The 57,671-nt window shown below is 47.9% G+C and carries 50 protein-coding genes (1 of these 50 running past the window's edge); 17 read left to right on the forward strand and 33 right to left on the reverse strand.

Annotated features, from left to right (window positions below; genetic code table 11):
• Positions 1 to 261: 261 nt before the first annotated feature.
• The 7 genes from C8R34_RS10960 to C8R34_RS10990 all read right to left on the reverse strand — a co-directional run bounded on the left by C8R34_RS10960 (position 262) and on the right by C8R34_RS10990 (position 7,553).
• Complete coding sequence (locus tag C8R34_RS10960) at positions 262 to 963, reverse strand: hypothetical protein (protein ID WP_110340649.1); 702 nt, start codon at positions 961 to 963, stop codon at positions 262 to 264.
• A gap of 134 nt (positions 964 to 1,097) precedes the next feature.
• On the reverse strand, positions 1,098 to 2,375 hold the full coding sequence (glcF, locus tag C8R34_RS10965; RefSeq protein WP_110340651.1) for a glycolate oxidase subunit GlcF: 1,278 nt from the start codon (positions 2,373 to 2,375) through the stop codon (positions 1,098 to 1,100).
• A complete protein-coding gene (gene glcE, locus C8R34_RS10970) occupies positions 2,376 to 3,446 on the reverse strand; it encodes a glycolate oxidase subunit GlcE (protein ID WP_110340653.1) in 1,071 nt (356 codons plus the stop codon).
• Positions 3,447 to 3,451: 5 nt separating this feature from the next.
• Complete coding sequence (locus tag C8R34_RS10975; RefSeq protein WP_110340655.1) at positions 3,452 to 4,906, reverse strand: FAD-linked oxidase C-terminal domain-containing protein; 1,455 nt, start codon at positions 4,904 to 4,906, stop codon at positions 3,452 to 3,454.
• Between the two features lie 4 nt (positions 4,907 to 4,910).
• Entirely contained in the window at positions 4,911 to 5,816 is a 906-nt protein-coding gene (locus C8R34_RS10980) for a 2-hydroxy-3-oxopropionate reductase (RefSeq protein ID WP_110340657.1), read from the reverse strand.
• Between the two features lie 65 nt (positions 5,817 to 5,881).
• On the reverse strand, positions 5,882 to 6,814 hold the full coding sequence (locus tag C8R34_RS10985) for a bile acid:sodium symporter family protein (protein WP_110340659.1): 933 nt from the start codon (positions 6,812 to 6,814) through the stop codon (positions 5,882 to 5,884).
• Between the two features lie 25 nt (positions 6,815 to 6,839).
• Positions 6,840 to 7,553: a trans-aconitate 2-methyltransferase gene (locus C8R34_RS10990; RefSeq protein ID WP_110340661.1), complete on the reverse strand. Its 714-nt coding sequence runs from the start codon at positions 7,551 to 7,553 to the stop codon at positions 6,840 to 6,842.
• Positions 7,554 to 7,853: 300 nt separating this feature from the next.
• Between C8R34_RS10990 and C8R34_RS10995 the strand changes: the two genes are divergently transcribed.
• From C8R34_RS10995 to C8R34_RS11015, 4 genes are all read left to right on the forward strand, one after another.
• Positions 7,854 to 9,059: a L,D-transpeptidase family protein gene (locus tag C8R34_RS10995; RefSeq protein WP_258364471.1), complete on the forward strand. Its 1,206-nt coding sequence runs from the start codon at positions 7,854 to 7,856 to the stop codon at positions 9,057 to 9,059.
• A gap of 419 nt (positions 9,060 to 9,478) precedes the next feature.
• The gene (locus C8R34_RS11005; RefSeq protein ID WP_110340665.1) at positions 9,479 to 10,504 is read left to right on the forward strand and encodes an isoaspartyl peptidase/L-asparaginase family protein; all 1,026 of its coding nucleotides are present in this window, start codon (positions 9,479 to 9,481) and stop codon (positions 10,502 to 10,504) included.
• A gap of 103 nt (positions 10,505 to 10,607) precedes the next feature.
• A complete protein-coding gene (locus tag C8R34_RS11010; RefSeq protein ID WP_110340753.1) occupies positions 10,608 to 11,426 on the forward strand; it encodes a polyphosphate kinase 2 family protein in 819 nt (272 codons plus the stop codon).
• Positions 11,427 to 11,476: 50 nt separating this feature from the next.
• Positions 11,477 to 12,967: a CYTH and CHAD domain-containing protein gene (locus C8R34_RS11015; RefSeq protein ID WP_110340667.1), complete on the forward strand. Its 1,491-nt coding sequence runs from the start codon at positions 11,477 to 11,479 to the stop codon at positions 12,965 to 12,967.
• Between the two features lie 9 nt (positions 12,968 to 12,976).
• Here the strand turns inward: C8R34_RS11015 and C8R34_RS11020 are convergent, their stop codons facing one another.
• Positions 12,977 to 13,906, reverse strand: a complete 930-nt coding sequence (locus C8R34_RS11020; RefSeq protein ID WP_110340669.1) for a GIDE domain-containing protein — start codon at positions 13,904 to 13,906, stop codon at positions 12,977 to 12,979.
• Between the two features lie 12 nt (positions 13,907 to 13,918).
• Positions 13,919 to 14,491 (reverse strand): LemA family protein, encoded by a 573-nt coding sequence (locus C8R34_RS11025; protein ID WP_110340671.1) that lies wholly within the window; start codon positions 14,489 to 14,491, stop codon positions 13,919 to 13,921.
• A 184-nt stretch (positions 14,492 to 14,675) separates the two neighbouring features.
• On the opposite strand from C8R34_RS11025, the gene C8R34_RS11030 reads away from it, so the two are divergent.
• A complete protein-coding gene (locus tag C8R34_RS11030) occupies positions 14,676 to 15,053 on the forward strand; it encodes a DUF4156 domain-containing protein (RefSeq protein WP_110340673.1) in 378 nt (125 codons plus the stop codon).
• A 65-nt stretch (positions 15,054 to 15,118) separates the two neighbouring features.
• Here C8R34_RS11030 and C8R34_RS11035 read toward each other — a convergent pair whose 3' ends face one another.
• The 6 genes from C8R34_RS11035 to C8R34_RS11060 all read right to left on the reverse strand — a co-directional run bounded on the left by C8R34_RS11035 (position 15,119) and on the right by C8R34_RS11060 (position 19,901).
• Positions 15,119 to 15,475: a hypothetical protein gene (locus C8R34_RS11035; protein ID WP_110340675.1), complete on the reverse strand. Its 357-nt coding sequence runs from the start codon at positions 15,473 to 15,475 to the stop codon at positions 15,119 to 15,121.
• 116 nt (positions 15,476 to 15,591) lie between these two features.
• Entirely contained in the window at positions 15,592 to 16,269 is a 678-nt protein-coding gene (locus C8R34_RS11040) for a Crp/Fnr family transcriptional regulator (RefSeq protein ID WP_110340677.1), read from the reverse strand.
• 29 nt (positions 16,270 to 16,298) lie between these two features.
• The gene (locus tag C8R34_RS11045; protein WP_110340679.1) at positions 16,299 to 18,047 is read right to left on the reverse strand and encodes a hypothetical protein; all 1,749 of its coding nucleotides are present in this window, start codon (positions 18,045 to 18,047) and stop codon (positions 16,299 to 16,301) included.
• 55 nt (positions 18,048 to 18,102) lie between these two features.
• A complete protein-coding gene (locus C8R34_RS11050) occupies positions 18,103 to 18,375 on the reverse strand; it encodes a DUF4242 domain-containing protein (RefSeq protein ID WP_110340680.1) in 273 nt (90 codons plus the stop codon).
• Positions 18,376 to 18,438: 63 nt separating this feature from the next.
• Positions 18,439 to 19,098, reverse strand: coding sequence for a TetR/AcrR family transcriptional regulator (locus C8R34_RS11055; protein WP_258364472.1), 660 nt, complete (start codon positions 19,096 to 19,098; stop codon positions 18,439 to 18,441).
• A gap of 59 nt (positions 19,099 to 19,157) precedes the next feature.
• Positions 19,158 to 19,901: a Mut7-C RNAse domain-containing protein gene (locus C8R34_RS11060; protein WP_110340682.1), complete on the reverse strand. Its 744-nt coding sequence runs from the start codon at positions 19,899 to 19,901 to the stop codon at positions 19,158 to 19,160.
• Between the two features lie 126 nt (positions 19,902 to 20,027).
• Between C8R34_RS11060 and C8R34_RS11065 the strand changes: the two genes are divergently transcribed.
• The gene (locus C8R34_RS11065) at positions 20,028 to 20,219 is read left to right on the forward strand and encodes a hypothetical protein (protein ID WP_110340684.1); all 192 of its coding nucleotides are present in this window, start codon (positions 20,028 to 20,030) and stop codon (positions 20,217 to 20,219) included.
• Positions 20,220 to 20,315: 96 nt separating this feature from the next.
• On the opposite strand, the gene C8R34_RS11070 is transcribed toward C8R34_RS11065, so the two are convergent.
• Together C8R34_RS11070 and C8R34_RS11075 are read right to left on the reverse strand one after the other, a co-directional pair.
• Positions 20,316 to 21,593, reverse strand: coding sequence for a cytochrome P450 (locus tag C8R34_RS11070; protein ID WP_110340686.1), 1,278 nt, complete (start codon positions 21,591 to 21,593; stop codon positions 20,316 to 20,318).
• A gap of 49 nt (positions 21,594 to 21,642) precedes the next feature.
• Positions 21,643 to 23,703 (reverse strand): di-heme-cytochrome C peroxidase, encoded by a 2,061-nt coding sequence (locus C8R34_RS11075; RefSeq protein WP_110340688.1) that lies wholly within the window; start codon positions 23,701 to 23,703, stop codon positions 21,643 to 21,645.
• Between the two features lie 393 nt (positions 23,704 to 24,096).
• On the opposite strand from C8R34_RS11075, the gene C8R34_RS11080 reads away from it, so the two are divergent.
• A complete protein-coding gene (locus tag C8R34_RS11080; RefSeq protein WP_110340690.1) occupies positions 24,097 to 25,590 on the forward strand; it encodes a bifunctional UDP-sugar hydrolase/5'-nucleotidase in 1,494 nt (497 codons plus the stop codon).
• A 200-nt stretch (positions 25,591 to 25,790) separates the two neighbouring features.
• Here C8R34_RS11080 and C8R34_RS11085 read toward each other — a convergent pair whose 3' ends face one another.
• Positions 25,791 to 26,675, reverse strand: a complete 885-nt coding sequence (locus C8R34_RS11085) for a Calx-beta domain-containing protein (protein WP_110340692.1) — start codon at positions 26,673 to 26,675, stop codon at positions 25,791 to 25,793.
• A gap of 709 nt (positions 26,676 to 27,384) precedes the next feature.
• Here C8R34_RS11085 and carA point away from each other — a divergent pair.
• The 3 genes from carA (at position 27,385) to greA (ending at position 32,340) form a co-directional block, all read left to right on the forward strand.
• Positions 27,385 to 28,539, forward strand: a complete 1,155-nt coding sequence (carA, locus tag C8R34_RS11090) for a glutamine-hydrolyzing carbamoyl-phosphate synthase small subunit (RefSeq protein WP_110340694.1) — start codon at positions 27,385 to 27,387, stop codon at positions 28,537 to 28,539.
• Between the two features lie 46 nt (positions 28,540 to 28,585).
• On the forward strand, positions 28,586 to 31,795 hold the full coding sequence (gene carB / locus C8R34_RS11095) for a carbamoyl-phosphate synthase large subunit (protein WP_110340696.1): 3,210 nt from the start codon (positions 28,586 to 28,588) through the stop codon (positions 31,793 to 31,795).
• 68 nt (positions 31,796 to 31,863) lie between these two features.
• A complete protein-coding gene (gene greA / locus C8R34_RS11100) occupies positions 31,864 to 32,340 on the forward strand; it encodes a transcription elongation factor GreA (RefSeq protein ID WP_110340698.1) in 477 nt (158 codons plus the stop codon).
• A gap of 12 nt (positions 32,341 to 32,352) precedes the next feature.
• On the opposite strand, the gene C8R34_RS11105 is transcribed toward greA, so the two are convergent.
• Positions 32,353 to 32,706 carry a YhbY family RNA-binding protein gene (locus C8R34_RS11105; protein WP_110340700.1) on the reverse strand — a complete coding sequence of 118 codons (354 nt, stop codon included), beginning with the start codon at positions 32,704 to 32,706 and terminating at the stop codon, positions 32,353 to 32,355.
• Between the two features lie 30 nt (positions 32,707 to 32,736).
• Here C8R34_RS11105 and C8R34_RS11110 point away from each other — a divergent pair, with 30 nt between their 5' ends.
• The 7 genes from C8R34_RS11110 to C8R34_RS11140 all read left to right on the forward strand — a co-directional run bounded on the left by C8R34_RS11110 (position 32,737) and on the right by C8R34_RS11140 (position 41,207).
• Complete coding sequence (locus tag C8R34_RS11110; protein ID WP_110340702.1) at positions 32,737 to 33,357, forward strand: RlmE family RNA methyltransferase; 621 nt, start codon at positions 32,737 to 32,739, stop codon at positions 33,355 to 33,357.
• Between the two features lie 170 nt (positions 33,358 to 33,527).
• Complete coding sequence (gene ftsH, locus C8R34_RS11115; protein WP_110340704.1) at positions 33,528 to 35,444, forward strand: ATP-dependent zinc metalloprotease FtsH; 1,917 nt, start codon at positions 33,528 to 33,530, stop codon at positions 35,442 to 35,444.
• A 74-nt stretch (positions 35,445 to 35,518) separates the two neighbouring features.
• The gene (gene folP, locus C8R34_RS11120; protein WP_375342126.1) at positions 35,519 to 36,352 is read left to right on the forward strand and encodes a dihydropteroate synthase; all 834 of its coding nucleotides are present in this window, start codon (positions 35,519 to 35,521) and stop codon (positions 36,350 to 36,352) included.
• Positions 36,353 to 36,418: 66 nt separating this feature from the next.
• The gene (glmM, locus tag C8R34_RS11125) at positions 36,419 to 37,780 is read left to right on the forward strand and encodes a phosphoglucosamine mutase (RefSeq protein ID WP_110340708.1); all 1,362 of its coding nucleotides are present in this window, start codon (positions 36,419 to 36,421) and stop codon (positions 37,778 to 37,780) included.
• Between the two features lie 137 nt (positions 37,781 to 37,917).
• A complete protein-coding gene (locus C8R34_RS11130; RefSeq protein ID WP_110340710.1) occupies positions 37,918 to 38,916 on the forward strand; it encodes a PstS family phosphate ABC transporter substrate-binding protein in 999 nt (332 codons plus the stop codon).
• 149 nt (positions 38,917 to 39,065) lie between these two features.
• On the forward strand, positions 39,066 to 40,496 hold the full coding sequence (cysG, locus tag C8R34_RS11135; protein ID WP_110340712.1) for a siroheme synthase CysG: 1,431 nt from the start codon (positions 39,066 to 39,068) through the stop codon (positions 40,494 to 40,496).
• A gap of 183 nt (positions 40,497 to 40,679) precedes the next feature.
• Complete coding sequence (locus C8R34_RS11140) at positions 40,680 to 41,207, forward strand: YaeQ family protein (protein ID WP_110340714.1); 528 nt, start codon at positions 40,680 to 40,682, stop codon at positions 41,205 to 41,207.
• A 157-nt stretch (positions 41,208 to 41,364) separates the two neighbouring features.
• Here C8R34_RS11140 and ftsZ read toward each other — a convergent pair whose 3' ends face one another.
• The 14 genes from ftsZ to ftsL all read right to left on the reverse strand — a co-directional run.
• Positions 41,365 to 42,516, reverse strand: a complete 1,152-nt coding sequence (gene ftsZ / locus C8R34_RS11145) for a cell division protein FtsZ (RefSeq protein WP_110340716.1) — start codon at positions 42,514 to 42,516, stop codon at positions 41,365 to 41,367.
• A gap of 67 nt (positions 42,517 to 42,583) precedes the next feature.
• Complete coding sequence (gene ftsA / locus C8R34_RS11150; protein WP_110340718.1) at positions 42,584 to 43,822, reverse strand: cell division protein FtsA; 1,239 nt, start codon at positions 43,820 to 43,822, stop codon at positions 42,584 to 42,586.
• Between the two features lie 22 nt (positions 43,823 to 43,844).
• Positions 43,845 to 44,621 carry a cell division protein FtsQ/DivIB gene (locus C8R34_RS11155; protein ID WP_110340720.1) on the reverse strand — a complete coding sequence of 259 codons (777 nt, stop codon included), beginning with the start codon at positions 44,619 to 44,621 and terminating at the stop codon, positions 43,845 to 43,847.
• Positions 44,611 to 45,528, reverse strand: a complete 918-nt coding sequence (locus tag C8R34_RS11160; RefSeq protein WP_110340722.1) for a D-alanine--D-alanine ligase — start codon at positions 45,526 to 45,528, stop codon at positions 44,611 to 44,613. Before C8R34_RS11160 ends, C8R34_RS11155 begins: the two co-directional genes overlap by 11 nt.
• Positions 45,525 to 46,487 (reverse strand): UDP-N-acetylmuramate dehydrogenase, encoded by a 963-nt coding sequence (gene murB, locus C8R34_RS11165; RefSeq protein ID WP_258364473.1) that lies wholly within the window; start codon positions 46,485 to 46,487, stop codon positions 45,525 to 45,527. The genes C8R34_RS11160 and murB overlap by 4 nt, the downstream gene beginning before the upstream one ends.
• 46 nt (positions 46,488 to 46,533) lie before the next feature.
• The gene (gene murC / locus C8R34_RS11170; protein WP_110340726.1) at positions 46,534 to 47,961 is read right to left on the reverse strand and encodes a UDP-N-acetylmuramate--L-alanine ligase; all 1,428 of its coding nucleotides are present in this window, start codon (positions 47,959 to 47,961) and stop codon (positions 46,534 to 46,536) included.
• Complete coding sequence (gene murG / locus C8R34_RS11175; RefSeq protein WP_110340728.1) at positions 47,951 to 49,042, reverse strand: undecaprenyldiphospho-muramoylpentapeptide beta-N-acetylglucosaminyltransferase; 1,092 nt, start codon at positions 49,040 to 49,042, stop codon at positions 47,951 to 47,953. Before murG ends, murC begins: the two co-directional genes overlap by 11 nt.
• Positions 49,039 to 50,199 (reverse strand): putative lipid II flippase FtsW, encoded by a 1,161-nt coding sequence (gene ftsW, locus C8R34_RS11180; RefSeq protein ID WP_110340730.1) that lies wholly within the window; start codon positions 50,197 to 50,199, stop codon positions 49,039 to 49,041. Before ftsW ends, murG begins: the two co-directional genes overlap by 4 nt.
• A gap of 3 nt (positions 50,200 to 50,202) precedes the next feature.
• A complete protein-coding gene (gene murD / locus C8R34_RS11185) occupies positions 50,203 to 51,615 on the reverse strand; it encodes a UDP-N-acetylmuramoyl-L-alanine--D-glutamate ligase (protein ID WP_110340732.1) in 1,413 nt (470 codons plus the stop codon).
• Positions 51,612 to 52,697 (reverse strand): phospho-N-acetylmuramoyl-pentapeptide-transferase, encoded by a 1,086-nt coding sequence (gene mraY / locus C8R34_RS11190; RefSeq protein ID WP_110340734.1) that lies wholly within the window; start codon positions 52,695 to 52,697, stop codon positions 51,612 to 51,614. Before mraY ends, murD begins: the two co-directional genes overlap by 4 nt.
• A 53-nt stretch (positions 52,698 to 52,750) precedes the next feature.
• Positions 52,751 to 54,133, reverse strand: a complete 1,383-nt coding sequence (gene murF / locus C8R34_RS11195; protein WP_110340736.1) for a UDP-N-acetylmuramoyl-tripeptide--D-alanyl-D-alanine ligase — start codon at positions 54,131 to 54,133, stop codon at positions 52,751 to 52,753.
• Positions 54,130 to 55,680 (reverse strand): UDP-N-acetylmuramoyl-L-alanyl-D-glutamate--2,6-diaminopimelate ligase, encoded by a 1,551-nt coding sequence (locus tag C8R34_RS11200; protein ID WP_110340757.1) that lies wholly within the window; start codon positions 55,678 to 55,680, stop codon positions 54,130 to 54,132. Before C8R34_RS11200 ends, murF begins: the two co-directional genes overlap by 4 nt.
• Before the next feature lie 5 nt (positions 55,681 to 55,685).
• Complete coding sequence (locus C8R34_RS11205) at positions 55,686 to 57,410, reverse strand: penicillin-binding protein 2 (RefSeq protein WP_110340738.1); 1,725 nt, start codon at positions 57,408 to 57,410, stop codon at positions 55,686 to 55,688.
• On the reverse strand, positions 57,403 to 57,671 hold the 3' portion of the coding sequence (gene ftsL / locus C8R34_RS11210) for a cell division protein FtsL (protein ID WP_110340740.1). It continues 37 nt past the right edge of the window; the window shows 269 of its 306 coding nt (coding positions 38–306); the start codon falls outside the window, past its right edge; the stop codon is at positions 57,403 to 57,405. The genes C8R34_RS11205 and ftsL overlap by 8 nt, the downstream gene beginning before the upstream one ends.

Below are 57,671 nucleotides of genomic sequence, written 5' to 3' on the forward strand. Positions count from 1 at the left end.
TTCCTACTTCCCTCTTCTTCTTATTCTTGCCCGCAAGTCCTTATCCTATCCCCTTGCTCTCACCTAGACTACTTAGTCAATCCCTCACTGTCAAGGCATTTTACCTACCAAAAAAACACCCAGGAATCACTCGCAACTATTCCATTAATAAATTCAGAACTGTATTGATTAACAAGATAAGATTCCAGGCAAATAAAAATACTAATTCAGCAATTAATGCAACTAACAGTACTAGACGAGATAATTACACTACACAATCAACTAAGCCGGGGTTTCTGCTTTCTTGCGACGCATAAAATAATATGCTGCAGCACCGCCGCCGACAATAACGACCAATGCAATTTCCATCATACCGAAACCGCCACCATGACTGCCATGACCGCCACCTTTTCCAACACTTAATGGAATACGCACGACCGTTTTAGTACTGCCGGCATCATCTTTCTTTTCCAGTTGAATTGCATACTGGCCTTTCTCTTGGATATTTGCTGCCACCACGATAATTCCGGAACTATGTTCTTCAGCAGGCATATAAACAATGCCATGCTCAGCAGCACCATGCCCTGCATGTTCGTCATGATTCATACCTGCATGATCCTCAGCATCGGCCGGTTTCTGTTCAGTAGCTGCAGGTTTAGCGCCATGGCCTTCATGCCCTTCTTTGACGAGACGTACAGCCAGAGGTATTTGGCGTGCTTCTTGCGGCAACTCAATCGTTAAATTTACTTTACCGGTATTAGGCAAATTTTCGCAAAATGAATGCATTGGCGGAATTCCGCCTTCCGGAACTTCATAAGCACTGAATGTTACTGGAAATTCACCTGTTTTAATTGTACAACCACCGGCATCATGATGCCCTTCGTGCGCAAGCATTAACTGCGCATACGCCGGCAATGCCAGAAAAGATGCCAAAACCGCGCCACTTAATTTTGTTGCCCAACTACGTGTAGAAACTACCTTCATATTCTCTCCAAAATTTATCATTTGTAAACCAAATCATAACCATTGATACATGCTCAGTCACGTCACCCCGAACAATCAAGCTCAGGATTGTATATCAAAAAATTTAGAATATTAATCGAAATGGAAATATTTAACTATCCAGCTTTTAGATCGCGCGCTTTCTCTTGACAAGATAAGCGCTCATCCAATAATTCGATCCAATGCCTGACAGATGTCTCTGTCCCGCCCTGCAAATGCATTAAACAGCCGATATTGGCAGTAGCGATTTGCTCAGTTTTGCACGATTCCAAAGCCGCTATCTTGTTTTTCAGTAACTGCTGTGACAACTCAGGTTGCAGAATCGAGTAAGTACCTGCTGAACCACAGCAAAGATGCGCATCGGGAACAATGCCCAAATCAAAACCGGCAGCGTTCAGAATTTTCTCCACCACACCGCGAATCTTCATACCATGTTGCAAAGTACACGGAGAATGAAAAGATAATCTTGTCCTGCTCGCATTGATATGCTCTCCATCCAGCAGTCGCTCAAGATTTTCCATCTCGGCAAGAAGTATCTCGCTGATGTCTTTCGCAAGCGCTGATATTTGAGCTGCCTTTTCTGCATATACCGGATCATGTTGCAGAAAATGTCCATACTCTTTGACGGTCACACCACACCCGCTAGCAGTTACCACAATCGCTTCAACTTCCTTTCGTTCCACGAACGGCCACCATGCATCAATATTTCGACGCATATAATCCAATCCTTCCTGCTGCGCGTTCAAGTGAAAAGCAACTGCTCCGCAACATCCTGCATCGACACTTTTAATCAGTGATATTCCCAGACGATCCAACACACGTGCAGTGGCAGCATTGATATTGGGCGCCAATGCCGGTTGTACACACCCATCAAGCACCAGCATTTTGCGTGCATGCCGTGCCGCAGGCCATGGTGTTTTAGCGTACCCAAGTTTACTCGGAATCTTTCTTTTTAAGCTTGCAGGCAGAAACGGACGTACTGTCTGCCCTGCTTTAAGCAATAGGCTGAATACCGGCGCATTCGGCAATATCTTGCGCAGTGTATAACGTAAAACATCCGATCTAGCATCGCGTTTTATCTGTTGCTCGATCATGCCGCGGCTGATATCCACCAATGCACCGTAGCGCACCCCTGATGGACAAGTCGTCTCACACGCTCGGCAAGTCAAGCAACGATCCAGATGCAATTGCGTTTTCTGGGTAACCGGCTGGCCCTCGAGCATTTGTTTCATCAGATAAATACGCCCGCGCGGACTATCCAATTCGTCGCCCAGAATCTGGTAAGTCGGACAAGTGGCCAGACAAAAACCGCAATGCACGCAACTACGTAGAATGGCATCCGCTTCCTGTCCTTGCGGGGAGTTTTTTATAAAATCAGCGAGTCTAGTTTGCATTTAGATTTCAGGATACAGTCGACCAGGATTGAAGATTCCCGACGGGTCAAATTTTTCTTTCAGTGCACGATGAACGTTCATCATACCGGAATCAAGCGGATGAAATACGGGGATACAAGATTCATTATTACGAAACAAAGTAGCATATCCACCCGCATCTTTGGCTATTTTTCGTATGGTTTCTGCACTCATACTTTCATCACCCAATAACCAACGCAAACCACCATTCCATTCCATCAATTGCTTTCCAGGCAACAACAAAGGCGAAGCCGTTGATTTAATGGATAAGCGCCACAGAGGCTTTGCCGATTGAAAAAAATCATGCGTTTGTTCGCGTATCGACTGCCAGAAGACACTACTTTCACTCAATTCCTCACCACCCAGTTTTACCTGAGCTGCCCGTACTGCTGATTCAGCGCCAGAAAGTCTAACAAACAATTCACCATTTACATGGCAAGTCGCGGAAATCGGCAACGGTTTACCGGCCCACCGATTCATTTTTTCAATCGCTGCAGTCTCATCCAACTGCATGCGCAACGTAATTTCAGTCGCCGGTTTCGGCAGAACTTTCAGGGAAACCTCGAGCAACATTCCCAGCGTACCCATAGCACCCGCCATCAGTCGCGAAACATCATAACCAGCAACATTCTTCATCACCTGTCCGCCAAAGTTTAAATCCTCGCCCTGACCATTCAGCATTCTGACCCCCAGCACAAAATCGCGCACAGCACCTGCAGCGGCGCGGCGTGGTCCGGACAAACCGGCGGCCACACAACCACCCAGCGTGGCGGCTGCGCCAAAATAAGGCGGTTCAAACGCCAGCATCTGTCCATATCGATCAAGCGCAGCTTCCAGATCAACTAAGCGCGTACCTGCACGTGCTGTCATCACCAATTCCGTCGGTTCGTAATCAACAATGCCGCGATACGCCGTTGCATCCAGCAAATTACTTCGCCCGGTGATGGGATTGCCATAAAAATATTTAGTACCACCGCCGCATATCTGCAGCGGGGTTTTATGTTCAGCCGCGATACGAATGGCTGCTTGATATTGATCAATCATGGTTTGCATGGACTTTAAAAACGTGGCAATTCAGGAAATTTTTCCTCACCCCGATGCACATGCATCGCACCCAGTTCCGCGCAACGATGCAAAGTAGGCACGGCTTTGCCAGGGTTCAGCAATCCACTGGGATCAAATGCCGCTTTCACTGCATGAAACATCGCCAATTCACCGGTTCTGAATTGTGCACACATCTGATTGATTTTCTCCATCCCCACACCATGTTCTCCGGTGATCGCACCGCCGACACGAATGCACATCTCCAATATCTTGCCACCGAACTCTTCCGTTTTCTCCAGTTCGCCCGGTTGATTGGCATCGTACAAAATCAATGGATGCAAATTGCCATCTCCGGCATGAAACACATTCATGCAACGCAATCCGTATTCCTGCGACAGCGCCTCGATACCCCGCAACACGTCGGCCAGGCGCTTGCGCGGAATGGTGCCATCCATGCAATAATAATCCGGCGAAATCCTACCCGCCGCGGGGAATGCCGCTTTACGCCCCGCCCAACACTTCAATCGCCCGGCTTCATCCTGCGGGGTACTGATTTTAGTCGCGCCGCTTTGCTGCATGATGGCATAAATGCGTTTGATCTCATCTGCTACCTCCTCAGCGCCACCATCAGATTCACAAAACAAAATAGCTGCTGCATCCAAGTCATAACCCGCATGCAGAAAGTCTTCCACCGCATGAATGGTAATTTTATCCATCATTTCCATGCCGGCGGGAATGATACCCGCACCAATGACATTCGCCACCGCATTGCCCGCTTTGAGCACATCGTCAAACGCTGCCATCACCAGTTGCGCCTTTTCGGGTTTCGGGATCAGTTTCACGGTAATTTCCGTAACAATACCCAACATCCCCTCACTGCCCGTCATCAGTGCAAGCAAATCATACCCCGCACTATCGAGACTTTCACCGCCGATTTCCAAGCATTCTCCCGAAATGGTCAAAACGCGCAATCTGAGAATATTATGTACCGTCAAACCATATTTCAGGCAATGCACGCCGCCCGAATTTTCCGCTACATTGCCGCCAATTGAACAGGCAATTTGTGACGATGGATCCGGCGCATAATACAAACCGTACGGGGCAGCCGCTTCACTAATTGCCAGATTCCTGACGCCCGGCTGCACGCGCGCCATCCGAGCCAGCGGATCAATGGCGATAATTTGATTCAGTTTGGCCAATGACAACAAAACACCTTGCGCATGCGGCAGTGCACCGCCCGACAAACCCGTACCCGCACCCCGCGCCACAACAGGCGTTTGGGTTGCGTGACAAAGCTGTAGAATTTGAATGACTTGCGCCTCGGTTTGCGGCAACACAACCACCATGGGCAATTGCCGATAGGCCGACAAACCATCGCATTCATACGGCTTCATATCTTCGGTTTCATACAACACCGCTTCGGGGGATAAAAAGGACCGCAGACTTTTAACAAGTTCTTGAGGAGACATGCAATTATTCCGGATGTTTGTGAATCTCGTGATTGGCTAATTTTTCCAGCATTTTTACAATCGCTGAATTATCCCATTTCGCGCCACCATGCGCGAGACAGGCAGAAAATAGTTCACGCACGCTAGCAGTATTGGGCAAGCTTACACCCAAAGCGGCAGCACTTGCCAACGCAATATTCAAATCTTTTTGATGCAACTCGATACGAAAACCCGGTTCAAAGCGCCGATCAATCATGCGCTCGCCATGCACCTCCAGCACCCTCGATGCGGCAAAACCGCCCATCAAAGCCTGTCGCACCTTTTCCGGATCCGCACCTGCTTTGGAAGCAAACAACAATGCCTCCGCCACGGCTTCGATGGTTGCTGACACAATAATCTGATTGGCAACCTTACAAATCTGTCCGGCGCCATTTTCGCCCACGTGGGTTACCGTCTTACCCATCAAGCCGAGAACCGGCTTAATCTTATCGAACACCGCCGCACTCGAACCGACCATAATCGTCAGCGCGGCATTCTGCGCCCCCACATCGCCGCCGGAAACCGGCGCATCGACATAATCATGCCCGAGTACATTGATTCGCGTTGCAAACTTACGTGTTTCCAGCGGCGAGATCGAACTCATATCCACGATGATCTTGGATTGATCCGAATGCGCTGCCAGGCTTTCAACTACACCATCATCTCCAAACAGCACTTTTTCCACATCCGGCGTATCCGGCAACATGGTGATAATAATATCAGCATACTGCGCCACTTCCCTGGGTGAAGCCAAAGCGCTGCCACCCAGCGCAACCAAATCGGCAGGCACGCCGCTACGCGAATGCAAAAACAAACTGTGCCCACCTTTGATCAGGTGCCCCGCCATGGGCTTACCCATGATGCCCAGCCCGATAAAACCGATACTTGCCATAACCGCCTACCTTGAAGATGTATAGTCGAATGATATGTCGAGAACAGGAATAACGAAAGAAAAAACTAGCGCTGACGCTGGGATGATCGAGCCCGCCATAGCGCCGCCAGCGAGCTGCCCACCAAAGAATGCATCAGCACTGAAACCGCGCCCACAACCGGTGCCAGCGGTAGCAACGGAAAAGCCTGCTTGGCCAGTACAATCGCCAGACCGGAATTCTGCATGCCGACTTCAATCGAAATGGTGCGGGCGCTCTGGGTATGACAACCGAAGATCCGCGCAAATTGATAGCCAATCAAAAAACCACCACCATGCAGCAGTGCAACCGCGAGAATCAACGCGGCGCCATGCGTGAGAATAGTTGCGGCATTGGCTGCAAACACCACCGCGCAGATCACGCACACCCCCAGCACGGATAGCAGCGGCGCGACGGGCATCACGCGTTGCACCAACTGCGGCACCCAGCGATTGAGCATAACGCCCAGCACAACGGGAAAAATCACGACTTGCAGAGTTTGTTTGAACAACATCCAGGTATCCACCGGAACCAGCTTGTCCGCAAATAATTGCGTCAGTAACGGTGTCAGAATCACTGCCGCCAATGTGGAGCAAACCGTCATGACGACCGAAAGCGCCACATCGGCTTTTGCGATATACGACACCAAATTCGAAGCCGTGCCGCCAGGACAGCAACCCACCAGAATCAGTCCGACCGCAAAATGCGTTGGCAAATCCAGTCCGGTCGCAATCCCCCAAGCCAGCAAAGGCATGATGGAATATTGCGCCGCAAAACCAATCACCACTAATCTCGGCATGCGCGCGATTCGGCGAAAATCATCGAAGGTCAAGGTCAATCCCATGCATAGCATGACGAAAGCCAGAATCAACACCACCACCGGCCCCTGATTCAACGGCAGCAACCACTCCGGCCAGATCAAAGCCATGGCGCCGGCCAGTATCATCCAAAGCGGAAACAACAGGGTCAGTCTTTGTAGCATAAAGATTTGTCGGATTCGTTTAGATTTATGGCAAGGAAGAGCGCGTAAATAACAAGGTTTGGTGCTGCTCGTACTGATTTACGATACGGCTGGCTTGCAGACCGGACGCTGCCGCCATTTCCTGTAATGTTGAAAAATACTCCGGATAATCGTGATCATACACATGCATGCAGGCTTCCTCCAATTGATCCGGCGGTATTTTTCTCCAGGTGTCGCGCATGCATTTTAGATAACCGTCCAAATACTCCTCGCGGCTCTGGTTTTCCTCACGCACCACATCCACCAGAATCAACCAGCCACTTTCCGCCAGACAACGCCCAACGGCCTGAAAAAAACGCGCTTTATCAGCAGACGATAAATGATGCACGGCAAATCCCGTGAAAATCGCATCCCAAGTTTTACTGGTAACTTCAACAGCCTCCAGAAGATCACCCTGCGTCAGGGTAACTCCCGAGCCAGGCAAGTCAGCCAAATAACCACGCGCCTCAGTCAACGCCGCTTCGGACAAATCCACGCCTTCATATATCGCCGGAGGAGATTGCTGTAAACAAGGTGCCAAAAAACGCGCGTTGCCGCAACCCAAATCCAGTAAACGATAGCGCCCGACATCCTCGCGCAAGCCTAACAGCCGCCCTACTCCCGCATAGATTTCCTGATGAAACATATAATTGTGTTCCGTGATCAGATCGTACAAAGACCAGGAGCGCGTAAAGATGGTGGTTGATTCGGCAGATGTCATAAGGGATTAACAGGATAACCATTCAACGGACTAAGCGATGGCAGTACTTTACATGAAATTTAAGCGATATAGGGCGCCATCAACAGTCCGCTGTAAAACGTATTCTAGGCAGCCAATTAATAAGGCAGAAACAGGCGAAAAATTGCAATCTATGCTTAATAAATGCACATTCTGAGCCTGTTTTTAACACCATTGCGGCAACGCGGATCGTTTTTCAACAGCCTGTTAGATAATCAGTGGGAGTTCAATTTATTGCGAATTATTGAGCACTGAGGAAAAACCCTGTACATTGATGTGCCATTGATTACCCCATTGTTTCGCGATGCCATGATTCAAATCAGTAGAATACTTCCATCATCGTTACGTTACGGCTTAGTCTGCGGTTTGCTCGGTGGCCTTCTCCTCTTGAGCGGTTGCCAATCGTTTTTAACCAGACAATCGGCGTTGCCCACGCCGGCAGCTAAGCCATTACCTATGCCGCTGGCCAGTCATGAATTCAGCTTCGACCCTACCCGCGACGATGTCGTCGGTACCTTGCAGATCATTACTGCCAACAAAGATGACACACTTTCCGATATCGCCCGCCGTTTCAATCTGGGCTTTGAGGAAATCGTCAGCGCCAACCCTCATGTCGACCCCTGGTTACCGCGCGCCGGCACCAAGATTGTGATTCCTACCCAGTTCGTGCTGCCCGATGCACCGCGCCAAGGTATTGTGATCAATCTCGCCGCCATGCGCTTGTTTTATTATCCCAAGACCAAGCCCGGTGAACCGCAAAAAGTCATCACTCACCCGGTCGGCATCGGACGCGTGGAATGGAAAACACCGGAAGGTATGACCCGGATCGTCTCCAAAAAAGAAAATCCAACCTGGACACCGCCGCTTTCCATCCGTAGAGAACACGAAAAAAACGGCGACCCATTGCCTGCCGTCGTACCGCCTGGACCGGATAATCCCATGGGTACCCACGTATTGAAATTTGACTGGCCGAGTTACGCCATTCATGGCACCGACAAACCGCCGAGCATCGGCCTGCGCGGCAGTCACGGCTGTCTGCGCATGTATCCCGAGGATATCGTGACCATCTACCATGCCGTACCGGTCGGCACACCGGTGCGCGTGGTCAATCAGCCGCGTCTGCTCGGCTGGCGCGAACATGTGCTGTATCTGCAAACCTACGCCATCCTGGAGGACGACAAACGCAATCACGACGCACTCCTCAAAAAATCGCTGAGTACCGCACGTTCAACGTCTAAAGCAAAACTTGACAAGCGATCTCAAGCCAAAATCAATCAACTCCTGCTCAGCGAAGCTATCCGTAACCCGCGCGCCATCGTCATTCCCATCACGCAAGCGGATATGACATTGCAAGCCTATCTCAGCCGCGCCACGCGCGTGCAAAACACACTGCCGTTCAACGCGAACTGGGATGGAGACATGAGTCAGCAACTCACGGCAAACGATGTGCTGGAAATGGCGGATAAGGAATCGAGGCAGATTCGATAGGATAACCAACTTTAAGCATAACTAACTCAGTGAAGTGGATTTACAAAATTACCTATCCTAATGGGAAGATCTACATCGGAAAGGATCTGACGGGTAGTATTAACTATTTCGGCCGTGCCAATAGTTCTCTCATCAGAAGCGATTTCACACAAGAACAGTGCCGAGATTTTACGATTAAAAGAGAGATTTTATATGAATCTGAAACAGCTTCAGATAGCGAGATTAATAAAAAAGAGATTGAATTCATAAATATGTTTGAATCAAACAATCCCGCGATTGGATACAATCAATGACCAAAGTATAAAGTAATACCTTAAGTACATGAACCTATGCTTTTAGATTCACCGAACGAGAAAAATAAAACGAAAGACTACCGAGTAAATTAGAAAGCCAGTTAATCTTTCTATATCTCGATCCTGATGACATCAATACAAACAAACATAACTACAGGGAATACTCCTCCCATTCGCCTCATCATCCACGGTGGTGCCGGTACTATCTCGCGCAGCAGGCTGACACCGGAACACGAACAAGCCTATCGGCAGGTGCTCGAACAATCCCTGGTAGCCGGCCATACGGTGCTTAAAGCAGGTGGCAGCAGCGTTGATGCCGTGATTGCGGCGATCGTGGTGATGGAAGACTCGCCGTTGTTCAATGCCGGTAAGGGCGCAGTGTTCAGCCACGAGGGCCGCAATGAGTTGGATGCGTCGATCATGGAGGGCGCAACCCGCATGGCGGGCGCTGTTGCCGCAGTCACCACCATTCGCAATCCGATCCTCGCCGCGCATGCGGTAATGACGAAAAGCTCGCATGTCATGCTAATCGGTCAGGGTGCCGAGACCTTCGCTACCGAACAAGGACTGGAAATCGTCGACCCGTCTTATTTCCACACCGAATTCCGCTGGAACCAGTTGCAAAAAGCCATCGCAAAAAACCGCGTGCTGCTTGATCACGACAGCAATTCCGATACACAACTGCCCAGCATTGATGAAAAACGCGGCACGGTCGGCGCTGTGGCGTTGGATCGCTACGGTAATCTCGCCGCAGGCACCTCGACCGGAGGACTCACCAACAAGCGCTACGGCCGCGTGGGGGATTCGCCAATCATCGGCGCCGGAACCTATGCGGACAATCGCTCGGTGGCGGTATCCGCGACCGGCACCGGAGAAATGTTCATTCGCGCTGCGGCGGCGTTCAACACGGCAGCACAGGTGCGATTGCTGCATACTCCGATTGCCGAAGCGGCGGATAACACGTTAGCGGAAATCGCCGCTATCGGCGGCGATGGCGGCTTGATCGTGCTGGATGCGAAAGGCAATTACACCATGCGTTTCAACACCGAAGGCATGTACCGCGGCATGATCGGTAGCGATGGCATCGCACAGGTGAGTATTTTTCGGGAAGTTGAAACACCCGGCTCTGATCCCTCTGCTGCTATGCCCTGAAATTCGCTGCTGCCAATCGGTCAAATGTACATATCCGATGATCGTTCACTGACATCCGGTAAGGTGTACGATATGCATGTGCACGATGCAAAAAGAGGAAAAAATGAAAAACTATCATATCAAACCCGGCAGCAAACTATCACTAGCGCATGTTGATCCCGACGACACCGGTGATTACAAAAAAACCGGGCAAGGCAAAGAAAAGGCCAAGGCTGCCACAGAAAAATTGATCGGCAAGCTGAGTGAATTGCAAGAGCACTTGTACGCCAATGGCGACCGCGCTTTACTGATCGTGTTGCAGGGCATGGACACCAGCGGCAAAGATGGCACGATCAAGCATGTGATGTCCGGTGTCAATCCGCAGGGTTGCAAGGTAGTGACTTTCAAAACGCCGTCAGCAGAAGAGCTCGGACATGATTTTTTGTGGCGCGTGCATCAGAAAGCGCCCGCCAAGGGCCAGATCGGCATTTTCAACCGCTCACACTATGAAGATGTGCTGATCACCCGCGTGCATGGATGCATCTCGGACAAGGTGGTCAAACAACGCTTTAATCAAATTAATGAATTCGAGGAATTGCTGTCGGAAAGTGGTACAGTCGTTATGAAATTTTTCCTGCATATTTCCAAGGACGAGCAAAAAAAACGGCTGGAGGAGCGCATCAACAATCCGGAAAAACGCTGGAAATTCAGTGAAGGGGACATTGAAGAACGGAAATTCTGGGGCAGCTATACCGAGGCGTTTGAGTCCATGATGGCCGCCACCAGTACCGATCGGGCACCATGGTATATCGTGCCCGCCAACCGAAAATGGTATCGCAATTTGATCATCGCCGAATGTGTCGTTGGCGCGCTGGAAAGCATGAAACTGAAAGCGCCGCCCGCTCCCGCAGGCATCGACTTTGATACCTTGAAGATTGAATAGCACTGTTCCAGTTACTGTGCACAAAGTATCGTTCAGACAGAGAAGTCGTTATGGAGATTGAACTGAAACTGGCCTTGCATCCCCGCCATACTGCGCGTATCCGACAGCACCCATTACTGCATACAATCAAACCGGGAAAACGCCCGCTGCTCAGCATCTATTTCGACACCCCGCAGTTTGATCTGATGCAACGTGGCATCGCGTTGCGCGTGCGCCGGGTGGATAATCAGTGGATCCAAACGTTGAAAGCGGCAACGCAATCCGTCGGTGCATTATCGAGTCGCCCGGAATGGGAAATGACAGTCACAGACGGCAGTCATGCGGATTTTTCCGTGCTGCCGCAAGCCGCATTGGATTTATTGGCCGACATCAAACAAAAACATATCGCACCGGTATTCACCACCGAGTTTCAGCGCATTACCTGGCAAATTGGCAACGACACAGCGCGCGCCGAAGTAGCGCTCGATAGCGGAAAAATCCATGCCGGAGAAACATACCGCGATATCTGCGAAGTCGAAATCGAACTCAAATCCGGCACACCCGAATTCTTGTTCGAAGTAGCCACACAATTACTGCAACAGGTACCGCTGCACGTTGAACCGCGCAGCAAAGCGGAACGCGGTTATGTGCTACGTGGTGCAATAAATGCCGCGCCAACCAAGGCGGTGCAACCGACAATCGAAAAACATCAAAGCGCAGGCGAAGCGTGGAATGCCATCCTACAGGCTGCATTGATGCAATTGGTCGCCAATGTGCCCGGTTTTCTGGAAGATGCGCAAGATATCGAATACCTGCACCAGCTTCGCATTGCGCTGCGCCGCATGCAGACTGGCGTAATGCTAGCCAAATCACTGGGACAGACTACTTCGAATTGGATTCAGCCGCTGCGCAAACTGATGCACACATTGAATCTGGCACGCGATTGGGATGTGTTTCAGCAGGAAACTTTACCCAAGATTCTGTCGATTCTAGAAGTACCGGCGGGAAGCACTGCCGTTAACGATGCCGCACTTGTTCTGATGCACGATACCGCAGCGCGCGCTCGACAACGGGCGCAAGCACTGTTGCTCAAACCGGCATTCACTCAGCTCGTACTCGACATTGGCCGCAGCCTGCTGACAACACCAATGGATGTGCAAATACCGAATGCCAAGACATGGGCGGAAACGATACTCGAGCAACGCTGGCAGAAGCTGCGCAAGCGCTGTCACGGCTTCGCTCGGCTCAGTCCTGCGGAACGCCATATGGCACGCATTGCGACGAAGAAAATGCGTTATGCTGCAGAAGCCTTCGCACCCCTCTATGGCAAGCACACTGACCATTTCATCACCGCCTTGGCGGCGTTACAAGACGAACTGGGCTATACCAACGATCTGCGTATCGGTACGCAATTGCTGCGCAAATTGCCTCGGCAATCCGCCACACTCAGCTTCGATCTTGGCCGACTCAGCGGCGCATTGGAATATGAGATCGCGCAGCACGCGCACTTGTCCAGCACCCTGTGGCAGCGGCTGGCGCGGTCAAAATTGTTCTGGCGCTAGCAGGCAGAATCATCCATGCGCGTGAACCAACCAGGCGATCGCGCAGATTGATGTAATGCACGCTGCCAGTGCGATGAAAGTGTTACGACGGTATTTCCGCACCAGTACCGTTTGTGGGTATACCGAGATGATAAAAGGCTGCGTTGAATTGTCCGGTTTCGTCATGATATGCATGTCCGGTTCCAAAGCCAGTTGATCGTGGGTTTGCTGCGCTGCTGATTGTGCTTCCCGGCGGGCGACTTCCCATTCTGTCTGGTCAATTGCGCCGTCCTTGTTGGCATCGAAGCGGTCTTTTAATGCCTGCTGATCTTGTTTCCAATCATTCAGCAGATTGATCATCACATCCCGCGTTGATTGCTGTACAGTTGCTGACCAGGTTGTGAACTGACCTAATATATATAGCGGCTGACCGGGCAATATCAACCATTCGCTATAGCGGTAATTATTCGTCATCGCATGGACGATCGACTGACTTTCCAGGATCTGAGTGCGGATAGGCCATTCGGTATTGCCATACCACACCAGCTTTTCGTTGCCGTTGACTTCCGCATCACCCGGGTCGACATAGCAACTGTTCACGCCATCCGTGAGTTTGAAGCGGTGATCACTGATATTTTTATAAACCACATGCCAGCGTGTTTGGGTGCGGCCATTCTCGATGAACGTTTCTTGCTGTTCGATTTGACTGCGGTACCAAAGACACGGGTGATTGGATAGCGGTGCATAGATAGGCTGATCATCAATAAACAGCCCTTGCCCTTCCAGTTCAATATACCCTTGGTGTGCGGAACGTAATTTGGCAGTGGGCGTGTCTTCAATGATGCGTAACCGCTTCCAGTTACGGACAACGCCATAGAGACTGATCAATGCCGCCAGCAGCAATACGATCAGAGCAAATTCATAGTCTTCCGGAGCAAGTTCCAGCGACTGGATATCCATGCTAACGCTACGCTAGCCAAACAATTGACCGATATTGACGTCCTGCTTATCAGCGTCGCTAAACTCCAGCAAATCGCGCGGCTTGAATTTGAACCAATTGGCGATAATGACATCGGGAAATTGTTCGATGCGCACGTTGTTGATTCTGACTGCTTCATTGTAATACTCACGGCGATCGGCGATGCTGTTTTCCAGCCCGGTAATGCGTGCTTGCAAGTGCTGGAATTTCTCGCTGGCTTTCAATTCCGGATAATCTTCCACGACCGCAAACAAATTACCCAATCCAATCCGTAGGCTATTTTCGGCAGAACCCAATGCGCCGACATTGCCCGCTTCGCGCGCGGTTGCAACCTGCGAACGCGCCGCGATCACCTGTTTGAGCGTTTCTTGTTCAAAACCCATGTATTGCTTGCAGGTTTCAACCAGCTTGGGCAGTTCATCGTGACGCTGTTTCAGCAGAACATCAATATTGGACCATGCCTGTGACACGGCATGCTTAATATCAACCAACCGGTTATAGAGCATGATGCCGTAACCAACAGCAATCGCAATTCCTGCCAGTGCAATATAAATAATGATATCCAATGTCGTCTCCCTAATAAGTTACGCGAGTAAAATATACCTGAAAGACCATCTAAGGAATCACTTAAAAAGCAATCCATGCGAGTTTTATTTCACAGTATCAATCGACTTCATCGCTATTGACGGGTAACGTGACGTTTAATTATGCTATCCGGCATAAGAAAAAATGAGAATCCAGGAGTTACCCATGCATGTTTCAACAAAATCATACCCATTCATCAAGACGGCGCTGACTGTATTGATCATCATCGGCTGTGCCGAAATCTCAGCACAACCGGAGGTGGTAAAACCCGTTACTATCATGGTCGGCGAGCAGGGTCCCGACGGATGCGAATTGCTTGGTAAAATAAAAGGCTCTTCAAAAGACGACGCAACCGATGCAGCCGACGACAATACGCCCTACGTCGATCGGCTGATCAAAGCCAGAAACAATTTAAGACATGAAACGCAGAAACTGGGCGGCAATAATGTGCATATCATTCGTTCCAACAATACCGGCAAGTATGAGATTCCCGGGGTGGACAAGGAAATCATACTGATCGGAAATGTCTATCGCTGCGAATAAACACGGAAAGCAATTTGTATGCGTTCTGCGCAACCGCGCGGCATATCCACCCTCTCGCAGCTTGTTCAGTCGCTTGTCCTACCTTGATAATCGGTCAGTATTCCGACGATGATGATTACCACCCCCGCTCCGATATAAAAATTCCTCGCAATTTCATCGGTAGCGAAACCCAGGATAAAAGGCACTGCAATCAGTGCAGGACCAACCACACGCTCAATCCAGCCATGTATTGGGAATGGAATGATCTTGACGATCCCGAAAGGAAAATCAGAAGCCAATGTGACAAGCAGATGAATCGCGGCCAGACTGTACGCCAGCAAAGCCGGTATTTGATTTAGCCCGAACAGGGTTGGGGCAAGTAAAAATAGAATGACAGTCAGAAAATCAAGATAACCGTGCATGCGTGGTGAAATTACTTTCATGTTCAATGCTCCTGTATTAATTGTGATCACCCCGATGGGTCACCATGCCGAACATTAATACAGCACCATCACATTGTCTGTTAGCTACAAAACAAAATCACTCCAGGTGATGCCAGTTATTTTGCATGACAGAACGCAGTGAGCGCATCATCATTGATGCAAATCTGGTCACGCGTGTAGTCCAGCATGCCGCGGCTTCTGAAATCGTTCAGAATTGTACTCACCACCGGGCGGCTGGCACCGATCAAATCCGCCACATCCTGTTGCGTTAAGTGAATTTCCAATGCATAACCATGCGTGCAGCGTATACCAAACATCTCGGCCAGCTCGAGTAACGCGACTGCAAGGCACATCTCAACCGGCTGCGTCAGGATAGTCCTGAGTTTACGCTCGATTTTCTGTTTACGGGCATAGGTCTCCTCAAAAACGTACCATGCCAGCTCTGCATGCTGCGATAACAGTGCTTTGAAATCTTGATATGCCAAGCGGTAAAAATCAACGTCTCCTAATGCTTGTGCGGTCTCTTCCATGGCATGATGCGCAGCATGTTCTCCCAAGAAACCAATCACATCGCCTTTCCTGAGCAGTGCGATGGTAATTTCGGTTCCTTGCGTTGTCAGGTGCGAAAGCTTCACGATGCCGCCTTTTATCCAGAAAACATTGGCACAGTGATCACCTTGACGGTAAAGGAAATCTTTGTTCGCCACATTAATTTCCTGAATCGAAGGAAAATCTTTTTTTAATTGTTCGAAATCGCTTTCGAATAATGTACTCATGGTTTTATCAAAAGACATCGATCAAATCCTGAGTTGTCGGCACACCGTCACTCGCGTCCAAAACGGGATGCACTCAATTTCACATCGGCACGCGCCCAGGCCTGTTCAAAACGCGCTGTGATGACTGCCGCCTGGTCATCTTTCTTTTGCGCACGCAGTGCTTGCGTCAAGCCGTAAAGCGCCCATCCATTATTGCGATTGCGCCGCAAATCTTCCCAATACACCGTCTCTGCTTCGCCTGGTCGCCCTGATTTTAGCAGAATGGCGCCCAATGCCAACCGCGGTGGCAAGTGAAATTCTAGTGGTTCCGTATACACTAGGGCATCTTCCAGACGAACTGCATTTTCAAGGTGTGCAATGGCTTGATCGAACTGTCCACGCGCAGCAGCAATCTCACCTGCGAGTACCTCAGGCGCCGCGCTCAGCACGGTCCTGGTGGTATTTTTCGAGAGCAGAGGACCGTCCAGTAGCGGGTCTTTCATGATCTTGCGCAGCGCTGCCAGTTCCTGCTCGGCTTGTTGCAATTGATCTGTCGCGACAAATGCGAGGCCGCGCACATAATGCCAACCTCCTGTTAAAAATAGATTGGTCGATGGCGGTGCAGGTTCTGCAAGAATTTCCTGCCAATGACCAAACCTCGCAAGCGCCCAATAAGGAGTAATACGGAAGACTGCTGTCAATGGGATTGCCTTCAGCACTGCATCATCAATTTTACTGGCAACTTCGCGTGCAGATTGGATGGCAATCTTGCTTTGACCATCCACGCTAGCCGCGAACCAAAGAAAATGAATATTGTGCGGATAGTACACCATCGGATACAAACCTTGCGCGTGACTCTGCGTGATGTAGTCTTCATCCGCCGCGATTGCAAGCTGATTACTCTTCATTGAATCAGCATACCGGCCTACGCGCTGATAAATATGCGATGACATGTGTATCAAATGTCCCGCTGCAGGCATCAACGTCAGTAGTGTATCGGCTGCCTTTTCTGCGCGTTCGGGCGTACTTGTCGGCTCTATCAGGTGGATATACATATGCAGAGCGCCTGGGTGTTTTGGATTGCGTCGCAACACTTCTTCGGTCAGCGCGACGATTTCGGCTGTCCCCTCATAGGGTTGACCATCCAACATCCAGTAACCCCAAGGCCGCAAGTCCATCATGGATTCCACATACAGCATCGCAATATCCGCATCATCCGGGAAACGCTGATGCACTTCCCGCATGGCCTCCGCATAAGTCTTATTATTCGCCTCCCGTTGCTCAGCCTGCCCCGAGTAACGTTTCTCAAGCGCATTGATCAGCGCTTGTTCCTTCGGTGGCGCATCCGCCATCAACGACTTGGCCCGCTGCACGATCTCCAACGCTTGAGGCTCTTCGTTCGGTTCCATCATGGCGTTGATGTTGGGACCCAGTACCAGCGCCTGCCCCCAATAAGCCATCGCAAGCCCGGGATCCAGCCGCGCCGCCTCGCGGAACGCCCGACGTGCTTCGGCATGATTGAATGCGTAGGCAAGATTGAGGCCCTGGTTGATGTATTGCTGCGCTAACGGATTGCGTGTGCTGACGGGAAACGTATGTTCCCCTAAGTTATGCAACTTGGGGGCAAGCTGACCATCCGGGCCCGGCTTGTGCCCCTCATCCGATTGCACGTAATGCTTGTGGCCACCTCCCGCCCCTGCGGAAGCTTCATGTTTTTTGGTCGCAGTTGCCGCTGCATTCTCAGCGAAAGACTCAGAGATACCCGCGACAGTCAGAACTAGAATGAATATCGTGGATCGAATAACGTAGGATTGCATGAACATTACCTCCTTTTTAAATACTCATTTTCACGAGCGATCGTAATTTCCCGTGCTACTCAGCGGTGGTCGGATCGATTACGGATTTGATTCGCGCAACACGATTAGCGGGAAACTCGCCTTGCTCGGCATGTGCTCTGATGGTCGCCTCGTCGGGCGCAATGTAGATGCAATAGACTTTATCATCCGTCACATAGCTTTCCAGCCATTGGATGCGTGGCCCCATGCTGTTCAGTACACCGCATGATTTCTGCGAAATGGTTTGCAAGTCCTGTTGTGTCAATGAACCTGCGCCGGGAATTTCCCGTTCGATGATATATTTTGGCATTTTATCTCCTGTAGAATGAAATTAAATAAATATGACCGGTCGTATTTATTTAAGTAAAAAAAATTAAGACCTGAAATAATCTCCCAGCAAATCCTGACAACACTGCTTAATTGGAGCGGATGATTTTTCTATTTTCATACGCAATAAAGCACCTTGCCACGTATTCACCAGCAAATCAGCCATTTCTTCCGCTGACTTATCCAGTCTTACCGTACCTTGTTGCTGCGCTTTAGCCAACCCGAGTTGCAATAGATCCCGATAGCGCTTGACCGCAGATTGAAGCGATTTCTGGCAAACTTCGCTGGTATCACCCATTTCCCCCATGAAATTACCCAGCAGGCAACCACCTTTAAACTCATTCTTTTCAAGTTCTACAATGAGTTCATCAAAATAGCGTCTGATCGCACTGAGCGCATCAGCATCTGAGTTATCCAAATGGGCTGTTAATTGCATAATAAACGGCTCAGTGTAGTGTTGAATGACATCAGCACCAAAATCCTCTTTACTGCCAAAGTAATTATAAAAAGAACCTTTGGGAACATTGACCGCATCCAGAATCTCCTGTAGCCCTGTCCCATGATAGCCTTGATTCATGAATAGATTAACACCCTGGTTTAACAGATTTTCTCTATTGGATTCTTTTTTAACTGATTTAGGCATAACTTTATAATACGACCAGTTGTCTCTGATGTCAAATAAAAAATGCGCCTTGATTACGCTCATGAAATTGAGCCTGATAACGTACGATCAAATAGCGCGTAACCTGAGTTCAAGCTGTATGGTCATTTTGCTACAGAAAATTCGTCAACCAGATGCTTTACACGCGCGAAGTGACTACCTTGCCAGTAAATCTGGCTACATTCCGAGCACATTAGAAATCTATCATAGTTTTGTTTGGTCAATGGTTTCAGTCGATGCTCTATTTTTTGCTTTTCGGTTTCAATTAATCGTCCATTGCAATATGTGCAACGTGTTAATGGCTTTAACAAAGGATATAAATCAAATCGTTTCAAAACTTCTTGCGTTTGAATTTTAGGTAAACTTGCCCGGACAAAATATCCATAAGTGATAACCCTGCGCTGCAACAATGTGCGATCGCGTGTCAGTACAGTGCGCTGCTGTTCACCGGCTATTCTCGCCACTGTGGCATCATCATAGTCATTGCGATACCAGCAATCAAATCCCAGCAACCTCAGATAGCGCGCCAGTCTCCCAAGATTAACATCCACCAAAAATAGTGGCGGCCGCATCAATGTTGGACGAAGTGGTAGTAACGTTGCCACTGTCGAATGCTCAGATACAGGATAAACCTGAATCTCATCACCGCACTGCACAATATAGTTAAAATTGACGGCAATCCCATTGACCAGAATCAATTCAATTTCCGTGTGCGGTACATGGAAAGACTCGATCATGTCCTTGATCGAAGCTTTTCGATCAAGATGATGAATAATTTCAGTGTCGCGCAATGCCCGTTCGACAAAATCATTCAATGACTGATAAAAATGTAATCTGATTCGTGCCATTGATCACACTACTGCTAATTAAAATTAATTTAATTTGATTCAAATCAATGTGCCACACCGTCTCAACCGATAATCTATGAATCGTGCAACACAAACGATTGATTATCAACCAACAGAAGGTTTTCTATGAGAATTACACATTTTTTTGTAGTGGCTGCAGTAGTGACATTAGTTGCTTGTGGCGGCAAGCCGACAGCACCGGAAACACCTGATCCCGAAGCTTATGGTAAGACAATCCAGCCGTTCCATCAAATACCGGCCGGTGATCAGGAAGGCGGCGGAAAGGCCAGATCGACTGAAGAAAAATCTAACTATTAATGTTTAAGCTCACTCAGTGTTCTATCGCTACAAATCACAAGAAAATTGGGGCGACAGAACACTGAATCTCGCAATACCAGTAGCGCCTTGCGCTGACTACACAGCCCACGCAAGATCATATGATTCAGGAAAGGGGCCGGATTTGTAATCCATGTTGCCTTTGGGTTCGACGTCCTTCTTCAATAATACCTGGCGTACCATTTCAGGAATCATTACCATACCCACATAACGTCCTAAGCATTCATGGCCACCGAAGCCAAAATGGAAATAGTTATACCAATTGCGGTGCGGAATGAATTTTTCCGGCGATTCAAATGCCCGTTCGTCAAACATGGCTGATAGCGTTACCGGCAACACATAAGTACCGGTACGCAGCACGGTTTCATAATCCGTACCTTTTGCTGCGGCATAATCGCTCGCAGTGGTACGGAATAAATAAGGCGTAATCGGCACAAAACGCAAGGCTTCCCACACGATGCCATCGAACTCGGCAGTATCTTCCTTCTGCGCAGCAGTCTTTGCCGTGGCCAACCATTCGGGGTGCTGAAACAAGTATTGCAACACTTGCGCTACGGCCTGCGAAGTGGTTTCGATTGCGCCGATCAGAAGACCGCCGGCGTTAACTCCCAATCGCTTGATATCAAAATCCAGCTCTTTGGCAAAACTGGTGCGTAACATTCTCGTCACAATATCGTCTTGCAGCCTGATAATGGTTGAGAATGTCCATTTTTCGAGTTTAACCGCAAACAGACGCTTCGCAATGAGCATCGTAATATAACTCCCGAGTTTTTTGGAAGTCTCACTATGACGATCTATAATCTGCTGCGACAATTCTGCAGGTATCAGATCGAAGGGTTGATTATGAAAGGTGTCGTATTGATTCCAGTAAGACCATTCAATCAAATCAGCCGTCTTGGCACCGGTTAACCCGAAGTATTTTTGTACCAGCATGGCTGGAACCGTACGACAAAAATCATTCACAACTTCAATCCGGCCATTGCCCTGACTGAGAATTCCTCGTGCAATATCCGCCACCATACTACGCACTCTGGGGAGATCATCACGATTCAGCATACACTGCATCAGTGATTTCTCACGGGTATGCAGCGCATCATCATCATGCATCATCAGGTAATTATCCATTTTTGGCACATAGGGTTTGACGGTAAATACCTTATACATCGTCAGTAGTTCTCTCACATCGTCAAACCGGGTAACCAGTGTGCATTTCGGGGTCACCAAAATGGGACGTTTCTCACGCAATTCTTTAAAAAATGGCAAAGGCTCTGTATCCATCCAGCGACGCACTAATGGAAATTTATCTACGTCAGGCGTTGCATCATACTGTTCAAGATAACTTGTACTGGTATTCATTGCACTACTCCCTTTTCATTAATCAGGATTGTTAAAGAAATTATTCAGATCACAGCGTTTTGAGGTATTCCAGCAAATCCAACCGTTGCTCCTTGGTAAGTGGCTTTAAAATTTCACCATTGAGCTGTGCTGTCTTACCGGATGTATACTCGTGACCAGCATTACTATTGCCCCTGATTTCTTCACCATCCGAATCCGTCGTTTTAAAAGTAAATCCCTTATACCCACTGCTTTTCAAACCTACCTTGACCGGATCAAATTCACGCGACCCCACTTCAAATTGTTCCGGACGATACTCGCCGTCTTCCGGATCACCTGATCGTTTCTTGGGTAGCAGCAAATCATACAGTGTAGGCACGGAACCATTGTGCAGATAAGGCGCGGTGGCCCAAATGCCATTTAGTGGCCGTGCTTTATACGAATTCAAAGAGGCCAGCGGATTGACCGTGGTATCCGGATCATAATTTCCATGCTTGATTGAAGGCTTGATTTCATTGTGAAAAAACGCTGTTGCAATATCCACGATCCAATCACCCCAGCGTTGAAAAAACAATTTATCGGGATCAGGTGTAGCTACCACGTTTAAAGTTGCCTTAGTCAGCAAGGCCGCCACGGGTGCTTCTTGGTCGAGTAAAATATCGCCTACACCGACGCTCACATACCAGTTACGTAGGATGCCTGAAAAGCCTGTATATTCCGTGCTATTCTTCGCCATCGCCGGATCGGTTCCAACATCACTGATTCTCGACATTTTCGCGACAACGCGGCGCTCGGGGTCAGCACGATTGATCCCGGTATGACAACCCGCGCAATACGCATTAAATAATGGTCTACCACGTGCTGCACTTTGCTTGTCTATCGCACCTAGAATCTCTTCCGGCCATTCAGGAGATTGCAGTTTCCATAAATGGGATTCAATCTTGCGTAGGTTATGCACATTGACTGATGACGTAAAATTGACATCCGTTTTACCAATCAGTGTTGATAACGTCGTGCCTTTTTCTTCTTGCCAGTCAAGCGTGCCAAACACGCCAATCACTTCACCGGTATTGCGTCCAACCGGACCAAGCCCGGCATTAACGACCAATCCATTCCACTGCACATAATCATGCTGGGGAATGTCCCATAAGAATGGGTAACTGACCGGTGCATTGGGCGGATTAAACAATTTCTTACGAAAATGCCCTAACTGTTCCCAACCCAGGGTCTCAACGAGGCGATTGACGACGTTGTCGCGCTCTTCGCCACTCATCACTCTGCTGACATTTTGGGTAATTTTATCGAGATCCTCTTCCGTGATATCTTTACCGTCCGCCAGCTTGCCATCGCGTAGCAGTTCTCTTAGCACGCGCTCATTGACGAGATGTTCCAACACTCGGTTATAGATGCGTCCAAACGCATCCAGCCGTGCATATCCATAAGCAACGTCGCTGTGATTGATGGTAATGTAGCTGGCAATGCGCTGTTTATAGACATCCAGGTCATCCAGTACCTCCTTTTCTGTCTTGTAGTTACCACGTGCCAGTACATTCTTGACAAACCGATTCCTAACGTCTTCATTTCTGCGTGTGTAATACAGGGCTTTCGCCAGATCCTTCATGATGCTATCCATATCCGCAGTGGCTGGACCACCATCGATACGGATACCCACACCGTTATAGTTTACCTGCCCGGTGTGACAGGCTGCGCAAGTCAAGCCTATGAATTCTTTTCCCTTATAGCCATCTTTCACCCATCCGACGGGTAGCGCATCGGGATTAGTGGCTGTGGCTTTCTGCGGTAAGTAACGATAGAAATTCATATTGTCATCCGCACGGAAAAGTTCCTGTTTTTTAGGCTGCTCCAATACCATGAAGAAATCGTAGGGCATCAGGTTGGATCCCTGCGTGGTGGTATAAAACCACAAACTGTCCGCATTATCCCAACCTTGATCAAGATATTTGATCGTTGTATAGCTATCGCCAAATTGATCTTGTTTGACAGTGGTCGCGCCACGAACAGGATCAGTCTCCGGGATTAACGTACAAGCAGATAATATTCCGATGAAGAAAACCAATGCTGAAATAAAAATTAAAAACCGTTTTTCTGACGATACAAGATATTGTTTCACGATCACTCCCCTTTCTACTTGAATTGATTTAATCAGTATTATCAAGGACAAGAACCCATTACCTGCTACAGTTTCTCATTCTCACATGACCCCAGATTATCTGACTCGAGGTCTGTGCTGCTAGCTCAATCTTGGCAGAGATTGTAATGCTTTTACATCTTCCGACAGCTCTTGATTATATTCAGAATCAGTCATTGATAACAGCAATACTGCAATTTGATGAAAAACCCATTGAAAATCAGCAAAAATCATCATTCCTGAGTGACACAACCGCATCCATGATGCACTTTACACTCTCACAGATTTCCATTCTATTAGAAAAACCACATGCAATTTGTCAGATATTGAGTAACACTTTAATATGGCCCTGAAATAGCGATCATAAAAAGCAACGTGAAAAAACCCTACTTTACACTCTTCATACTATTTCTCGCCTTTGCCGCAGTGGCTTGCAGCACGCTGCCAACCACTCGTTCCGACGATCACAGGATTCATGTAACGATCCTGCACTTTAGTGACATTTATGAAATCACACCTGTCAGCGGCGGCAAAGAAGGCGGAATCGCACGAGTTGCCACATTGCGCAATCAATTGCTGTCGCGTAATCCCAATACTCTCACCACATTAGGCGGAGATCTATTGAGTCCTTCTGCGATTGGCACTGCCCAGTATGAAGGCGATCGATTAGCCGGCAGGCAAATGATCGATGTATTGAATCACTTCGCACTGGATTATGCCACTTTTGGCAATCACGAATTTGATATCAAGGAAAATCAACTCAATCAACGCATCCAAGAAGCAAAATTCACTTGGATATCCAGCAACGTATTCGCTGCTGACGGCCATCCTTTTGCAGGCGTTCAGCAAAATCTTGTCATTCCGATTCACGACAAAAAGAGTGGAAAAACATTCAGAATCGGCATGTTCGGATTGACTTTGCCCATCAATCAACCCAGCCATGTGCGCTATTCCGATCCATTGACCACCGCTCATGGTCAAATCGTGCAGCTGCTTGATCAGCAGTCCGACTTTATCATTGCTTTAGCCCATCAGAACATTGGCGACGATATCAAATTGTTACAAGCCTATCCACAAATCGGATTGCTACTGGGCGGACATGAACATGAAAACCACCAAAACTGGCGCGGCAATTTCACGCCGATACTGAAAAGTGATGCCAATGCGCGTTCAGTCTATGTGGTTGATCTTTACTTTGATCCGCAAACCGGAAAAACCGAAATCAAACCCACGTTTGTACCCATCAACGACAATCTGGCAGAAGACCCGGGCATCAAAGCAGTGGTCGATCAATGGATGGCCGTTGCTTTCAACGCTTTCCGCGAACAAGGTTTTGAGCCTGAAGCGATAGTGACAACGACCACGGCAGCGTTGGATGGATTGGAATCCAGCGTGCGCAATCATTCAACCAATCTGACTGAACTGATAGCCCAAGGCCTGTTGCGCCCTTACCCTGAGGCCGAACTCTCGCTCTACAATAGCGGTTCGATTCGCATCGATGACATTCTGCCGGCAGGCAAAATCACCGTCTACGATGTCATTCGCATTTTGCCTTTTGGCGGCAAAGTCCAACTGGCTACGATGACAGGTGATTTGCTGATAAAAGTACTGAATCAGGGGTTGGCAAATAGAGGTTCGGGCGGCTTTCTACAATCCGTCAATACACAGCAAATCAATGGCACCTGGCAGATTAATGGGGCTTCAGTGGATCCCCAAAAAACCTACAAACTGGCGATCACTGACTTTCTCGCTTCAGGAAAAGAACACGGTCTGGATTACTTGAATTCGAACAATCTCGATTTCACCATTATCAACCCCGGGAACAACTACGATATTCGCCAATTAGTCATTGATCAGTTGAGATTTTAGGTAATTGCGAAAATGCTTTCGCAGCAATTTATAATGAGAAGCGAAATTATTAGGCGTTTATCAAAGAGACGTACCAATCCAACTATCCGATCACAAATACCCGAGTAGTTGGACTGATCCGCACTTCGAACAGAACCTTCACTATTATCTACTTCCGTTCGCGAAACGATCACAAACCAAGCTAAATATTTTACGAACAATTATTCGTCACTGTTAATAGTAATGGTTGCTGATTTTAATTTTGAAAGAATCTGATAATCAGGATTTGCTTGAAGTGTTAGCGTCACTTTCTCAACGTTTTCCGCAATTTTGTCATCAACGGGTTTAATAAGCACACCAACCGTTTTCTTACCGGCAGGGATAGTTACTTCACCCGTCAAAGGGGCTGCGGAATTATAATCCACACCATTTATTGCATCACCCTTGATAGTATATGTGACGGTCAGAGGATTGGTAATATCTGGGAAAAAATCACGAGTAATCACAAATACTCCTGTCGACAAATAACTTTCCGACGCTACATTGTCGGGGGCCTTGATACTAACCGCAGGCATAGTATTGGTTGTTAGTCCGTGTAGTTGGATCGCGTCAATTTCTTCCCATGTACCCAGATTGTGATCAGTATTGACGAACACCTTGACGCCATCGACTAGATAATTCGTAATATTCCAGTTAACAAAAAAATCAACCGGTTTACCTGGCAGACTGCTATCAGCTCCTTCCCAAACTTTATGCCATATACCGCCGACATCCTTGACGTCAACCCGATACACGAAACCATTGCCCCAAGTTTCACGTATCGTTGCACCATAAGCATAAACGGGAACAGCGTAGCCGACTGCTACATATTCCAGAGTGCCATTTTTTGTTGCCGCGGTCCATGCATCGGAAACATCACCATAAGTGGTAACATCGGGAGGACCCAATGTCTGAGCGGCTGACCATGACGTAGTACTATATTGCGCGCTAAACCCCAGCACTTTATCTGCCCATTGACTGGTATCCGCTGCATTGACACTGGACTGAAACATCATGGTTAACAACACAAAACCAATCCAATTTAAGCACTTGATTCGTTTCAACATCATTACTCCAAAGTTATAATCAATAAAATACTTCAACTATAAAAATCCACATACACTCTCATCAGTATATAAAAACACTCTCCTTTAAAGAATCACTATTGAAAACTTTGTAAGATAAGATAAAAATACTAATTCAGCCAATACAGCATTGATTCATTCGCCCAACGTCAGTAAGTTAGACACATCACGCACACTTTGCGGCATACTGAATTTTTCCTGCTGGATCAGATATTGTTCCATCATTTAGTGCTGTCTCACAGGTAAGTTGAATGTTCAACCCAGGCTGCACCATGCCTTAAACACGACGGCCGAACACGCAGATAGCCAGCAAATTGGGTACGCATAGCTGTGTAGTAGCTTTTGGATAATGTCATTTGTATCCACTCGGTAAAATCACTCCTTTTCACCTTTCATTTATCTTGAAGTTATAGAGTAATGCTGACAATCAAAATTAGCGCAAATCACTATACTTAAAAGCCAGGTTGATTGCCAACAAAACAATAGTCAATTACTTAAAAAACTTATACTGCTCGCTTCTTTTGCAGCACTTGACATAAGCGTTTAATAAAGCAATCTCGTAGTAAGTAAAACCGTACGCATACAAAAACAAACCTTTTTCACGTATAATCCCTTGCCGAAGCCAAGGCATTTAAAAACTTGTTAGCCTTGGCCCAATTTCCATATCTTGTCAGTATCCAAGGAGTTTTTTGTGTCACAACGCCCGCACGCCATCCTCGCACTAGCCGATGGAACAATTTTTCGTGGCGTGTCTATTGGTGTTGACGGTATCAATACCGGCGAGGTCGCCTTTAATACAGCGATGACTGGTTACCAGGAAATATTGACTGATCCTTCGTACTGTCAACAGATCATCACACTGACTTATCCGCATATTGGCAACACCGGTACCAATCTGGAAGATTTTGAATCAGGCAACATCAACAAAGTGTACGCCGCTGGTTTGGTGATACGTGACCTGCCGCTGGCTGCCAGCAATTTCCGCATGACCCAGACATTATCCGAGTTTCTTAAAGCGCAGCATGTCGTCGCCATTGCTGAAATTGATACGCGCAAGCTCACGCGCATTTTAAGGGAACAAGGCGTGCAGTCCGGCTGCATCATGGCGGGAAATATTGATGAAGACCAAGCATTACAGGCTGCCAGAGCATTCCCAGGACTAGCAGGCATGGATCTTGCCAAAGTAGTCAGTTGTCGGCAATCGTATACCTGGACGGAAGGCGAATGGTCATTGGATGATGGTTTTCGGATTCAGAAAAATCCCCAATATCACGTCGCCGCATTTGATTTTGGCATCAAACGCACCATTTTGCGCAAATTGGCGCAGCGCGGCTGCAAAGTAACTGTTTTCCCTGCGCAGACATCGGCTGATGAGATCTTAGCAATGCAGCCTGATGGCATATTTCTTTCCAATGGCCCGGGTGATCCGGAGCCTTGTGATTACGCAATCTCCGCCACTCAGGCGTTACTGGAAAAGAATATTCCCATCTTTGGCATTTGCCTCGGTCAGCAATTACTCGCGCTGGCCACTGGCGCACGTACTATCAAGATGAAATTCGGTCATCATGGTGCGAATCACCCGGTACAAGATATCGATAGCGGTAAAGTGATCATCACCAGCCAGAATCACGGTTTTTCGGTTGATACGGATACCTTGCCGGATAATGCGCGCATCACGCATGTATCGCTGTTTGACGGCAGTCTGCAAGGATTTGAGCTACTGGATAAGCCCGCTTTCTGTTTTCAGGGTCATCCAGAAGCCAGCCCAGGGCCGCATGAAGCGGATTATCTGTTCAATCGCTTTATCAAAATGATGCAGCATTATAAAAACCAGTCCCCACAATAATTCAATAATTCGACCATAAACCACGCAATTTTACCCGCTAGAAAGTATGCCTAAACGTACCGACATTCAATCCATCCTCATCATCGGTGCCGGCCCCATCATTATTGGCCAGGCATGCGAATTTGATTATTCTGGTGTACAAGCCTGCAAGGCCTTGCGCGAAGAAGGCTATCGCATCATCCTGGTGAACTCTAATCCCGCCACCATCATGACCGATCCGGAAATGGCCGATGCCACCTATATCGAGCCGATTACCTGGGGCATGATCGAAAAAATCATTGCCATCGAACGGCCGCAAGCACTACTGCCTACCATGGGCGGTCAGACCGCATTGAACTGCGCGTTGGATCTGGTCAAACACGGCGTACTCGAAAAATACGGTGTTGAACTCATCGGTGCGTCACGTGAAGCCATTGACATGGCGGAAGACCGTGAAAAATTCAAACAAGCGATGACGCGTATCGGACTAAACTCTGCCCGCTCGGCAGTTGCACACAGCATGGAAGAAGCATTACAAGTTCAAGCCATGGTGGGCTATCCGGTCATTATCCGCCCTTCTTTTACGATGGGCGGCAGTGGTGGCGGTATCGCCTACAACCGCGAAGAATTTCTGGGTATCTGCGAACGCGGATTGGAAACTTCCCCCACCAAGGAATTGCTGATCGAAGAATCCGTCATTGGTTGGAAAGAATTTGAAATGGAAGTGGTGCGAGATAAAAACGACAACTGCATTATCATCTGCGCCATTGAGAATGTCGACCCGATGGGTGTACATACCGGTGATTCGATTACAGTAGCGCCTGCACAAACGCTGACCGACAAGGAATATCAGCTGATGCGCAATGCATCGATTGCCGTGTTGCGTGAAATCGGCGTGGAAACCGGCGGCTCCAACGTGCAATTTGCCATTAATCCTGAAAATGGCCGCATGCTGGTGATTGAAATGAATCCGCGCGTCTCACGTTCCTCCGCACTGGCCTCAAAAGCAACCGGTTTTCCGATTGCCAAAATTGCTGCCAAACTGGCGATCGGTTATACCCTGAATGAGCTGGACAACGATATCACAGGCGGCATCACGCCGGCATCCTTCGAGCCCACCATTGATTACGTCGTCACCAAAGTGCCGCGTTTTGCGTTCGAAAAATTCCCACAAACCAACGACCGTCTGACCACGCAGATGAAATCGGTCGGCGAAGTCATGGCGATTGGTCGCACTTTCCAGGAATCCCTGCAAAAAGCCTTACGTGGATTGGAAACGGGCGTTGATGGTCTGGATGAAAAAACCGATAACTTGGAAATTATCAGAACCGAGCTGGCCAACCCTGGTCCGGAACGAATCTGGTTCATCGCCGATGCGTTTCGCTGCGATCTGTCAATTGACGAAATCCACCAACTGACGCACATCGACATTTGGTTTCTAGCACAAATTGAAGATCTGGTCAGACAAGAACAAGCACTTACCGATACAAAACTGGAAACACTGGATAGACAAGCATTACGCAAACTCAAGCGCAGCGGTTTTTCTGACCGGCGCCTGGCAAAGCTACTCAATACCGGACAAACCACAGTTCGCACTTACCGCCACCAACTCAACTTGCGGCCAGTTTACAAACGTGTTGATACTTGCGCGGCTGAATTCGCCACCAGCACCGCATACATGTATTCCACTTATGAAGATGAGTGCGAAGCACGTCCCACGAACAAAAAGAAAATCATGGTATTGGGCGGCGGGCCCAATCGTATCGGTCAAGGTATTGAATTTGATTATTGTTGCGTGCATGCAGCGCTAGCGTTACGTGAAGACGGTTTTGAAACCATCATGGTCAACTGCAACCCTGAAACCGTTTCGACCGACTACGACACATCCGATCGTTTGTATTTTGAACCGCTCACACTGGAAGATGTGCTTGAAATTGTCGCGGTGGAAAAACCCGATGGCGTCATTGTGCAGTACGGCGGACAAACACCGCTCAAACTTGCACGCGATCTGGAAGCCAATGGTGTGCCGATTATCGGCACCAGCCCGGACATGATCGATTGCGCAGAAGATCGCGAACGCTTTCAGCAAATGCTGCAACAATTGGGCTTACGGCAACCGCCTAACCGCACCGCGCGCAACCCGGAAGCCGCTTTGATTGCAGCTGAAGAAATCGGCTACCCGCTGGTGGTACGGCCCAGCTATGTACTAGGTGGGCGTGCGATGGAAATCGTGCACGAAAAAGCCGACCTGGAACGTTACATGCGTGAAGCCGTTAAAGTTTCCAATGATTCGCCGGTATTGCTGGATCATTTTCTCACCAATGCCACGGAGGTGGATGTCGATGCCATCTATGACGGAGAAACCGTACTTATCGGTGGCATCATGGAGCATATCGAACAGGCTGGTGTGCATTCCGGTGATTCCGCGTGTTCGCTGCCGACCTTCAATTTGCAACCTGAAATGCTGGATGAACTACGTCGTCAGACTGCCGAGATGGCACGCGCACTGCATGTTATTGGATTGATGAATATACAGTTTGCGATTCAGGACGACACGGTCTATGTACTTGAAGTTAATCCCAGGGCATCCCGTACCGTACCTTTCATCTCCAAGGCAACCGGCCTTCAGTTAGCAAAAATTTCGGCGCGCTGCATGACAGGAAGATCTTTGATCGATCAGCGTGTTACTAAAGAAATCATTCCGGAATATTATTCCGTCAAAGAAGCGGTATTCCCCTTTATTAAACTCCCTGGGGTTGATACGATTCTCGGTCCGGAAATGAAATCTACCGGTGAAGTGATGGGAATGGGCGTTACTTTTGCTGAAGCTTTTGTTAAATCCCAATTAGCGACAGATGTGCGTCTACCCACTTCCGGCAAGATTTTCATCAGCGTACGGCAATCTGACAAGTCACATGCCGTTGAAATCGCGCGCAACCTTTCAAACCTCGGTTTCACCCTATATGCGACACGTGGTACTGCCGCTGCAATTACAGCAGCCGGCATAAACGTCATTATCATTAACAAAGTGGCAGAGGGTCGCCCACATATTGTGGATATGATTAAAAATGGCGAGATCAATTTAATCGTTAATACTGTTAATAATCAGCGCAGCGCCATACGGGACTCATACTCGATTCGCCATGCCGCACTGCAAGCAAAAATAACCTACTACACAACGTTAGCAGGCGCACGCGCTGCTTGTATGAGTATAATCAACAGACGTGAACTACAAGCTTATAACTTACAAAAGTTACATATGCAGCTTAAAACATAAGTAATCAAGCAATTAATCTTCTTTTATTATTTTAAGAAACAAGATGAAATGAGAGGCAGAAAATCACCATGAGTACTATTCCATTAACGGTAGCTGGTGCAGAAGCATTGCGCAAGGAACTACATGAAATGAAAACCGTGCACCGCCCGGCGGTCATTGCAGCGATTGCGGAAGCGCGCTCTCACGGCGATCTTTCTGAAAATGCCGAATATGATGCTGCCAAGGAAAAGCAAGGTTTTATTGAAGGACGTATTATTGAGCTGGAAAGTAAACTCTCCAGTGCACAAATCATCAATCCGGCCCTAATTAACGCGGATGGCGCGTGTGTTTTTGGTGCCACCGTCGAGTTGGAAGATTTGCAAAGCGGTGAAACGGTGATTTATCAAATCGTAGGTGACGATGAAGCCAGTATCAAAGATGGAAAAATTTCCATCAGCTCGCCCATTGCACGCGCCCTGATTGGTAAATATGCAGGAGATATTGCGGAAGTTCAAGCACCTAGTGGCATACGCGAGTATGAAATCTGTGATGTAAAGTACATCTAGGAAATAGAAATTTCAACTCTGAAAACTGCGCTTGGTACGAAAAGGTTCACGTTTCTTTCTTGCCGGTGTGCGAACAGGTTTCTTATCGGTTTCCTCCGGATTAGGCCGATAGATCACAAATATTTTGCCAATATGCTGTACCGGTGCGGCATTCAGTTGTTGACAGATCTCCTCAAACAGCGCATTTCTGGCAATCCGATCATCAATTTGAGCTCTAACTTTGATTAACTCATGGCTTACCAGTCCGCGCTCCAGTTCCTCAATCACACTGGCCGACAGCCCGGTTTTCCCGATCATGACAACAGGATTGAGCGCGTGTGCTCGCGCTTTAAGTTCACGTCGATGTGCAATAGTTAGTGTTAACATACATTCTCTTGAAACGCATTATTCTACTTGATGAAGCGGGCTAAAACCAGTAAAGCCTGGATGAAAGAGCATGTTAATGACTTTTTTGTCAAGCAAGCCAAAAAAGATGGCTATCGCTCACGTGCTGCCTATAAATTACTTGAAATTATCGAACGCGATCATATATTAAAACCAGGCATGATTGTCGTTGATCTAGGCGCGGCACCCGGCAGTTGGTCTCAAGTTGTCCGCCATAAAGTAGGCAATGGAGGCAAAATTATTGCATTGGATATCCTGGATATGCAACCACTACCGGGAGTTGAATTTATTCAAAATGATTTTAGAGAAGAATGTGCGATTGATGAACTGAAAAAACATCTGAATGGCTACCATCCGGATCTTGTCATTTCAGACATGTCGCCCAATATCAGTGGTATTGTAGTCAGCGATCAGGCCAGGAGTATGTATTTGGCTGAGCTGGCACTGGTGTTCGCACTGGAGCAACTGAACTATGGTGGAAATTTTCTGGTCAAAGTTTTTCAAGGCAGGGATTTTGATCAATTTCTGCGTGATATGCGCGCTGGATTCAACAGCGTGATAATACGAAAACCCAAGGCTTCGCGTGACCGCAGTAATGAACTATATTTATTAGGGCTCGACAAAAAGAAATAACTGAAATTCGCTGAGAAATGAATGAATCCGTTCAGTGATTACAGTCAATGTCAGTAGTAGGATGATAATTTTGCAGCAAACTCATACGACATGAACTATTCTGTTATATTTTACAAAATAGAGTTAGAATGACTAATCAATGATTTTAAGGTGCAAACCAAGGAGCTATTTTGAATAACTTAATTAAAAACATGGCCATTTGGCTGGTAATTGCACTTGTGTTGATGACCGTATTTAATCAATTCAGCGTACGTCAACCGGCGCAAGTACCTATGGAATACTCTCAATTCATTACTGAATTGAATCAAGGCAGAATCGCTAAAGTTGTCATCGAAGGACGGACACTTAAAGGTACAAAGTCTGATGGCAGACGTTTCACAACCTATGCGCCGTCGGATCCCTGGATGGTGAGCGATTTACTGAAAGCTGGCGTTATTATTGAAGCTAAACCGGAAGAAGAACCTTCCATGCTAATGAGTATTTTTATCTCATGGTTCCCAATGCTATTGCTGATTGGAGTGTGGATATTCTTCATGCGTCAAATGCAAGGTGGTGGACGCAATGGCGGTGCATTCTCGTTCGGTAAAAGCAAAGCACGTATGCTCGATAAAGCGGCCAACACAGTGACTTTTAATGATGTAGCCGGTTGCGAGGAAGCAAAAGAAGAAGTTGCAGAGTTGGTAGAGTTCCTGCGTGACCCGACCAAATTTCAAAAACTGGGTGGGCGTATTCCACGCGGCGTTTTGATGGTAGGCAGCCCAGGAACAGGTAAAACGCTGCTGGCTCGTGCAATTGCAGGGGAAGCGCAAGTACCGTTTTTCAGCATTTCAGGTTCTGATTTTGTGGAAATGTTTGTCGGTGTGGGCGCATCACGAGTACGCGATATGTTTGAGCAAGCCAAGAAACACGCGCCCTGCATTATTTTCATTGACGAGATTGATGCGGTAGGTCGTCAACGGGGCGCTGGTCTGGGCGGCGGAAACGATGAGCGTGAGCAGACACTCAATCAATTGCTGGTGGAAATGGATGGCTTTGAAGGCGCCATGGGTGTAATTGTGATTGCAGCGACCAACCGTCCTGATGTGTTGGATCCTGCTTTGCTACGTCCCGGCCGTTTTGACCGTCAAGTAACGGTACCACTGCCTGATATACGTGGCCGCGAACAAATTCTTCATGTACATATGCGTAAAGTACCGCTTTCACCCGATGTCAAAGCCGATATTCTGGCACGCGGCACACCAGGTATGTCAGGTGCCGATCTGGCCAATCTGGTCAATGAAGCAGCATTGTTCGCAGCACGCAGTAACAAGCGTCTAGTGGACATGGATGATTTTGAACGTGCAAAAGACAAAATTTTCATGGGTGCAGAACGACGCTCAATGGTAATGCCTGAACACGAACGTCGCAATACGGCTTATCATGAATCAGGGCACGCTGTGGTAGCGCAATTATTGCCCAAGACTGATCCGGTCCATAAAGTAACGATTATTCCACGAGGCCGTGCGCTGGGTGTAACCATGCAATTGCCGACGGAAGATCGTTTCAGTATGGAGCGTGAAGAAATTCTGCAAAGAATCTCAGTGATGTTTGGCGGGCGCATTGCTGAAGAAGTCTTTATGAAGCAAATGACTACGGGCGCATCCAATGATTTTGAGCGTGCAACAGAATTAGCGCGACAAATGGTAACTCAGTGGGGGATGTCCGATATTCTTGGCCCGATGGTGTATGGTGAAAATGAAGGCGAAGTTTTTCTGGGCCGTTCGGTCACCACGCATAAAAACATGAGTGAAGCGACTATGCAGAAAGTTGACGCGGAAGTTCGCCGAATTGTCGATGAGCAGTATGCAATTGCACGCAAACTTATTGAGGCCAATAAAGACAAAATTGAAGCCATGACCCAGGCTTTACTGGAATGGGAAACGATTGATAGCGACCAGATCAAGGATATTATGGAAGGTCGCCCACCACGTCCACCTAAACCACCTCAATCAATGTCTCCGACGACAAGCGGCGACGAGTCATCGGTGAAGTCTGATGAACAAGGCGAACCCGAGGCACCACGTGAAATAGTCAAAGAAGTTGATTAGTTATTGGTAATTTAAAAAACGGGATACGATCACAAAATCGTATCCCGTTTTCACTTCCTTACTTCTTTTTTACTGTGCCCTCATTACCGCAAAACTTCATCTCTTCAGCCAGTCACCCATTAATTATGGGTGTGGTCAACATCACGCCAGACTCCTTCTCCGACGGTGGGCTTTATCTGTCAACACAGAAAGCGATCGCGCATGCCAGAGACCTTATTGCTGAGGGTGCCAACATCTTAGATATTGGCGGAGAATCAACGCGCCCAGGTAGCCAATCGGTCAGTATTGATGAAGAACTAAACCGTGTCATTCCTGTACTGGAAGCACTTGCTGATACCAATACTCCAATTTCAATTGACACTTCTAAACCTGAGGTCATGAAACAAGCAATCGCAGCAGGTGCTTTTATGATTAATGATATCAATGCACTACGCAACCCTGATGCATTGAAAGTTATCGCGCAACATGATCATGTGCAAGTCTGTTTGATGCATATGCAAGGCACACCGCAAAATATGCAAGTGAATCCGCAATACCAAAACATTGTGTCCGAAGTTAAGGATTTCCTGCAGCAGCGCCTTCAAACGGCAAAATCTGCGGGTATCTCGCCAGACCGGTTGATAATTGACCCCGGTTTTGGTTTTGGCAAAACACTGCAGCATAACTACACATTGCTGAATCAGCTCAACGAATTTACAACACTTAACGTTCCAGTATTAGCCGGCCTATCGCGCAAATCCATGCTCGGAACCATTACTGGGAACAGCGTGGATCATCGGATCCACGAAAGTATCGCGGCAGCCTTGCTAGCAGTAGTTAAAGGCGCAAAAATCGTGCGCGTACATGACGTCAAAGCAAGCAAAGATGCGCTCTCTATCTATACAGCAATGCAAAGCTGCGGTGTATAAAAAAAACCGTTAATGATTATTTTTTTACACATAACTCTTTATTTATAAATAAATCAGACATATAAATTGACAAAAAAATACTTTGGAACTGACGGCATACGAGGGCGAGTAGGAAAAGATCCCATTACACCTCAATTTATCATACATCTAGGATATTCTGCAGGCCAAGTTCTTGCTGCTGCGGACTGGCACCTGGCAGAAGGGAAGCGGCCGACGGTTCTCATCGGCAAGGATACCCGGGTATCGGGCTATATGCTTGAATCGGCACTGGAAGCAGGACTATGTGCGGCTGGTGTAGATGTCATTCTATCCGGCCCCATGCCGACTCCTGCCATTGCTTACTTGATTCGCGCCCTGCGGTTACAGGCTGGTATTGTTATTTCAGCTTCGCATAATCTATTCGAAGATAATGGTGTTAAGTTCTTCTCTGCTACAGGCAGCAAGCTTCCCGACGACATGGAGCACAAAATAGAAGCTGGTTTAAATGCGCCCATAGAAACCAAGCCTTCAGCACAATTAGGGAAAGTACAGCGGATTGATGACGCTGCTGGCCGCTATATCGAATTCTGCAAAAGTACTTTCCCTTATCATCTGGATCTGCGCGGACTAAAAATCGTAGTCGATTGTGCACATGGTGCCGCCTATCATATTGCCGGCCATGTGATGCATGAACTCGGTGCTGAAGTGGTCACCATCGGGGTACATCCCAACGGCCTGAATATTAATCTTGGGTGTGGCGCCACCCATTGCTCAACGCTACAAAAAGCCGTCAAACAGCACCATGCGGATCTGGGTATCGCATTGGATGGCGATGGCGATCGTGTCATGATGGTGGATAAGCAGGGGAAACTGTACGACGGTGATCAACTGATCTACATCATCGCCATGCATCGCCAGCAGAAAAAAGCACTCAAAGGCGGTGTTGTAGGTACTTTAATGACCAATCTCGCGATAGAAAATTGTTTTAAGGAACTGAATATTCCATTTCTCCGTGCTGATGTAGGTGATCGCTACGTGCAGAAACTATTGCAAGAAAAGAAATGGTATCTGGGCGGAGAAAACTCCGGGCATATCATTTGTAGAGACAAACATACGACGGGGGACGGCATTATTGCCGCTTTGCAGGTATTGTATGCATTACGTGACACCAATAAAACGCTGGCGCAATTTATGCACGGCGTCTTACTATACCCACAGCGACTCATTAATGTAAAAATTCCCAAGTCATTTCACTTCAATACCAGCAAGGCAGTTAAAATCGTACAGGACGCAGCGGAAGCTGATTTGAAGGATAAAGGACGTGTTTTAATTCGCGCATCCGGCACCGAGCCTCTCATTCGTGTGATGGTTGAGGGTGAATCAGAACATAAGATCGATCACTGGGCTGAAAAAATTGCTGAAACGGTACAAACTGCCAGCAACTCATAGAAACTCATCCATTCAGTCACCTGCAATATAACACACAGTTCGTTTCGGTGCAGACAATTGGATTGTCATAATTCTGTAACAATTCTGAAATAGTATAGTGTATTAATTATTAAAATTTTTTCACTTGGAGAGTATCAATGTTAAATTCATTTAACTTCCGAGCGCTCACTGTAACAATGCTGCTGAGCGTATCCATAACTACAGGAATTGCTAATGCCAGCCCTATTGTTAAAATTGATGGCTCCAGCACTGTCTTTCCCATTACGGAAGCGGTTGCAGAAGATTTCCAAATCTCCAAACGCGGCGCAGTCCGTGTGACAGTAGGTATTTCAGGTACAGGTGGCGGATTTAAGAAATTCTGTCGAAATGAAATCGATATCGTCAATGCATCCCGCCCCATTACCCCTACAGAAATGGAAGCCTGCAAGAAAGAAGGTGTGCAATATATTGAAATGCCTGTTGCTTTTGATGCGTTGACAGTTGTTGTCAATCCCAAGAATACCTGGAGCAGAACCATTACAATCGAGGAACTGAAGAAAATCTGGGAACCCGAGGCACAAGGTAAAGTGACAAACTGGAACCAAATAAACCCCGCATGGCCCGACAAAAAAATCAAACTCTATGGCCCCGGCGCGGATTCCGGCACATTTGAATACTTCACTGAAGCGATTGTTGGAAAAGCCAAATCAAGTCGTGGTGACTTTACTGCCTCAGAAGACGACAACGTTCTGGTACAAGGGGTTGCCAGTGATATCTATGCATTAGGCTTCTTCGGGTTTGCTTATTACATTGAGAACATTAAAAAAATTAATGCAGTCGCGGTCGATAGTGGTAATGGCGGCGTGCTCCCCTCTGCCGCAACCGTAGAAAACAATAGCTACAAGCCGTTATCACGCCCGATATTCATCTATGTCAATGCCAAATCAGCTGACAAGCCAGAGGTTAGCGAATTTGTTAGCTTTTATATGAAAAATGCACCAGAACTGGTGACCGAAGTGAAATACTTTCCGCTGTCTAAAGAAGTATACGATCTCAATATCGAACACCTGAATAAGAAAAAAATAGGTACCGTATTTAAAGGCAGCGGCATCAATATAAAGCTGGAAGAAATTCTGAAATTGGAATCCAGTTTATAAACTTAAACCAGTTAGAATACCTTTCTACACTCAGATATCTTGTAGAAAACAATCATCGCATCTCAAGGAAGTACTGATTAACTCACGAGCCGATATTTGGCTTAAAATTAATCAGTACTTCCTTTATTCATTATCGGGACTCAGGATCAATGGATTTTCTGCCAATTTTCCTCAACATTAGCAACAGAACCTGCTTGGTAGTGGGTGGCGGCGAAGTTGCTACACGTAAAATCATGCTGCTACTCGAGGCCGGCGCGCAGGTTTACGTTGTATCTCCGAAACTGGATGCAGCATTAGATGAGTACTTGGTGCATGGCAGAATCAACCATTGTGCTGGCTATTTCCAACCTGAACATCTGGAAAATATTGCCTTAGTCATTGCGGCAACGAATGATCGCACCGTTAACCAACAGGTTTCCGAAGCGGCTCGGCAACGACAGATTCCGGTTAATGTAGTGGATGATCCAGATTTATGCACCTTTATCATGCCTTCCATCGTAGACCGATCGCCGTTACTGATTGCCATATCCAGCGGCGGACAATCCCCCGTGCTAGCTAGATTACTGCGTGCCCAGCTGGAAATCATGATACCGGCTGCCTATGCACGCCTCGCTGCGATTGCAGGAAAATTCCGTCAGCGCGTCAAACAGCATTTCACACACCCGGAAAAAAGACGCATTTTCTGGGAAAAAACCTTGCAAGGTCCACTGACTGAAATGGTATTGGCCGGAAAGGATCAAGTCGCCCAGGATTATTTGCTGCAATCGCTGCAGCACCAAAAAGATGAACCACCACAAGGAGAAGTTTATCTGGTAGGTGCGGGACCTGGAAGTCCAGATCTATTGACTTTTCGCGCCATGCGTCTGATGCAACGCGCCGATGTCGTTGTGTATGACCGTCTGGTCTCACCCGCCATTCTTAATCTAGTGCGTCGCGACGCCGCCCGTATTTATGCAGGTAAAGAACGTAACCGCCACACGCTGAAACAGGAATCCATCAATCAACTGCTGGTACGGTTGGCTCAGGAAGGTAAGCGAGTACTCAGACTGAAAGGCGGTGACCCTTTTATTTTTGGGCGCGGCGGCGAAGAAATTGAAACGTTGGCCTCATACCATATTCCCTTTCAGGTAGTTCCCGGCATTACCGCTGCATCCGGCGTTGCAGCCTATGCAGGCATTCCACTCACACACAGGGATTATGCGCAATCCTGTATTTTTGTCACCGGACACCTTAAAAATAACACGATTGATCTCGACTGGCCCTATCTCGCACGCCCTAACCAAACTATTGTAATTTATATGGGACTACTGGGTTTGCCTGTTTTATGCCAGCAATTGGTCGCCCACGGCTTGCCGGACACCACGCCTGCCGCGATCATTCAACAAGGCACGACGCAACAACAAAAAATCGTTATCGGAACACTCAACACGCTACCCAGGCTCGCCGCAACCGCTAATTTGACTCCCCCCACATTGATCATTGTTGGCGAAGTGGTCAGACTGCACAAAACACTGGCATGGTTTGAACCAGCTGAAGAAACTGCTCAAGCCGATATCATTCCCTTGGAACCGGAGACCTAGCAGGCCATTGAAAAACTATCTGCATTGCCGCTACGGTGTTAGAAACAGGCTCAAGATGCTCATTTATTACGCACAGACTTACGCTTTCTCGCCTGTTTTTCCCTGGTATCAGCGCCTCGAAAACGTTTTTTAACGACTTACTAGAAAATACCAAACACTGATGAATAGCAGACTGGGATATTTATGGCACTAAAACCAACCATTTATAAATTAAAAATCGCACTGACAGATCTTAATCGTAATTATTACGATACGCTCAATCTGACCATTGCCCAGCACCCATCAGAAACGCTCGAGCGCATGATGGCGCGTATCCTTGCATTCTGCATCAACGCGCAGGAATCTCTGTCATTTACAAAAGGATTAAGCACAGCGGAAGAGCCTGACTTATGGGCACATACCTTAGACGGCCGGATTGCTTTATGGATCGATGTCGGAGAACCCGCTTCCGATCGAATCAAAAAAGCAACTCGACTCGCACAAACCGTCAAAGTTTACAGCTTTAACTCCAAATCAAACATCTGGTGGATACAAGAACAGGAAAAATTTAATCAACTGACCGCATTGATTTTTCAGTTCCAATGGAAAGATATTCAAGCGCTGGCAAAACTGGTGCAAAGAACCATGGACATATCTGTCACCATTACAGAAAATTCCGCTTATGTCGCTACGGAATCAGGGGAATGCGAGGTAGGTTGGACGCCTTTATAGGTTTTTGTCACATGAAAATAGACAATTGTACAAGCCCAACATTCCTGGGCAAAGCAACTCCAGTCATTATTTCGTCCATTCAAATTCAATTACTTGCAAAACCACCCTGCCAGATCACCAACAGGGCAGCAAAGCATTTATTTCCCAATAATTCAGACTAATCCGCTTGTCTTCTCAAGAAAGCCGGTATATCCATTGGATCAACACCTGATTGACGCATTGCTGCCACTGTAGCATTGCTTCTTCTGCCTGTACGCATGACTGCCGGCTCTTCCGCTGCATAGATTGAATCCCGATCATCTGTTCCAGTACGGCTATGAATCATCGTCAGAGGTGTGCTCTGGCTCTGACTTGCAACGCTACCCAACCCAGTAGCCACCATGGTCACACGTAAGTCTTCGGTCATATTCTCATCAATGACAGTACCCACAATGATGGTTGCATCTTCGGCTGTTAGATTTTTAATGGCATTCATCACTTCATGCACTTCGCGCATTTTTAATGATGAGCTGGCAGTGATGTTGACCAGAATGCCGCGTGCGCCCGACAAGGAAATATCCTCTAACAACGGACTTGAAACTGCACGTTCTGCCGCAACGCGAGCGCGATCGACACCAGCTGCGATGGCTGAACCCATCATCGCCATACCCATTTCCGACATCACGGTTTTCACGTCGGCAAAGTCAACGTTGACCAAGCCCGGGCAATTAATCACTTCGGCAATACCGGCGACTGCGCCATAGAGCACATCATTAGCGGCTTTGAATGCATCCAGCATGGAAATGTCATTACCTAACACCATCATGAGTTTATCGTTAGGGATCACAATCAATGAATCAACATGCTGTGACAGTGCTTCCATGCCTGCTTTCGCGGCAACCAGACGCTTGCCTTCGAATGCAAACGGCTTACTGACAACCGCCACAGTCAAAATACCCATTTCTTTGGCAACCTGTGCGACCACCGGTGCTGCACCCGTTCCCGTTCCACCCCCCATGCCCGCAGTGATAAACAGCATATCCGCACCTTGAATCATCTCTGCGATACGATCACGATCTTCAAGCGCGGCTTCACGGCCAATCTCAGGATTTGCCCCTGCACCCAGTCCTTTGGTAATTCCTGTGCCCAATTGCAATATCGTCGGCGCTCTATTACCTTTCAATGCCTGCGCATCAGTATTCATACTGATGAACTCAACGCCTTGCATGCCATTCTGGATCATATGATCCACCGCATTGCTTCCACAGCCACCCACACCGACAACTTTGATGACTGCTTCTTGAGTTTCGTTATTCATGATTTCGAACATAATGTTTCTCCTTTAGTACATTGAAATTAAAGCCACCTGACAGCTAACACACCCTGAAAATTTCTCATTAAAAATTTCTTTGGAACCACCCTTTCATTCTAGAAAGAATCTGCTTGGCGGAACCGCCTTGCAATTTTGAACCTTGCTGATGTTGCATTTGCTCGATACCGGCAATAATCAAGCCAATACCCGTAGAATACCGCGGTGTATGAATCACTTCCTTTAAATTGCCATGGTAATTAGGCAAACCTAATCGCACCGGCATATGAAAAATTTCTTCACCCAATTCCACCATACCCCGTAATGAAGCAGAGCCACCTGTAATGACTATGCCGGATGAGAGTAATTCTTCAAATCCACTGCGACGCAGCTCGGCTTGCACCATACAGTAAAGCTCTTCTACCCGCGGCTCGATCACTTCCGCCAATGTTTGCCTGGAAAGTTGACGCGAACCGCGATTACCCACATCAGGAACTTCCACCATTTCCTGGGTATCCGCCAGACTCCTCAAAGCACAGCCATAACGGCATTTGATATCTTCAGCACTCTTGGTCGGGGTACGCAATGCCATTGCAATATCATTGGTAACTTGATCGCCGGCAATCGGAATGACTGCTGTGTGCCGGATTGCGCCATTGGTAAACACTGCGATATCCGTCGTGCCGCCGCCGATATCCACCAGGCAAACACCCAGGTCTTTTTCATCGTCGGATAATACGGCCATCGCGGATGCCAACGGTTGCAGTATCAAATCCCGCACTTCAAGACCACAGCGATGCACGCACTTCATAATATTCTGTGCCGCAGAAACCGCACCGGTCACAATATGTACTTTTACTTCCAAACGTATGCCGCTCATCCCTACCGGTTCGCGCACATCTTCCTGTCCGTCGATGATGAATTCCTGATTCAGGATATGCAGGATTTGCTGATCCGCCGGTATGTTCACCGCTTTTGCCGCTTCCATCACCCGTTCCACATCTTTTTCTGTGACTTCTTTATCTTTGATGGGAACCATACCGTCTGAATTGAAGCCTTTGATATGGCTACCGGCGATTCCTGTATAAACCTCATGAATCTTACAATCCGCCATTAATTCCGCTTCTTCCAACGCTCGCTGAATGGCATTCACTGTGGTTTCGATATTAGCCACCACGCCTTTCTTCAATCCACGCGAAGGGTGACTGCCCAAGCCAATCACTTCGAAACTTCCATCCGGAATGACTTCTGCAACGACAGCAACAATTTTTGATGTGCCAATATCGAGGCCAACAATCAGGTTTCTATTTTCCCTAGCTTTGTTCATCGAGTTATCTCTCTCCCTGGTCTCACGTTTCTCTCTTCGAACCGGATTTACGCGGTACATGCTGTATCACTTCGGGCACTCGGATAGCAAAGCCATTGGGATAGCGCAGATCGACATACGCCAACGGCCCTTCCTGGTTGAATCGCGCGATACTGTGGTTATAGACTGAAACATAACGAACCAGTCTTTCTTCCGTCTCATCACGCCCCAACTCCAGTACTGTCCCTATATTCAACTGAATGCGCCAGGCATAGCGCGGCGTCAGATTGATTTCCACAATAGATTGCTGTAGCGGCGCCAATATCTTGCTGAAGCGGCGATATCGCTGCGCAACTTCCGGTGCGCTTTCCTCCTTGGGCCCGGTAAACACCGGCAAATCCCTATCCACTGTGACACGAAATACTTCGCCATACGTGTTGACTAATGCATGACTCCCCCAATAGGCCAGTGCCTGGTGTTCTTCCAGCGTTATATTCAAACCATGAGGCCATTCCCGCTTTACTCTTACATCACGCACCCAAGGCAATTTTACAAAAGCTTCACGCACTTCGGTGAGATTCACTGAAATAAAATTTCCTTTGATGTCATGTTTTGTCAGCTGCTCAATCTGCTCGCGCGTAATATTCAACAACTCCTTGGCATCTCTTTTTGCACCATCCACAATGTGAATATTAATCTCTTTAATGGGGAAAAACGGCGGCCTGATCAGCTGCAAACCGACTGCATACAAGACCATTATTGCTACTAAAGTAAACAATATCCTGGATAGCAAATTGAGCGCCTGATAGTTATTCCACATGAGATAACGCCAGTATTTTTATTACCAAATCTTCAAATGAAATTCCTGCCGTTTTTGCCGCCATAGGCACCAGACTATGACTTGTCATACCAGGAGAAGTGTTGGCTTCAAGAAAATAGAACTGTCCTTCCTGGTCGAGTATCAGATCAATCCTGCCCCAACCCTCACACCCCAGCACTTTATAGGCTTGCAATGCCTGAGCCTGGATTGCCGATTCCTGTTCATGCGGCAAACCGCTTGGACAGAAATAACTCGTATCGCTCGAGAAATACTTGGCTTCATAATCATAAAGCTCACCAGCTATTTCAATTCTTACTATTGGCAGTGGCGTTTCTCCCAGAACAGCCACTGTCAGTTCCTTGCCAGCAATAAATTCTTCAGCAAGCACCAAAGCATCATGCTGCGCCGCCAATTGATACGCTGCTACCAAATCCTGCTGATGACGCACTTTACTTAAACCGATCGTGGAACCCTCACGTGCCGGTTTAATGATCAATGGCAGACCCAGCGTTGCAACGATTTCTTCAAAGTTACTGTCAGCCTGCAGTAGCGCGTAACGCGGAGACTGAATACCGGCCGCCTGCCATACCAATTTGGTACGCCATTTATCCATGGCCAACGCACTGGCCATCACACCACTACCGGTATAGGGCAACCCCATCAATTCAAGCGCACCCTGGATCGTACCATCTTCACCAAAACGTCCATGCAATGCGATAAAGGCCCTATTGAAGCCTTGATACAACAGCTCTTCCAATGCTTGTTCTGCCGGATCAAATGGATGCGCGTCGACACCGCTGCTGCGCAGTGCGCCCAACACTGCCTGCCCACTCTGCAATGACACCTCGCGCTCCGCAGAACGGCCGCCCAGCAACACTGCAACTTTACCGAAGTTGTGCGCAATCACGATGAGCACCTCCCGGCGTCACCGATAATCCGCACTTCCTGGATTAACTCAATCCCTGTTTCTTTCATAACGCGGTCTTGTACCAGCAGGATCAATGCTTCAATATCAGTCGCACTGGCATCGCCTGTATTGACGATAAAGTTGGCATGTTTAGGTGAAACCATGGCGCCACCAATACAACACCCCTTCAAACTGCAGGCCTCGATCAAACGCGCTGCATAATCTCCGGGCGGATTGCGAAATACCGAGCCTGCGTTCGGTTGATGGAGCGGCTGACTATCAATACGTCGCGCCAGTAATTGCTTGATTTTTTGCCGGGATTCCGCTTGATTGCCACGTAACAATCTAAAATATCCGCCGGCAAACCACTCAGATTCGGCTATGTTGATTGATATCGGTTGCAGTTTCACACTACGATAACCAATCTTGTACTCTTCAGGCTGGCGTACCAATACATCACCGCCGTGATTAACAACCTGCACACGCTCGACGATTTTCCAGGTTTCCGATCCAAAGCATCCGGCATTCATTGCGAGCGCTCCGCCCACCGTACCTGGTATACCTGCCAAAAATTCTGCACCCGCCAAATCACGCTTAGCCGCGAATCGTGCAACTTTTGCACAAGCCACACCGGCACCTGCATAAATCAATCCACCCAAGTCATTCTGTTCCAGCCATCGCAAATCATTGAGTTGCGCATGAATTGCCACTACAGTGCCGCGCAAGCCACCATCTCTAATCAGCAGATTGCTGCCCAATCCGATCACATGCACCGGCTCATCCGCCGGCAAACGCTGTAAGAAACATGCAAAATCAGCCAGATCTGCCGGTATGTAATAGCGCTCGGCATAGCCTCCGGCACGCCACGAAGTATGCTTGCTCATGGGCTCATTGACACGCATTTCTCCACGCATTTCATGCATAGCCATTTTACCTGTCAATTGACCGGCTACTGCCATATTGAGTCCTGTGCTGTGTGACAAATCGATCATCTCGCATTGATGCTCAGTGTTCATAGCCATTCACTACAATCAGTTTGTTTCTCATTTGCGCAATATCCGGAGCCACCTTGGCAATAGAGCCTGCACCCATCACCAGAACCACATCACCATCTTGCACAACATCCAATATGGCAACCGATAAATCGCTCACAGCTTCAACATAAATTGGCTCCACTTTTCCCTGCACTCGAATTGAGCGTGCCAATGACTTACTATCCGCTGCAATAATGGGATCCTCGCCTGCCGAATACACTTCCGTTAACAACAGTACATCCACTTGGGATAGCACTTTAATGAAATCTTCAAATACATCTCTGGTGCGCGTATAGCGATGCGGTTGAAATGCCAGCACCAAGCGCCTGCCAGGAAAAGCGCCACGGGCGGCTTTTATGGTCGCTTCCATTTCAACCGGATGATGACCATAATCATCAATCAGCGTAAAACTCTTCTGAGCGGATATTCTAATCTCACCGTATTGCTGAAAACGCCTTTCCACACCTTTAAATTCCGACAGTGCCTTAACAATCGCTGCATCCGGTACACCGATCTCATTGGCAACCGTAATCGCCGCCAATGCATTTTGTATATTGTGTAATCCGGGTAAATTAAGCGTGATATCCAGTTTGCGCGCAGAACCATTCACGCCCACTACTGCGGTAAATTTCATTTGATTGTTATGATGCCGAATGTCGATGGCACGAACTTGTGCATCCTCGGATAACCCATACGTAGTAATCGGCTTGGTAATCTGTGGCATCACTTCGCACACATTCGGATCATCCATGCACAAAACCGCCATGCCATAAAAAGGCAAGTGCTGAACAAATTCCACAAATGTCTGCTTTAGTCGGTTGAAATCATGGCCATACGTTTCCATATGGTCAGCGTCAATATTGGTCACTACAGTCAGTACCGGCTGCAAATACAAGAACGAGGCATCCGATTCGTCGGCTTCAACAACAATGAATTCACCGCTACCGAGTTTAGCGTGGCAGCCTGCCGCTTCTAATTTTCCACCGATGACAAACGTCGGGTCCATATCTGCCGCCGCAAGTATACTGGCTATCAAACTGGTCGTGGTGGTTTTTCCATGCGTGCCCGCTATCGCTATGCCGCTACGTAATCTGAGCAACTCAGCCAACATCAAAGCACGTGGAACAACGGGGATATTTTTGTGCTTTGCTGCAATGACTTCAGGATTATCAGGCTTGACCGCGGTAGAAGTAACCACCGCGTCTGCGCCCGTTATCTGCTGGCTTTCGTGACCTACATATACTGTCACACCCAGATTGCTCAAGCGTTGAATGACCGGACTATCCATCAAATCGGAACCACTGACCTGATAACCCAGGTTGACAAAAACTTCAGCAATACCACTCATCCCTGCACCACCAATACCGACAAAATGAATGTGTTTGACTTTATGCTTCATGCCGCGCTCCACTGAGTTCAATACAAGCTTCAGCCACCACCCGGGTCGCTTCCGGTTTTGCCAAATTGCGCGCAGTCATTGCCATCGTGAGCAATTTTTCCCGTGTCAGATTCGTCAACAGCTCCGCCAGCTTTGGCGCGGTCAATTCATGCTGCGGCACCAGCACAGCCGCACCATGGTTGGAAAGAAACCTGGCGTTACTGGTTTGGTGATCATCAACTGCATGAGGATAGGGCACCAATATGCTGGCAACCCCTGCGGCACTCAGTTCAGCAATCGTCAACGCACCGGCACGGCACACCACCACGTCACAAGCGCCATAGCGTTCTGCCATATCATCGATAAATGCCAGCACTTCGCCTTCCAACTGCAGCTCTGCATACATTTTCTTCACAGCTTCCAAATGCGTTATGCCTGCTTGATGAACGATTGATGGACGAAGATCGTTGGGTATCAATTTTAACGCTTGCGGCACAATAGTATTTAAAATTTGTGCCCCAAGGCTGCCGCCGACAACCAACAACTTCAGTTTCCCGTCGCGTCCCAGAAAACGCTGCTGCGGTGTCTTCATCTGCGTAATCTCCAGGCGCACCGGATTACCCGAACAGACTGTTTTTGCTTTGTCGGCATGAATTGCGTCCGGAAAGCCCAACATGATTTTATCTGCCAATCTCGCCAGAATCTTGTTGGTTAATCCTGGCAATGCGTTCTGTTCATGAATGATCAATGGCTTATTTAACAAGGATGCCATCATACCGCCCGGAAAAGCGGGGTACCCTCCCATGCCCAACACCACATCAGGTTTTACACGGTGCAAAATGCTGATACTCTGCATAAATGCTTTGATTAACCGCAGCGGCAACATAAACCAGGTAGTCAATCGCTTACCTCTTAACCCGGAAAAACTGATGACTTCAGTTTCATAGCCATATTGTGGAACCAGCTTCATTTCCATACCCGTCTGAGTGCCCAACCATACAATACGCCAACCCAATACCCGGAGATAATCAGCCACCGCCAATCCTGGAAACACATGTCCCCCGGTGCCGCCTGCCATAATCAGAATGGTACGCGGTCTCATACTGGAAGTCCTCGCAAACGTTGACGATTTTCCCAATCAATACGTAGCAGCACCGCTAAAGCAATACAATTCGCCGTAATGCTGCTGCCGCCAAAACTCAACAAGGGAAGCGTTAATCCTTTGGTAGGCAAAACCCCCATATTGACGCCCATATTGATCAGTGCTTGCAAACCAATCCAAACCCCGATACCTTGCGCCACCAGTGCAGAGAATGGCGATTCCAGCTTCGCGGCCAGGCGACCAATAACAAAAGCACGCTTAATCAACCACGTAAACAAAACGATTACCGCCGCAACACCGACAAAACCCAGTTCTTCAGCTAGCACCGAAAGTAAGAAGTCTGTATGCGCTTCGGGTAAATAAAATAATTTCTCGACACTACCTCCCAAACCGACGCCCAACCATTCGCCCCGACCGAATGCGATCAGCGCATGGCTCAACTGGTATCCCTTGCCGTAAGGATCCGCCCAGGGATCCATGAATGCCACCACGCGGTCCAATCGATAAGGAGAACTCAAAATCAAGCCGTACAAACCGGCAGCAAGAATAATGATTAATCCGATAAATATTTTTAGACTAACACCACCGAGAAATAAGATCGACATGGCCAGCGCTGTCACCACAAAGAAAGCCCCGAAATCCGGCTCCAGCAATAATAGAAATCCCACGACGGCTAGCACTGTGGTGATTGGCAGAAATCCTTTCAACAGATAGCTCAAATCCGCTGCCTTACGGTTCACGTAATCAGCGGCATACAACACCATCACAAACTTCATGAATTCAGATGGCTGCAAATTCACCACATACAGTGAAATCCAGCGTTGGCTGCCATTCACTTCATGGCCGATACCGGGAACAAGGACAAGCACCAGTAATAAAGCGCTCACCATGAACAAGTAACTGACATATTTTTGCCATACCTGCATGGGCACCTGAAAAGCAATGAACCCCAATATCAGTCCTACCGCCAAATAAATACTGTGCCGCAATAAATAGTGATAGGCACGATCAGCACCAAATTGCGCTTCTGCAATCGCAATGGAAGCAGAATAAATCATGACCAATCCCATGCTCAGCAACAACAAAGCCGACCACACCAATGCCTGATCAAAATCAGTCATAATTCTTGGCTTCTGATTGCTGGGTTGATAAATCATCGATTAATGCTTTTTCTGTCCAAAATTAAAGAATTTATTCTCAATATCCTTGACGGCCGCCACAAATACTTCTGCGCGGTGTATGTAATTTCTAAACATATCGAAACTGGCACAAGCAGGCGACAACAAGACTGCATCTCCCCCCTGTGCCAATAAAAAGCTTTTCTGCATTGCCTCTTCCATCGTAGTTGCGAAATACAAAGGCACGCCACAATCCTGCAGCTCATGCGCGATGATTCCCGCATCGCGACCAATTAACACCACGGCACGCGCATTATTTGCCACAGCTTGTTGCAGATGGGAGAAGTTCTGTCCCTTACCATCACCACCCGCTATTAAAATAACGTTCTGCTTTAGGCCATTGAGTGCCGCCACGGTCGAACCTACATTGGTGCTTTTGGAATCATCATAGAAAGTGACGTCATTAAACGCCGCAACTTTCTCCATCCTGTGCGGCAAACCCCGAAATTCCCGCAAAGCTGATACCAGTGGATTAACAGGCACGCCCAATGCACGACACATCGCCAATGCCGCCAGCGCATTGGCGGCATTATGCAAACCATTCACAACCAATTCGGAGGTTTTGAGCAATTGCATATCACCCTCAACCAGCCATAGATCATCTTCATCCTGCATGATGCCGAAATCCGCTTGCGTGGGCGGCTCATCCAACCCAAACGTAATCTGCTTTCTATCCGTCAACGCCATCGCACCAACAACCGGATCATCCCGATTCAAAACTTGGATGCCCGCATTCTTTTCATGCAAAAAGACCCTTGCTTTCGCCACAGTGTAATCTTGCATACCGGCATAACGATCCAGATGGTCTTCACTTACATTCAGTACAGTAGCCACATCTGCATTCAAATTATGCGTCGTTTCCAATTGAAAGCTGGATGTCTCAAGAACCCAGGCTTGTGGCCAATTACCCGCGTCCATACGCTGCATCAGTGCAGTCAGAACAGCTGGACCGATGTTGCCTGCCACCTCCACATTCCAGCCTGCTGTCTTCAACATGGCGCCCACCATGGCAGTAACCGTTGTTTTCCCATTGGATCCGGTGATGGCCACAATCTTCGGCTTAGGCAGATTACTCTGCTCAAGCGCCCAGATAAAAAGCACCATATCGCCAACAACCGGCACGCCGCGCTGAACGGCTTGCTGCACACAAGGATCCGCCAAAGGAACACCCGGACTCATCGCGATCATATCGATGCCGTCAAAAATCCCGATCTCAAACTTGCCTTTGTAAACTTGTACTAAAGGAAAAGCTGCCACGATCTCTTTCCAACCTGGCGGCTCGATACGGCTATCCGCAACACGTACTTGCGCACCTTGACGCGATAGCCATTTCACCATGGACAAGCCTGTTTCACCCATACCCAGCACCAATACTATTTTACCTTGCAAATTCATCTTAGTTTTAATGTTGATAGTCCAAGCAATACCAGAATGAGCGTAATAATCCAGAATCTGACTACTACCTGATTTTCCTTCCAACCTTTCAATTCATAATGATGATGCAATGGCGCCATGCGAAAAATACGCTTACCCAGCAATTTGAATGATGCCACCTGCAACATGACGGATAACGCTTCAACCACAAACACCCCGCCCATAATCACCAGTACAATCTCCTGCCGCACAATCACAGTCACGATCCCCAAAGCAGCACCCAAAGCCAGCGCACCCACATCACCCATGAATACTTCTGCGGGATAGGCGTTAAACCATAAAAATGCCAATCCAGCCCCAGCCAGAGCACCACAAAACACCGATAATTCTCCGGTATTAGGGATATAAGGAATCCCCAGATACTTTGCAAACACAACGTGCCCGGTGACATAGGCGAAAACAGCCAGCGCACTGCTGATCATGACAGTCGGCATAATCGCCAGCCCGTCTAATCCATCGGTGAGATTCACCGCATTACTGGTACCCACAATGACAAAATACGTCAACACGACAAAACCGATCACCCCCAGTGGGATGGCTACCTCCTTGAAGAAGGGCACGATCATGTCTGTCTGTGCCGGCAATTCAGCAGTCAAAGCCAGATAAATCGCGACGATCATTGCGATCATTGACTGCCAGAAGAATTTAACGCTTGCAGAAAGTCCTTTAGGATTGCGATGCACCACTTTCCGATAATCATCAATCCACCCGATCACCCCAAAACCCAGTGTCGTCAATAGCACAACCCAAATGTACCGGTTACTTAAGTCAGCCCACAGCACAGTCGTCAATACCATGGACATCAATATCAAAGCGCCGCCCATGGTAGGTGTTCCGGCTTTCACAAGATGTGTCTGCGGCCCATCATCACGCACTGATTGCCCAATTTTGTAGGCAGTCAATTTTCGTATCATCATAGGGCCAATAACAAAAGAAATAACAAGCGCCGTCAGAACAGCCAGCATGGCACGCAATGTAATATAACTAAATACATTGAAGGCACGAATATCCTGAGCCAGCCATTGAAAAAATGCTAACAGCATAAAAACTCCAATTGTTGTAACCTATTATTTAGCATTTATTCTTTATCTAAGCGTCAAGCCTCTAGTTGCCTGACCACTCGCTCCATTTGCATAAAACGCGACCCCTTGATCAACAACGTGACGTCATCTGCCAGTAAGTGCTCTGCCACATTGAGTAACTCATCAAGCGTATTAAAATGCTGTGCACCTTTGCCAAATTCTTCCGCTGCATAAGCGCTGAGTTCACCTAAAGTCAGTAATTGATCGAGCCCTGCTTTGCGCGCATCTCTACCAATCGTGCGATGTAAATCAATGGCTGCGGTACCCAGCTCACCCATATCACCCAATACCAGTATTCTTTTTCCTTCAGTGGCGGCCAAAACAGCCAGCGCAGCCCGCACCGATTCAGGATTTGCGTTATATGTGTCGTCGATTAATCGCGCATGATGTAAACCGGATTTCTTTTGCATACGCCCTTGTACGCCCTGAAAATTCTCCAATCCGGTCGCGATTAACTCTTTCTTAATGCCTAATGCTGCGGCGGCCGCCGCAGCGGCCAATGCGTTGTAGATATTATGCACACCGGGCACTTGCAGCTTCACTTCTGTAATACCATCCGGCAATTTCAATTGAATTCTGCTCATCAGTGAATGCATCTGGTACTTCGCATTTATCCGAGCACGTTCACGCAAACCAAAATCCATGATTTGCCGTGAGCCTGCGCATTCCCGCCACAAGGGCGCATAGGCATCATCCGCATTAATAACCGCGACACCTTGCTGGTCCATCCCCTCAAAAACCTCCGCCTTGGCACGCGCCACAGCTTCAACCGAACCCAGTCCCTCAATGTGCGCCGCGCCTGCATTGGTAATGAGCGCAACCGTTGGTTTTGCCAGTTGGGTCAGATAGGAAATCTCGCCAATATGATTCATGCCCATTTCAATCACTGCATAGCGATGATGCTGACGCAACCGCAACAACATCTGTGGTACGCCAATATCATTATTAAGATTACCTTCGGTCGCCAACACTTGATCGAATACACCGTTTTCCTTGAATGCATCATGGACGGCTACCTGGCGCAGTATCGCAGCAATCATTTCCTTGACCGTGGTCTTGCCGTTACTGCCGGTAACTCCAACGATCGGCAGTATGAACCGACTTCGCCAGTACGCTGCTAATTGTCCCAGACCTAATCGCGTATCGTTGACCCGAAGCAACGGAATGTTGACTGGAAGATCATGGTTATCAGCCACCTGGTTAATCATGATTGCAACTGCGCCTTTTTCAACAGCGCTGCCGACAAATCTGCTGCCGTCAAAATTTTCACCCGTCAAAGCAATAAATAAGCTACCTTGCCTCAAAGTACGACTATCTGTACTCACGCCGGTAAATAACGCGTCTTTTCCGTTCCATTCGGCATGTAGTACCTGAGCGGCTTCTTGGGCCATCATCATGTTTGCACTCGTACTTTCGCGGCCAAATCCTTCAGCACTTGCTGCACGACTTCAGCATCATTAAATGGAATTTTCTGTCCCTGTATTTCCTGAAATTTTTCATGCCCCTTGCCTGCGATCAGCACGATATCACGCGGCTGAGCATTGGCGATTGCCTGATAAATCGCCAATGCTCGATCGATTTCTATCTGATAATTATTGATACCCGCACCCATAGCAATATCTTTGATAATACTGAGAGGATCTTCGGTGCGCGGGTTGTCGCTGGTAAAAATCACCGCATCTGCCAGACGCGTGGCGACTTCACCGACCATCGCGCGCTTCCCAGTATCGCGATCCCCACCACAACCTAAAACACAATGCAAACGTGGGCTTTGCAAACTTACTGCTTTATTTTGATGAGTTGCACGTAAAACCTCGCGTAATGTGCACAGTGCTTTCTCCAGTGCATCCGGAGTATGTGCATAATCTACAATGACTATGGGTTGATCGACTGCTACATATTTTTCCATGCGCCCTGGGATAGGCCGCACATTTTGCAGTGCTCGGATCGCATCCGGCAGCTTAATGCCGCTTGCCAACATGGCTGCTGCTACCGCAAGCAGGTTGGATGCATTGAATTTACCCAGCAGATTAATTTTTAAATGGCCATGGCAACCTTCATATTCGATATCAAATTCAATACCTTCGATATCGGATTTAAGGTTTGCACCATATACCATTCTAAAATGCTTTGAATAACAACCCAACTCCGGATACCTGAATCCATAGCCGATTATTTTTGTGGTTTTATTGGCAAGCTGCCGGGATAACTCAACGCCCAGTACATCATCCATGTTAATCACCGCATACTTCAATTCCGGCCAGGAAAATAAACGCGCCTTGGCGGCTGCGTAGGCATCCATATCCTGGTGATAGTCCAAATGATCGCGTGATAAATTCGTCAGCATGGCAACTGAAAATGTCGTCCCGTTAATGCGCCCTTGCGCCACGCCATGCGACGAAACTTCCATCACCACACTGTCAGCGCCTTGCTGTTTAAATTTTGCCAATGAACGTTGCAATACCGTTGCATCCGGTGTCGTATTCGTCGCCGCTTCAAGCGCGCCGCTGAAACCGTTCCCCAGCGTTCCCAGAATCGCGGTTTTCTTATCCAAGCTTGTCATAGCTTGCGCATACCAATGACAGCAGGATGTTTTACCGTTGGTTCCGGTTACGCCAACCAGCCACAGTCTTTGCGATGGATTGCCATATACATAATTGGCAATCGAACCTGCGTTAGCCTTCAATTCATTGATAGGCAGCGCAGGAACATGCCATTCAGGATTCCATGAAAAGTTTTGCGGATCCCACAAGACCGCATTGGCGCCAGCCGCTATGGCTTGCGGAATGAACCTACGCCCGTCGTCTTTTTCTCCGGCGTAGGCCAGAAAGGTATCACCAGACTTAATCTGCCGACTATCGATCACCAGATTTTTAATAGGCACGCCAATATCATCCAGCACATGGTGATCAAATAATTTTAATGTTTTTCTTTTCACAGCCATCAAATTCATCCCTCGTCATCCATTTCCGGTGCCGCAGTAAAGGTGACCACATTATTAGCCGGTGCATCCGGCGGAATATTCATGATGTGTAAAGCACTGCCCATTACTTTGCTAAAAACAGGTGCAGCTACGGCACCTCCGAAATATTTCCCTGCGGACGGTTCATCAATCATGACCGCGATAATCAGGCGCGGATTTGACGCCGGTGCATAACCGACAAACGTTGAAATGTAGTGTTTTTTGGCGTACTGACCATCAATTAATTTATGCGCTGTTCCAGTTTTACCGGCAACACGATAACCATTGATTTGTGCTAATGGCGCTGTTCCACCGGGCTTAGTCGCCATTTCTAGCATATAATTCATGGCCAATGCAGTGTCGCGAGAAATCACACGTTGTCCCCTGACGGGCATATTCTGCTTCAGCAGCGATATGGGCTTTAATTCACCGCCGCTGGTAAAAATCGTATAGGCGCGCGCCAATTGCATCAAACTCGTCGAAATGCCATGACCATAAGACATGGTCGCCTGTTCAATTGGACGCCATGTATTGTAGGATCGCAATACTCCGCTCGCTTCCCCTGGAAAACCGGAATTGGTAAGTATCCCAAACCCAGAACGGTTAAACATCTCCCACATCGCCTGCGGAGGAAGTGACAAGGCTATTTTTGCCGTGCCAACGTTGCTGGATTGTTGAATTACTTGAGCAACCGTCAATTCACCTTTGTTATTGACGTCACGTATGGTTCTTCTCCCTACTTGCAGCATTCCCGGCGATGTTTGCATCACCGTGTTGGAATTTACCTTACCCACTTCCATGGCGATCGCTACCGTAAATGGCTTCAGAGTGGATCCGGGTTCAAACGTATCAATCAGTGCGCGATTACGAATTTTTTCGTTGCTGATGGTCGATCTATTATTCGGGTTATAAACCGGCAAATTAGTCAATGCCAGTATCTCTCCCGTTTGCGCGTCCAAAACAACGATACTTCCTGCTTTGGCTTTATTGAGCTTTACCGCTTCTTTTAACTCCGCATGTGCACGATACTGTATTCTTCTATCGATCGACAGAATCAAATCCTGTCCTTGTTTAGGTAGACGGATATTTTCAATATCCTCAATGATTCGCCCTTTATTATCTTTGATAACACGACGGCTCCCCAACTCACCGGCAAGTGTTTGCTGCCAACCCCGCTCGACACCTTCCTGACCTTCATCGTTAATATCTGTAAAACCCAATACATGCGCCGCAAACTCACCTTCCGGATAGTAGCGCTTGGATTCATGCGTCAAATATATCCCCGGGATCTTCAGCTGCACTATTTTCTCGGCGATATCCGGCACTACTTGTCGTTTTAAGTAAACAAACCGGCTGTTTTTCCTGTTAATGCGTTCATCGATATCCTTACCATTTGCTTCAAGTAAAGTGGACAGCTGCTTCAGTTGCTCAGGTGTTATTTTGACCACTTTCGGATCGACATATACAGATGCAATCGGCGAACTGATCGCCAGTATCTGTCCATTGCGATCGGCAATCATGCCCCGATCCGCATTCATCGCTACAATTCGGCTATAACGCGATTCCCCTTTTTCCTGCAAAAAATCATGATGCATTCCTTGTAAATAGACCGCACGCCCAGTCAAGCCCGTTAACCCCAAAACCAGCAGACCAAACAACAAGTGTGAACGCCATGACGACAGTTTAATCTGCGGCTTATCATTTCTAATCATGGCTCAAGATCCTTGCACCTGATCGATCATCCGCCGCACCTATCGATACAATCTGTATACTCGAAGCAGCAGGTACCATCATATTTAAGTGCTCCCTGGCAATACGCTCAATACGTCCATGCATAATTAATGTGCTTTGTTCCAGTTGTAGCCTACCCCACTCCACATCCAGTTTTTGTTCTATCTCTTTTTCATTCTCCAGCGCCATAAAAAGCTTACGAGCCGTATGCTGCGAGGTCACAACACCCAATGCACATGCGA

Origin of the sequence: Nitrosomonas sp. Nm84 (assembly GCF_003201565.1) — a bacterium.
GTDB lineage: Bacteria > Pseudomonadota > Gammaproteobacteria > Burkholderiales > Nitrosomonadaceae > Nitrosomonas.

What these genes read in the sequence shown, in the direction of transcription:
- C8R34_RS10960 (WP_110340649.1), bottom strand. Translation starts at nt 963, where the DNA reads ATGAAGGTAGTTTCTACACGTAGTTGGGCAACAAAATTAAGTGGCGCG.
- glcF (WP_110340651.1), bottom strand. Translation starts at nt 2,375, where the DNA reads ATGCAAACTAGACTCGCTGATTTTATAAAAAACTCCCCGCAAGGACAG.
- glcE (WP_110340653.1), bottom strand. Translation starts at nt 3,446, where the DNA reads ATGCAAACCATGATTGATCAATATCAAGCAGCCATTCGTATCGCGGCT.
- C8R34_RS10975 (WP_110340655.1), bottom strand. Translation starts at nt 4,906, where the DNA reads ATGTCTCCTCAAGAACTTGTTAAAAGTCTGCGGTCCTTTTTATCCCCC.
- C8R34_RS10980 (WP_110340657.1), bottom strand. Translation starts at nt 5,816, where the DNA reads ATGGCAAGTATCGGTTTTATCGGGCTGGGCATCATGGGTAAGCCCATG.
- C8R34_RS10985 (WP_110340659.1), bottom strand. Translation starts at nt 6,814, where the DNA reads ATGCTACAAAGACTGACCCTGTTGTTTCCGCTTTGGATGATACTGGCC.
- C8R34_RS10990 (WP_110340661.1), bottom strand. Translation starts at nt 7,553, where the DNA reads ATGACATCTGCCGAATCAACCACCATCTTTACGCGCTCCTGGTCTTTG.
- C8R34_RS11005 (WP_110340665.1), top strand. Translation starts at nt 9,479, where the DNA reads ATGACATCAATACAAACAAACATAACTACAGGGAATACTCCTCCCATT.
- C8R34_RS11010 (WP_110340753.1), top strand. Translation starts at nt 10,608, where the DNA reads ATGAAAAACTATCATATCAAACCCGGCAGCAAACTATCACTAGCGCAT.
- C8R34_RS11015 (WP_110340667.1), top strand. Translation starts at nt 11,477, where the DNA reads ATGGAGATTGAACTGAAACTGGCCTTGCATCCCCGCCATACTGCGCGT.
- C8R34_RS11020 (WP_110340669.1), bottom strand. Translation starts at nt 13,906, where the DNA reads ATGGATATCCAGTCGCTGGAACTTGCTCCGGAAGACTATGAATTTGCT.
- C8R34_RS11030 (WP_110340673.1), top strand. Translation starts at nt 14,676, where the DNA reads ATGCATGTTTCAACAAAATCATACCCATTCATCAAGACGGCGCTGACT.
- C8R34_RS11035 (WP_110340675.1), bottom strand. Translation starts at nt 15,475, where the DNA reads ATGAAAGTAATTTCACCACGCATGCACGGTTATCTTGATTTTCTGACT.
- C8R34_RS11040 (WP_110340677.1), bottom strand. Translation starts at nt 16,269, where the DNA reads ATGTCTTTTGATAAAACCATGAGTACATTATTCGAAAGCGATTTCGAA.
- C8R34_RS11045 (WP_110340679.1), bottom strand. Translation starts at nt 18,047, where the DNA reads ATGCAATCCTACGTTATTCGATCCACGATATTCATTCTAGTTCTGACT.
- C8R34_RS11050 (WP_110340680.1), bottom strand. Translation starts at nt 18,375, where the DNA reads ATGCCAAAATATATCATCGAACGGGAAATTCCCGGCGCAGGTTCATTG.
- C8R34_RS11055 (WP_258364472.1), bottom strand. Translation starts at nt 19,098, where the DNA reads ATGAGCGTAATCAAGGCGCATTTTTTATTTGACATCAGAGACAACTGG.
- C8R34_RS11060 (WP_110340682.1), bottom strand. Translation starts at nt 19,901, where the DNA reads ATGGCACGAATCAGATTACATTTTTATCAGTCATTGAATGATTTTGTC.
- C8R34_RS11065 (WP_110340684.1), top strand. Translation starts at nt 20,028, where the DNA reads ATGAGAATTACACATTTTTTTGTAGTGGCTGCAGTAGTGACATTAGTT.
- C8R34_RS11070 (WP_110340686.1), bottom strand. Translation starts at nt 21,593, where the DNA reads ATGAATACCAGTACAAGTTATCTTGAACAGTATGATGCAACGCCTGAC.
- C8R34_RS11085 (WP_110340692.1), bottom strand. Translation starts at nt 26,675, where the DNA reads ATGTTGAAACGAATCAAGTGCTTAAATTGGATTGGTTTTGTGTTGTTA.
- carB (WP_110340696.1), top strand. Translation starts at nt 28,586, where the DNA reads ATGCCTAAACGTACCGACATTCAATCCATCCTCATCATCGGTGCCGGC.
- greA (WP_110340698.1), top strand. Translation starts at nt 31,864, where the DNA reads ATGAGTACTATTCCATTAACGGTAGCTGGTGCAGAAGCATTGCGCAAG.
- C8R34_RS11105 (WP_110340700.1), bottom strand. Translation starts at nt 32,706, where the DNA reads ATGTTAACACTAACTATTGCACATCGACGTGAACTTAAAGCGCGAGCA.
- C8R34_RS11110 (WP_110340702.1), top strand. Translation starts at nt 32,737, where the DNA reads ATGAAGCGGGCTAAAACCAGTAAAGCCTGGATGAAAGAGCATGTTAAT.
- C8R34_RS11130 (WP_110340710.1), top strand. Translation starts at nt 37,918, where the DNA reads ATGTTAAATTCATTTAACTTCCGAGCGCTCACTGTAACAATGCTGCTG.
- cysG (WP_110340712.1), top strand. Translation starts at nt 39,066, where the DNA reads ATGGATTTTCTGCCAATTTTCCTCAACATTAGCAACAGAACCTGCTTG.
- C8R34_RS11140 (WP_110340714.1), top strand. Translation starts at nt 40,680, where the DNA reads ATGGCACTAAAACCAACCATTTATAAATTAAAAATCGCACTGACAGAT.
- ftsZ (WP_110340716.1), bottom strand. Translation starts at nt 42,516, where the DNA reads ATGTTCGAAATCATGAATAACGAAACTCAAGAAGCAGTCATCAAAGTT.
- ftsA (WP_110340718.1), bottom strand. Translation starts at nt 43,822, where the DNA reads ATGAACAAAGCTAGGGAAAATAGAAACCTGATTGTTGGCCTCGATATT.
- C8R34_RS11155 (WP_110340720.1), bottom strand. Translation starts at nt 44,621, where the DNA reads ATGTGGAATAACTATCAGGCGCTCAATTTGCTATCCAGGATATTGTTT.
- murB (WP_258364473.1), bottom strand. Translation starts at nt 46,487, where the DNA reads ATGGCAGTAGCCGGTCAATTGACAGGTAAAATGGCTATGCATGAAATG.
- murC (WP_110340726.1), bottom strand. Translation starts at nt 47,961, where the DNA reads ATGAAGCATAAAGTCAAACACATTCATTTTGTCGGTATTGGTGGTGCA.
- murG (WP_110340728.1), bottom strand. Translation starts at nt 49,042, where the DNA reads ATGAGACCGCGTACCATTCTGATTATGGCAGGCGGCACCGGGGGACAT.
- ftsW (WP_110340730.1), bottom strand. Translation starts at nt 50,199, where the DNA reads ATGATTTATCAACCCAGCAATCAGAAGCCAAGAATTATGACTGATTTT.
- murD (WP_110340732.1), bottom strand. Translation starts at nt 51,615, where the DNA reads ATGAATTTGCAAGGTAAAATAGTATTGGTGCTGGGTATGGGTGAAACA.
- mraY (WP_110340734.1), bottom strand. Translation starts at nt 52,697, where the DNA reads ATGCTGTTAGCATTTTTTCAATGGCTGGCTCAGGATATTCGTGCCTTC.
- murF (WP_110340736.1), bottom strand. Translation starts at nt 54,133, where the DNA reads ATGATGATGGCCCAAGAAGCCGCTCAGGTACTACATGCCGAATGGAAC.
- C8R34_RS11200 (WP_110340757.1), bottom strand. Translation starts at nt 55,680, where the DNA reads ATGGCTGTGAAAAGAAAAACATTAAAATTATTTGATCACCATGTGCTG.
- C8R34_RS11205 (WP_110340738.1), bottom strand. Translation starts at nt 57,410, where the DNA reads ATGATTAGAAATGATAAGCCGCAGATTAAACTGTCGTCATGGCGTTCA.